Annotated in this window: 47 protein-coding genes and 2 pseudogenes (1 of these 49 cut by a window edge); 26 read left to right on the top strand and 23 right to left on the bottom strand. The window is 73.1% G+C overall.

The features are described from left to right. Positions 1 to 590: 590 nt before the first annotated feature. Positions 591 to 3407: an ATP-binding protein gene (locus tag ACWGIS_RS14960; protein WP_453362817.1), complete on the bottom strand. Its 2817-nt coding sequence runs from the start codon at positions 3405 to 3407 to the stop codon at positions 591 to 593. A gap of 959 nt (positions 3408 to 4366) precedes the next feature. Next, positions 4367 to 5215, bottom strand: a complete 849-nt coding sequence (locus ACWGIS_RS14955) for a response regulator transcription factor (RefSeq protein WP_453362816.1) — start codon at positions 5213 to 5215, stop codon at positions 4367 to 4369. 101 nt (positions 5216 to 5316) lie between these two features. Between ACWGIS_RS14955 and ACWGIS_RS14950 the strand changes: the two genes are divergently transcribed. Next, on the top strand, positions 5317 to 7020 hold the full coding sequence (locus ACWGIS_RS14950; RefSeq protein ID WP_453362815.1) for an AMP-binding protein: 1704 nt from the start codon (positions 5317 to 5319) through the stop codon (positions 7018 to 7020). Continuing rightward, a complete protein-coding gene (locus tag ACWGIS_RS14945; RefSeq protein WP_453362814.1) occupies positions 7017 to 8639 on the top strand; it encodes an AMP-binding protein in 1623 nt (540 codons plus the stop codon). Before ACWGIS_RS14950 ends, ACWGIS_RS14945 begins: the two co-directional genes overlap by 4 nt. A 57-nt stretch (positions 8640 to 8696) precedes the next feature. Here the strand turns inward: ACWGIS_RS14945 and ACWGIS_RS14940 are convergent. Both ACWGIS_RS14940 and ACWGIS_RS14935 read right to left on the bottom strand, forming a co-directional pair. Continuing rightward, a pseudogene (locus tag ACWGIS_RS14940) lies at positions 8697 to 9095 on the bottom strand (hypothetical protein); the annotation flags it as partial. 774 nt (positions 9096 to 9869) lie between these two features. Further along, positions 9870 to 10130 (bottom strand): annotated as a pseudogene (locus ACWGIS_RS14935) (hypothetical protein); the annotation flags it as partial. Between the two features lie 321 nt (positions 10131 to 10451). Here ACWGIS_RS14935 and gcl point away from each other — a divergent pair. Next, positions 10452 to 12236: a glyoxylate carboligase gene (gene gcl, locus ACWGIS_RS14930; protein ID WP_453362813.1), complete on the top strand. Its 1785-nt coding sequence runs from the start codon at positions 10452 to 10454 to the stop codon at positions 12234 to 12236. A gap of 436 nt (positions 12237 to 12672) precedes the next feature. Here the strand turns inward: gcl and ACWGIS_RS14925 are convergent, their stop codons facing one another. The 4 genes from ACWGIS_RS14925 to ACWGIS_RS14910 all read right to left on the bottom strand — a co-directional run bounded on the left by ACWGIS_RS14925 (position 12673) and on the right by ACWGIS_RS14910 (position 16913). Next, positions 12673 to 12897 (bottom strand): hypothetical protein, encoded by a 225-nt coding sequence (locus ACWGIS_RS14925; RefSeq protein ID WP_453362812.1) that lies wholly within the window; start codon positions 12895 to 12897, stop codon positions 12673 to 12675. A 403-nt stretch (positions 12898 to 13300) separates the two neighbouring features. After that, complete coding sequence (locus ACWGIS_RS14920; RefSeq protein ID WP_453362811.1) at positions 13301 to 14758, bottom strand: catalase; 1458 nt, start codon at positions 14756 to 14758, stop codon at positions 13301 to 13303. Between the two features lie 192 nt (positions 14759 to 14950). Then, positions 14951 to 15844, bottom strand: a complete 894-nt coding sequence (locus ACWGIS_RS14915; RefSeq protein WP_453362810.1) for a 2-hydroxy-3-oxopropionate reductase — start codon at positions 15842 to 15844, stop codon at positions 14951 to 14953. Positions 15845 to 16073: 229 nt separating this feature from the next. Then, on the bottom strand, positions 16074 to 16913 hold the full coding sequence (locus ACWGIS_RS14910) for a TIM barrel protein (RefSeq protein WP_453362809.1): 840 nt from the start codon (positions 16911 to 16913) through the stop codon (positions 16074 to 16076). Between the two features lie 137 nt (positions 16914 to 17050). Between ACWGIS_RS14910 and ACWGIS_RS14905 the strand changes: the two genes are divergently transcribed. The 7 genes from ACWGIS_RS14905 (at position 17051) to ACWGIS_RS14875 (ending at position 23001) form a co-directional block, all read left to right on the top strand. Further along, on the top strand, positions 17051 to 17311 hold the full coding sequence (locus ACWGIS_RS14905; protein WP_183117073.1) for a hypothetical protein: 261 nt from the start codon (positions 17051 to 17053) through the stop codon (positions 17309 to 17311). Beyond that, the gene (locus tag ACWGIS_RS14900; protein WP_453362808.1) at positions 17308 to 17676 is read left to right on the top strand and encodes a helix-turn-helix domain-containing protein; all 369 of its coding nucleotides are present in this window, start codon (positions 17308 to 17310) and stop codon (positions 17674 to 17676) included. Before ACWGIS_RS14905 ends, ACWGIS_RS14900 begins: the two co-directional genes overlap by 4 nt. 201 nt (positions 17677 to 17877) lie before the next feature. After that, positions 17878 to 18393, top strand: coding sequence for a 2-oxo-4-hydroxy-4-carboxy-5-ureidoimidazoline decarboxylase (gene uraD / locus ACWGIS_RS14895; protein WP_453362807.1), 516 nt, complete (start codon positions 17878 to 17880; stop codon positions 18391 to 18393). After that, positions 18390 to 18779: a hydroxyisourate hydrolase gene (uraH, locus tag ACWGIS_RS14890; RefSeq protein ID WP_453362806.1), complete on the top strand. Its 390-nt coding sequence runs from the start codon at positions 18390 to 18392 to the stop codon at positions 18777 to 18779. Before uraD ends, uraH begins: the two co-directional genes overlap by 4 nt. A gap of 5 nt (positions 18780 to 18784) precedes the next feature. Further along, a complete protein-coding gene (gene pucL, locus ACWGIS_RS14885) occupies positions 18785 to 19732 on the top strand; it encodes a factor-independent urate hydroxylase (protein WP_453362805.1) in 948 nt (315 codons plus the stop codon). A gap of 180 nt (positions 19733 to 19912) precedes the next feature. Then, on the top strand, positions 19913 to 21289 hold the full coding sequence (locus ACWGIS_RS14880) for an 8-oxoguanine deaminase (protein ID WP_453362804.1): 1377 nt from the start codon (positions 19913 to 19915) through the stop codon (positions 21287 to 21289). Between the two features lie 326 nt (positions 21290 to 21615). Beyond that, positions 21616 to 23001 carry a nucleobase:cation symporter-2 family protein gene (locus ACWGIS_RS14875; protein ID WP_453362803.1) on the top strand — a complete coding sequence of 462 codons (1386 nt, stop codon included), beginning with the start codon at positions 21616 to 21618 and terminating at the stop codon, positions 22999 to 23001. A 125-nt stretch (positions 23002 to 23126) separates the two neighbouring features. On the opposite strand, the gene ACWGIS_RS14870 is transcribed toward ACWGIS_RS14875, so the two are convergent. Next, positions 23127 to 23942, bottom strand: a complete 816-nt coding sequence (locus ACWGIS_RS14870; RefSeq protein WP_453362802.1) for a chitosanase — start codon at positions 23940 to 23942, stop codon at positions 23127 to 23129. Between the two features lie 122 nt (positions 23943 to 24064). Next, a complete protein-coding gene (locus ACWGIS_RS14865) occupies positions 24065 to 24919 on the bottom strand; it encodes a helix-turn-helix domain-containing protein (protein ID WP_453362801.1) in 855 nt (284 codons plus the stop codon). 95 nt (positions 24920 to 25014) lie between these two features. On the opposite strand from ACWGIS_RS14865, the gene ACWGIS_RS14860 reads away from it, so the two are divergent. Next, positions 25015 to 25869 carry an NAD(P)H-binding protein gene (locus tag ACWGIS_RS14860; RefSeq protein WP_453362800.1) on the top strand — a complete coding sequence of 285 codons (855 nt, stop codon included), beginning with the start codon at positions 25015 to 25017 and terminating at the stop codon, positions 25867 to 25869. A 383-nt stretch (positions 25870 to 26252) separates the two neighbouring features. Here the strand turns inward: ACWGIS_RS14860 and ACWGIS_RS14855 are convergent, their stop codons facing one another. From ACWGIS_RS14855 to ACWGIS_RS14840, 4 genes are all read right to left on the bottom strand, one after another. Then, positions 26253 to 26675: an acyl-CoA thioesterase gene (locus tag ACWGIS_RS14855; RefSeq protein WP_453362799.1), complete on the bottom strand. Its 423-nt coding sequence runs from the start codon at positions 26673 to 26675 to the stop codon at positions 26253 to 26255. A 150-nt stretch (positions 26676 to 26825) separates the two neighbouring features. Then, entirely contained in the window at positions 26826 to 27455 is a 630-nt protein-coding gene (locus ACWGIS_RS14850; protein WP_453362798.1) for a hypothetical protein, read from the bottom strand. A gap of 126 nt (positions 27456 to 27581) precedes the next feature. Further along, positions 27582 to 28181, bottom strand: coding sequence for a histidine phosphatase family protein (locus ACWGIS_RS14845; RefSeq protein ID WP_453362797.1), 600 nt, complete (start codon positions 28179 to 28181; stop codon positions 27582 to 27584). 129 nt (positions 28182 to 28310) lie between these two features. Beyond that, complete coding sequence (locus tag ACWGIS_RS14840) at positions 28311 to 29519, bottom strand: pyridoxal phosphate-dependent aminotransferase (protein WP_453362796.1); 1209 nt, start codon at positions 29517 to 29519, stop codon at positions 28311 to 28313. A gap of 86 nt (positions 29520 to 29605) precedes the next feature. Between ACWGIS_RS14840 and ACWGIS_RS14835 the strand changes: the two genes are divergently transcribed. Then, on the top strand, positions 29606 to 30238 hold the full coding sequence (locus tag ACWGIS_RS14835; protein ID WP_453362795.1) for a winged helix-turn-helix transcriptional regulator: 633 nt from the start codon (positions 29606 to 29608) through the stop codon (positions 30236 to 30238). A 106-nt stretch (positions 30239 to 30344) separates the two neighbouring features. Here the strand turns inward: ACWGIS_RS14835 and ACWGIS_RS14830 are convergent, their stop codons facing one another. Genes ACWGIS_RS14830 through ACWGIS_RS14820 form a run of 3 tightly spaced genes read right to left on the bottom strand, consistent with a single transcriptional unit; the run spans position 30345 to position 33984 of the window. After that, positions 30345 to 31166, bottom strand: a complete 822-nt coding sequence (locus tag ACWGIS_RS14830) for a hypothetical protein (RefSeq protein ID WP_453362794.1) — start codon at positions 31164 to 31166, stop codon at positions 30345 to 30347. Next, the gene (locus ACWGIS_RS14825; RefSeq protein ID WP_453362793.1) at positions 31166 to 32440 is read right to left on the bottom strand and encodes a VWA domain-containing protein; all 1275 of its coding nucleotides are present in this window, start codon (positions 32438 to 32440) and stop codon (positions 31166 to 31168) included. The genes ACWGIS_RS14830 and ACWGIS_RS14825 overlap by 1 nt, the downstream gene beginning before the upstream one ends. A gap of 32 nt (positions 32441 to 32472) precedes the next feature. Beyond that, positions 32473 to 33984 carry an IucA/IucC family protein gene (locus ACWGIS_RS14820; protein ID WP_453362792.1) on the bottom strand — a complete coding sequence of 504 codons (1512 nt, stop codon included), beginning with the start codon at positions 33982 to 33984 and terminating at the stop codon, positions 32473 to 32475. A gap of 184 nt (positions 33985 to 34168) precedes the next feature. On the opposite strand from ACWGIS_RS14820, the gene ACWGIS_RS14815 reads away from it, so the two are divergent. From ACWGIS_RS14815 to ACWGIS_RS14805, 3 genes are read left to right on the top strand one after another with little or no spacing between them, the layout of a single operon-like run. Beyond that, on the top strand, positions 34169 to 35746 hold the full coding sequence (locus ACWGIS_RS14815; protein ID WP_453362791.1) for an IucA/IucC family protein: 1578 nt from the start codon (positions 34169 to 34171) through the stop codon (positions 35744 to 35746). Between the two features lie 14 nt (positions 35747 to 35760). Next, the gene (locus ACWGIS_RS14810; protein ID WP_453362790.1) at positions 35761 to 36684 is read left to right on the top strand and encodes a HipA family kinase; all 924 of its coding nucleotides are present in this window, start codon (positions 35761 to 35763) and stop codon (positions 36682 to 36684) included. Positions 36685 to 36688: 4 nt separating this feature from the next. Continuing rightward, on the top strand, positions 36689 to 36964 hold the full coding sequence (locus ACWGIS_RS14805; protein WP_453362789.1) for a SelT/SelW/SelH family protein: 276 nt from the start codon (positions 36689 to 36691) through the stop codon (positions 36962 to 36964). Positions 36965 to 37027: 63 nt separating this feature from the next. On the opposite strand, the gene aceB is transcribed toward ACWGIS_RS14805, so the two are convergent. Together aceB and ACWGIS_RS14795 are read right to left on the bottom strand one after the other, a co-directional pair. Then, the gene (aceB, locus tag ACWGIS_RS14800; RefSeq protein WP_453362788.1) at positions 37028 to 38653 is read right to left on the bottom strand and encodes a malate synthase A; all 1626 of its coding nucleotides are present in this window, start codon (positions 38651 to 38653) and stop codon (positions 37028 to 37030) included. A 271-nt stretch (positions 38654 to 38924) separates the two neighbouring features. Continuing rightward, the gene (locus ACWGIS_RS14795) at positions 38925 to 39524 is read right to left on the bottom strand and encodes a nucleotidyltransferase family protein (protein WP_453362787.1); all 600 of its coding nucleotides are present in this window, start codon (positions 39522 to 39524) and stop codon (positions 38925 to 38927) included. Positions 39525 to 39735: 211 nt separating this feature from the next. Here ACWGIS_RS14795 and ACWGIS_RS14790 point away from each other — a divergent pair, with 211 nt between their 5' ends. Beyond that, a complete protein-coding gene (locus ACWGIS_RS14790) occupies positions 39736 to 40050 on the top strand; it encodes a DUF5955 family protein (RefSeq protein WP_453362786.1) in 315 nt (104 codons plus the stop codon). Positions 40051 to 40203: 153 nt separating this feature from the next. Here ACWGIS_RS14790 and ACWGIS_RS14785 read toward each other — a convergent pair whose 3' ends face one another. Continuing rightward, on the bottom strand, positions 40204 to 41016 hold the full coding sequence (locus ACWGIS_RS14785) for an IclR family transcriptional regulator (RefSeq protein ID WP_453362785.1): 813 nt from the start codon (positions 41014 to 41016) through the stop codon (positions 40204 to 40206). A gap of 252 nt (positions 41017 to 41268) precedes the next feature. Between ACWGIS_RS14785 and allB the strand changes: the two genes are divergently transcribed. Beyond that, positions 41269 to 42606, top strand: coding sequence for an allantoinase AllB (gene allB, locus ACWGIS_RS14780; RefSeq protein WP_453362784.1), 1338 nt, complete (start codon positions 41269 to 41271; stop codon positions 42604 to 42606). A gap of 66 nt (positions 42607 to 42672) precedes the next feature. After that, entirely contained in the window at positions 42673 to 43812 is a 1140-nt protein-coding gene (gene alc, locus ACWGIS_RS14775) for an allantoicase (RefSeq protein ID WP_453362783.1), read from the top strand. Between the two features lie 290 nt (positions 43813 to 44102). Here alc and ACWGIS_RS14770 read toward each other — a convergent pair whose 3' ends face one another. Continuing rightward, positions 44103 to 44882, bottom strand: a complete 780-nt coding sequence (locus ACWGIS_RS14770; RefSeq protein ID WP_453362782.1) for an SDR family NAD(P)-dependent oxidoreductase — start codon at positions 44880 to 44882, stop codon at positions 44103 to 44105. Between the two features lie 95 nt (positions 44883 to 44977). Between ACWGIS_RS14770 and ACWGIS_RS14765 the strand changes: the two genes are divergently transcribed. Continuing rightward, positions 44978 to 45787, top strand: coding sequence for an AIM24 family protein (locus tag ACWGIS_RS14765; protein ID WP_453362781.1), 810 nt, complete (start codon positions 44978 to 44980; stop codon positions 45785 to 45787). 174 nt (positions 45788 to 45961) lie between these two features. Here the strand turns inward: ACWGIS_RS14765 and ACWGIS_RS14760 are convergent, their stop codons facing one another. Continuing rightward, entirely contained in the window at positions 45962 to 46159 is a 198-nt protein-coding gene (locus tag ACWGIS_RS14760) for a hypothetical protein (RefSeq protein ID WP_453362780.1), read from the bottom strand. A 258-nt stretch (positions 46160 to 46417) separates the two neighbouring features. Here ACWGIS_RS14760 and ACWGIS_RS14755 point away from each other — a divergent pair, with 258 nt between their 5' ends. From ACWGIS_RS14755 to ACWGIS_RS14745, 3 genes are all read left to right on the top strand, one after another. After that, positions 46418 to 47656: a sensor histidine kinase gene (locus ACWGIS_RS14755; RefSeq protein WP_453362826.1), complete on the top strand. Its 1239-nt coding sequence runs from the start codon at positions 46418 to 46420 to the stop codon at positions 47654 to 47656. A gap of 389 nt (positions 47657 to 48045) precedes the next feature. Then, positions 48046 to 48894 carry a hypothetical protein gene (locus tag ACWGIS_RS14750; protein WP_453362779.1) on the top strand — a complete coding sequence of 283 codons (849 nt, stop codon included), beginning with the start codon at positions 48046 to 48048 and terminating at the stop codon, positions 48892 to 48894. A 43-nt stretch (positions 48895 to 48937) separates the two neighbouring features. Further along, complete coding sequence (locus tag ACWGIS_RS14745; RefSeq protein WP_453362778.1) at positions 48938 to 49609, top strand: response regulator; 672 nt, start codon at positions 48938 to 48940, stop codon at positions 49607 to 49609. A gap of 63 nt (positions 49610 to 49672) precedes the next feature. Here the strand turns inward: ACWGIS_RS14745 and ACWGIS_RS14740 are convergent, their stop codons facing one another. Continuing rightward, positions 49673 to 50683, bottom strand: a complete 1011-nt coding sequence (locus ACWGIS_RS14740) for a Gfo/Idh/MocA family protein (RefSeq protein WP_453362777.1) — start codon at positions 50681 to 50683, stop codon at positions 49673 to 49675. 128 nt (positions 50684 to 50811) lie between these two features. On the opposite strand from ACWGIS_RS14740, the gene ACWGIS_RS14735 reads away from it, so the two are divergent. From ACWGIS_RS14735 to ACWGIS_RS14720, 4 genes are all read left to right on the top strand, one after another. Further along, positions 50812 to 51549 carry a GntR family transcriptional regulator gene (locus ACWGIS_RS14735; RefSeq protein WP_453362825.1) on the top strand — a complete coding sequence of 246 codons (738 nt, stop codon included), beginning with the start codon at positions 50812 to 50814 and terminating at the stop codon, positions 51547 to 51549. A 148-nt stretch (positions 51550 to 51697) separates the two neighbouring features. After that, complete coding sequence (locus ACWGIS_RS14730; protein ID WP_453362776.1) at positions 51698 to 52690, top strand: sugar ABC transporter substrate-binding protein; 993 nt, start codon at positions 51698 to 51700, stop codon at positions 52688 to 52690. A gap of 68 nt (positions 52691 to 52758) precedes the next feature. Beyond that, positions 52759 to 53763 carry a sugar ABC transporter substrate-binding protein gene (locus ACWGIS_RS14725; RefSeq protein WP_453362775.1) on the top strand — a complete coding sequence of 335 codons (1005 nt, stop codon included), beginning with the start codon at positions 52759 to 52761 and terminating at the stop codon, positions 53761 to 53763. Further along, a protein-coding gene (locus ACWGIS_RS14720) for an ABC transporter permease (RefSeq protein ID WP_453362774.1) crosses the window boundary here: on the top strand, positions 53760 to 54411 show its 5' portion. It continues 404 nt past the right edge of the window; 652 of the gene's 1056 nt are visible here — the first part of the coding sequence; it begins with the start codon at positions 53760 to 53762; its stop codon lies off the right edge, out of view. The genes ACWGIS_RS14725 and ACWGIS_RS14720 overlap by 4 nt, the downstream gene beginning before the upstream one ends.

Raw genomic sequence — 54411 nt, 5'->3', positions numbered from 1 at the left:
GTCGCGGGCCGCTCGTGGAGGCCCGCGACGCCCCCCGGTTCATGCCTGAGGGGTACTCAGGAAATCTGTTCACGCAGCGAGTTGACCCGAATCCCGCGGTCAAACCTGGACACGGGTCTCCTCGTCGGCCGGTGGGGGGACGCCAGGGCGGGGCCCCGGCGGGCCGGTGCTCCGTGCCCCGGCGAGCGGCACGCCCTCACGCTAGGAGCAGCCACCCGGGCTCCCCAAGGGGGGAAGCCCCTAGGCGAGCCGGGGAAGGGAAAACCCTCGGTCGCGCCGCGCAAACCTCCACCGGCCGGGGGCCCGCCGGGACGCATCCCGCAGGCGGGCACGGAAGCGCCCGAACGGACGGTCCGGGGAAGTCCACGCAGCGGACGGACGGGGGCAAGTGCTAGTGGGAATGCCGGAGTTCACCTCGGGGGTGGCCGGAGCGCTGTACGGGAGTCGATACGGTGGGCGGCCCGGCGGCTGGCCCGCTGGGGCCTCTGGTCGCCGGGGGGACGATGTCCACGTGTGAGCGGCGGTTCATCCGCCGCGGCCTCCGGCTCCAGGTCGCCGGCCGGACGATGTCCATCCCCGCGAGCGGCGTTTCACCCGCTGCGGCCCCCGGCCGCCAGGCGCACGATGTCCACCCGCGACCGGATCCCCAGCTTCCGGTAGACCCGGGTGAGGGTCGCCTCGACCGTCTTGACGCTGATGAACAGGCGGCCCGCGATCTCGCGGTTGGTGGCGCCCTCCATCACGAGGGCGGCGACCTGGCGTTCCGTCGCGGCCAGCGCGTCGAGGGCCACGGAGGCGGTCGCCGGGGCGACCCGGGCCGGGTTCGCGGCGGCGGCCTTCTCCGCCCGGCGCAGCCACGGCAGCGCGCGGCACCGCCGGAACAGCCGTACCGCCTCGTCGTACGCGGCCGACCCGGGCCGGTGCGCGCGCAGTCCGGCGAGGGCGTACGCGGCCCGCGCCTCCTCCAGTCCGTGGCCGAGCCGGGCGAGCCGGTCCTGCGCCGACGTCAACTGCCGTACCGCGGCGGCCGTGTCGCCGCGTGCCGCACGCGCCAGGGCCTCGGCCCGGTCGAGCACCGCGAGCACGCTCTCCCGCCCGAGACGCAGCGCCCGGACGCGCGTCGTGTCGATGACGTCCTGGGCCTCCGCCGGCTCACCGATCCTGACCAGCGCCTCCGCGAGGTCCCCGTGCCAGCGGCCGCGCGCGGGATCGGTGACCCCGAGACTCTCCTCCAGCTCCCTGACCCGGCGCAGCGCGCGGACGCACTCCGGCGCGTCCCCCGCCACCAGGTGGGCGTGCCCGAGGGCGCCCAGCGCGCGCGAGAGGTAGATGAGGTCGCTGTCCTCCTCGGCGCGCTCCACCGCCTCCCGGGCCAGCGCGAGGGCCTGGTCCAGATCGCCACCCGCGGCTTCCGCGAGGGAGGCGACCATGGCGGTGGCGGCCTCCCCGATCCCGGTGTCGCGGGCCAGCCGCAGGCTCTCCCTGGCGAGGTCGAGGGCACGGCCGCAGTGCCCGGCCCGCAACTCCGTCTCGGCGAGCCCGCGCACGAAGTGCACCTCGCTCTCGACCATCCCGCGCCGCCGCACCTCGCGCAGCAGGGCGGTGATCGTCGTCCGTGCCTCCGCGAGCTGGTCGCCCATGACCAGCCAGCGGAAGCGGGCCGCGCCGGCCCCGTTGTGGTCGCACGCCACCCGGGGGTCCTGCGGCTCGCGCATGGCCCGCTTGATGGTCGCGGGCGCGTCGGAGTGCCCCATCAGGGTCTCCATCTGGGCCTGGAAGGCGAGCGCGAGCAGCTCGGTGCGCCGGTCCCCGGCACGTTCGGCCAGCTCGGCGGCGCGTGCCGCCTCCTCGCGGCCCTTCGCCATCTCGCCCTCCAACAGCAGCGCCCGCCAGGCCAGTTGGTAGCGCACAAGCGCGAGGAGCCCCGGATCGTCGCCCGCGTCGGCGAGGGCCTGAGGGAAGACCGCGTCGACCTCGGCCATGGCCTGCCCGGCCGCGTCGATGACCACCATCCAGGCCCGTACGCGATCGGCGGCCCCGGTGGCGCGGCCGAGGACCTCGCGGGCGATGTCCCGGGCGAGGTCGGTCTCGCCGGCGGTCAGCGCGTCCTCCGCCGCCTGCAACCGGCGCTCGTCCGGGCCGGGGGAGGTGTCCTGCGGCGTGTGCCGGGCGGCCAGCAGCCCCAGTCCCGCGGCGACCGAGGGGGCGCCGCGGTCCCGGGCCGCGGCCGCCGCCTCACCCAGCCGGGCCGCCACCCGCGCGTCGGTGCCGGTCGTGGCAAGGGCGAGGTGCCGGGCCCGTTCGATGGGGTCGGAGGCCGCCGTGGACAGGGCGGTGTGGGCGGCGCGCCGCTCCTGCGGGGTGGCCTCGGCGTACACGGCGGCCGAGATGAGGGGGTGCGCGAACCGGATGCCGGGGCCCTCCCGCTCCGGGGCCAGCAGGCCGAGCGCGGCGGCCGACGCGGTCTCCGTCTCGGCGTTCTCACGGCCCGCGGCGCGCAGCAGCGCCTGGGTCGGGCGGGCGCCCGCGCTGGCGACGAGCAGCGTGCGGCGGGCCTCGGCGGGCAGCATGCCGATGCGGTGGAGCACCAGCGCGCGCAGCGACGTCGGCACCGGGAGCGGCTCGCCCGGTTGCGGGGGCGTCGGGTTCTCGGCCAGGGCGCGGCCGAGCTCCAGCGCGAAGAGCGGGTTGCCGCCGCTGGTGCGGTGGATGTCCCGCACGGCCGAGCGGGGTAGCCCTGTGTAGCCGCGGCGGTCGAGCAGTTCCGCGACCTGCGTGCGGGAGAGCGCGCCGACGCGGACGGCCAGGGTGTCCGGGGGCAACGCGCGTAGATGGAGGTCGTGCCCTTGGGTCTCGACCTCCGTTTCCGTGCGCACCGCGCACAGCATGCGGACCGGCATCTCGCCCAGGCGGCGGGCGGCGAACCCGAGCAGTTCGATGCTGGCGGGATCCAGCCACTGGAGGTCGTCGGCGACGATGAGCAGGGGGCCCCGGGCGGCCAGGGCCCGGAACGCGGACAGCACCGCGAGGCGCAGGGCCAGGCCGTCGCGCTGCAGGGTGGACTCGCCGCGGCCGGTGAGCGCGGACTCCAGGGCGGTGCGCTGCGGGGCGGGCAGCGCGTCGGACACCTCGTCGACGACCAGTCCGAGGAGGTCGGCGAGGGCGAGGAAGGGGAGGTGGGATTCGGACTCGGTGGCCGAGCAGCGCAGGACGGTGCGGGCGGCACCGGCGTATTCCGCGGCCAGGGCCCGCAAGACGGTCGACTTGCCTATTCCGGCGGGCCCGTGGACCAGCACGCTGCCGCCCCGGGAGAGCTGGGTGCGGGCGTCGGCGAAGACGTCCTCCCGGCCGATGACCAGGTCGGAGCGGGGCCGCGCGGGCTCCTGGAAGTCCCCTGTCACGGTCACCGCTCCCTCCTGCGTCGCGTCCGGCCAATATTAGGCAAGGAACCCTCGAAAACCGGCCGGTCGACGAGGTGAGGGAAATTACAGGGCGCGGCATACGGCATTTCACCGCCGAGCGCCATGAATGAAGACATCCCGCAACGGACGCGGGCCCCGTCCGGCGGTGCCGGTTCTCGGCCTCGGACGCCGGCTTCTCGGCCGACGCTCGGGCCCTCGCGGGGCCCGGCCCTCGCGGGGCCTGTCTCCCCGCTCACGGACACCGGATACCTGGCCGACGCTCCCGGTCTCGCGTCCCGGGCTCCCGGCGTCCGGCGCTCCCCGCGTCCCGCAGCTCGCGGAGGCTGCTGCCCTGGCGGCCTCGGCTTCGGCCGACGCTGACGGCCGGGGCCTCCCCGGACGCCGACCGTGCGCCGCGGCCCACGCGTCCGACGGGGTCCACGGGCCTGTCCCGGCGTCCTTGCGGGCGCAGACTCCGCCGCAGAAGACGCCAGCGCATGCGTCCACGTGGCGAGGTGCGCCCGCCCAGGGTCATGTCACCTGGGCGGCCGACGCCCGCGCCTGGCGATGGATACGGCGCCTGCTCGGGCGTCGGTGCCGGGTTGCCGGGGGTGCCACCCCGGCCCGCTGCCGACGCCCGCGCCTGGGAAGGATGGCACCTCCTCCGTGTCCGATGGGCACCGGTCCGTCTGCCGCTGCCGACGCCCGCACCGGCCAAGTCAGCCAGGTGTGAATGAGATTGACGGCCTGACACCTCGTCCGCCGCTGACGCCCGCGCCTGGCGACTGATGCGGCGCCTGCTCCCACGTCCGAAGGGCGCCGACCCGCCTGCCGGACGCCGACGCGGCCGACGCCGCGCTCGGCGAGATCGGCGGCGTCTGCCCCGGGTCGCCGGGGTCGCCGAGGGCCCCATTCCGGCCGCCGCCGATGCGCGCACCGGCGCTCGGGGAGGTGTACGGCGACGACTACGGCAGCAGCCCCGCCCGTCGTGCCGCGACGACCGCCTCCGTGCGGGTGTGGGCGCCCAGCTTGCGCATGGCTGAGCGCAAGTAGCTTTTGACGGTCTCCGGGCGGAGTCCGAGCCGCTCGGCCGCCGCCGCGTTGGTCGCGCCCGCCGCCACGCAGGCCAGGACGTCGACCTCCCGGGCGGCCAGCCCAGGAGCGGAGGCTGCGGGAGCCCCGGCCGGTTCCGGCGACGCCGCCCGGGCCAGCCGCCCGCAGGCCCGCAGCAGCTCGGCCCGCAGCGCCGGGTCCTCCACCCGCGGCGCCAGGGCCCGCAGGGCGCCGTGCGCCTCCCGGACCTCCTCCCACGCCGCCCCGGACGCCGCGTCCGGCACCCGGACGGCGGCCAGCAGGCTCCGCGCCTCGTCCCGGACGACCAGTGCCTGCTCCAGGTCCCGCGCCGCCTCCACCGCCGCAGCCAGCGTCCGGTCGCCGAGCGGCCGGGCCGTCCGCAGGGCGCCGTACAGGACGCCGCGCACCCGGCGCCGTACCACCACGGGCACGGCCAGGACGGAGCGCAGCCCCTCCGTGGCGACCGCGACGTCGTACTCGTGGCTGATCTGCCGCGACGACGAGTAGTCCGTGACCGCGCACGGCCGGGCGAGGGCGACTGCCTTGCCGCCCAGGCCGTTGCCGGAGGACACCGCGAGAGCGCTGAGCGCCGGCGTCGCCGTGCCGCTGAGTACGCTGATGCGCACCTGCCGGCGTCCCGGCTCGAACAGGCCGCCGAAGGCGACCGGCAGCCCCGTCGTACGCCGCAGCCGCATCAGCGCACCACGCATCTCGACCGCCTCGGCTGCGTCAGCTGCCACGTCCTCGCCCCTTCATCGCGGCGCACCCCCGTTCGGGGGTGGTGAGACCTGCATCACGGATTACACGATGTTAGGTGGCTGTCCGGCAACGAGGAGGACACATGACGGCGAAGACGAGCGCGACGGACGGGTTCCGGACCGCACGGGACTTCCTGCTGGCGCACCGCGAGGACTACGCGGCCGCCTACGCGGGGTTCGAGTGGCCCCGCCCGGAGTACTTCAACTGGGCGCTCGACTGGTTCGACGTCATCGCGCGCGACAACGAGCGGACGGCCCTGCACCTCGTCGAGGAGGACGGCACCCGCGTCCAGGTGTCCTTCGCCGAGATGTCCGAGCGCTCCGACCGGGCCGCGAACTGGCTGCGCGCCCAGGGCGTCGGCGCGGAGGACCGCATCCTCGTGATGCTCGGCAACCAGGTCGAGCTGTGGGAGACCGCCCTGGCCGCGATGAAGCTGCGCGCGGTCGTCATCCCGGCGACCCCGCTGCTCGGCCCCGCCGATCTGCGCGACCGCGTCGAGCGCGGCCGGGTCCGGCAGGTACTCGTCCGGGCGGAGGACACCGGCAAGTTCGCCGACGTGCCCGGCGACTACACCCGGATCGCGGTCGGCGGCCCGCCCGGGCGGCCCGCGTCGTACGAGGAGGGCGGCTGGCTGCGCTACGAGGAGGCGTACGAGGCCCCCGCCGCGTTCGAGCCCGAGGGGCCGACCCGGTCGGACGACCCCCTGATGCTCTACTTCACCTCGGGCACCACCGCCCGGCCCAAGCTGGTCGAGCACACGCACACCTCGTACCCGATCGGCCACCTCGCCACCATGTACTGGATCGGGCTGCGCCCCGGTGACGTGCACCTGAACATCTCCTCGCCCGGCTGGGCCAAGCACGCCTGGTCGAACCTCTTCGCCCCGTGGAACGCGGAGGCGACCGTCTTCATCCACAACTACACCCGCTTCGACGCGGGCCGCCTGATGGCGGAGATGGACGCCGCCGGCGTCACGACCTTCTGCGCCCCGCCGACCGTGTGGCGCATGCTCATCCAGTCCGACCTGGGCCGGCTGCGCACCCCGCCGCGCGAGGCACTCGCCGCCGGGGAGCCCCTCAACCCCGAGGTCATCGAGCAGGTGCGGCGCGCCTGGGGCGTGACCGTCCGGGACGGTTTCGGGCAGACCGAGACGGCGGTCCAGGTCTCCAACAGCCCCGGTCAGCCGCTGAAATCCGGCTCGATGGGCCGGCCCAGCCCGGGCTTCCGAGTCGAGCTGCTCGACCCGGTGTCCGGTGCCCCCGGGGTGCCGGAGGGCGAGATCGCGCTGGACCTCTCCAACCGTCCGGTGGGCCTGATGACCGGCTACCACGGTGACGCCGACCGGACCGCCGAGGTCATGGCGGGCGGCTACTACCGCACCGGCGACATCGGCTCCCGCGACGACGACGGCTACATCACGTACGTGGGCCGGGCCGACGACGTGTTCAAGGCCAGCGACTACAAGATCTCCCCGTTCGAGCTGGAGAGCGCCCTGCTGGAGCACGAGGCGGTGGCGGAGGCGGCCGTCGTCCCCGCCCCCGACGAGCTGCGGCTCGCCGTCCCCAAGGCGTACATCGTGACGGCGGAGGGCTGGGAACCGGGCCCGGACACCGCGAAGGCGCTCTTCGAGCACTCGCGCACGGTCCTCGCTCCCTACAAGCGCATCCGCCGGCTGGAGTTCGGCGCGCTGCCCAAGACGGTGTCCGGCAAGATCCGCCGGATCGAACTGCGCGAGGCCACCGCCGCGGGTTCCGCCGCGGAGTACCGCGAGGAGGACTTCCGATGACGAACTCCGCACCGACTGAAGCGAGTTACGCGCACGGCACCAGTACGACACCGCTGCTCGGCGACACCATCGGCGCCAACCTGGACCGGGCGGTCGCCGCCCACCCCGGGCGGGACGCGCTCGTCGACGTGGAGTCCGGGCGCCGCTGGACGTACGCCGAGTTCGGCGCGGCCGTCGACGAGGTGGCGCGCGGGCTGCTCGGCAAGGGCGTGCTCAAGGGCGACCGGGTGGGCATCTGGGCGGTGAACTGCCCCGAGTGGGTCCTCGTCCAGTACGCCACCGCCCGCATCGGCGCGATCATGGTCAACATCAACCCGGCCTACCGCGCGCACGAGGTCGAGTACGTCCTGAAGCAGGCGGGGATCTCGGTCCTGATCGCCTCACTGGCGCACAAGGGCAGCGACTACCGCGCCCTGGTCCGGCAGGTCCGCGAGAAGTGCCCCGAACTGCGCGAGACCGTCTACATCGGCGACCCGTCCTGGGACGCGCTGACGGCGGCGGCGGCCTCGGTGCCGCAGGACCGACTGGCCTCCGTGGCAGCCGAGTTGAGCTGCGACGACCCGGTCAACATCCAATACACCTCGGGCACCACGGGCTTCCCCAAGGGTGCCACGCTCTCCCACCACAACATCCTCAACAACGGTTACTGGGTGGGCCGTACGGTCGGATACACCGAACAGGACCGGGTCTGCCTGCCCGTGCCCTTCTACCACTGCTTCGGCATGGTCATGGGAAACCTCGGTGCCACCTCGCACGGCGCCTGCATCGTCATCCCGGCGCCGTCCTTCGACCCGGCGGCGACGCTGCGGGCGGTGCAGCAGGAGCGCTGCACCTCGCTGTACGGCGTGCCGACCATGTTCATCGCGGAACTGAATCTCCCCGACTTCGCCGCGTACGACCTGTCGTCCCTGCGCACCGGGATCATGGCGGGCTCGCCCTGCCCGGTCGAGGTGATGAAGCGGGTGGTCGCCGAGATGCACATGGCGGAGGTGTCCATCTGCTACGGCATGACCGAGACCTCGCCGGTGTCGCTGCAGACCCGCCGGGACGACGACCTGGAGCACCGCACGGGCACGGTCGGCCGGGTCCTGCCGCACATCGAGGTGAAGATCGTGGACCCCGTCGACGGGGTGACGCTGCCGCGCGGCACGGCGGGCGAGCTGTGCACCCGCGGCTACAGCGTCATGCTCGGCTACTGGGACGAGCCCGAGAAGACCGCGGAGGCCGTCGACCCGGGCCGCTGGATGCACACCGGGGACCTGGCCGTGATGCGCGAGGACGGTTACGTCGAGATCGTCGGCCGCATCAAGGACATGATCATCCGGGGTGGCGAGAACATCTACCCGCGCGAGATCGAGGAGTTCCTCTACGCGCACCCGAAGATCGCCGACGTCCAGGTCGTCGGCGTGCCGCACGAACGTTACGGCGAGGAGGTGCTCGCCTGCGTCATCCCCCGCGACCCGGGCGACCCGCTCACGCTGGAGGAGCTGCGGGCCTTCTGCGAGGGGCAGTTGGCGCACTACAAGATCCCCAGCGCGCTGCGCGTCCTGGAGTCCTTCCCCATGACGGTGTCGGGGAAGGTCCGCAAGATCGAGCTGCGCCAGGGGTACGGGGCCTAGCGCCCCGCGTCCCGGGGCGGCCCGCGTTCGTGCGGGGGCCGGCCCGGGCCCCCGCCGTCAGGGCCGCGCCGCGACCAGCTCGTCGGCGCTGCCGTTGACCGGCTGCGGTGTGCCCGTCAGGTCGAGGACGAAGAGCGCGACGCGCAGGTCGTCGGCGCGGTCCCGGGCGTCGTCCGCGAAACCGGCGAGCGAGAAGTACACGCACTCCGCCGACTCCGTCATGGCCGTCAGCCACAGGCACTCCACGTCCCGCACGGACGCCGGGCGCACGGTCGGGTCGACCTGCGCCACGACGCCCCGGGCCGCGATGCCGATCCCCGACGGGGGCCGCTGGTCGGCCCGCCGGATGTCCTCGTACCCGAGCCACCTGAGATAGAGGGCGGCGGCGGTGACGGCGTCCCTGGCCGTCCGGATGGTGACGGGCTGGAACGCGGCACGCCGGGCGCGGGCGGCGACCCGGGGGAGCGGACCGCGCCGGGCCCGGCCAGAGGAGGGGGATGCGGCGGCCGACGGCACGGTCCTGGGGGTGCCGATACCGGTACCGGCGCCCACGCCCGTGATGCCGGTGCCGGTGCCGCTGGTGGTGCCGCCGCGCGGCTGGGCGTTCGCGCCGGTACCGGTATCGGTGCCGGTGCCGGTGCCGGTATCGGTATCGGTATCGGTACCTGAATCAGCACCGGTACCAGCATCGGTGCCGGGGCCTGTACGGGCGCTTGTGCTGGTACCCGCGGCGCTCGCAGCACCGGTACCAGTGTCGGTACCAGCACCGGCCCCAGTGTCGGTACCGGTGTCGACGCCAGCAGCGGCACCGGTACCAGTGTCGCTACCAGCACCAGCTCCAGTGCCAGTGCTGGTAGCACCAACACCAGCCCCAGTGTCGGTACCGGTGTCGACGCCAGCACCGGCATCGGTACCAGTGTCGCTACCAGCACCGGTATCAGGACCAGCTCCAGCGCCCGTGCCCGTGCTGGTAGCACCGGCACCAGTGTCGGTACCGGTGTCGACACCCGCACCCGCACCCGCACCAGCGCCAGTGCCCGTGCTCATCCCAGTACCGGCGCCGCTGTCAGCGCCCGTACCGCTCCCGGTACCCGTCTCACCGGGCGGCCCCACCCCAGGCCCGGTGCCCGTACCGCTCCCGGTGCCGGTACCCGTATCGGCACCCTCGCCCTCACCGCTCTCCGCGGACCTCCCCGCGGACTCCCCGGCGCCCTCCCGGCGTTCAACGGGAGTCACCGGGATCCGCAGGGCCGTGCCGCACGGGCAGGCCAGCTCCGGGTGGGGCCACTCGTGCACGCGGCCGCAGGCACCGCAGCGGACGGCGACCCAGTCCTCGTCCCAGGTGCGGTGGGTGACGGCGACCGGCCCGGCGCCGGGGCCGGGATCGAGCGAGGGCGTCACGGGCGCACCGCACACGCACGGGTAGGACGGCGCGGCGTAGAGGTGCTCGCGGCGGCAGGCCGGGCACCGCACCGGCACGCTCTCGGCCATGGCCCACTCCAGGACAGACGGGGCGTCGGACAGACGTGGCGTCGGGACAGCGTCCCCATCGTCCTCCAGCGGATGCCCTCCCGGCAGCGAAACAGCCAGACGGCGGGGGCCGGATCGCGCCACGGCGCACCGCACGGCCCGGCACCCGGACCACCCTTGACGGCCCGTCCGCACGCCACTTACATTGCTTCCAGATAGTAGAAGTTAGTTTCCGCAATACGGAATTCCTGTGAGTTCCTGATGCGGGGTCCACACGGATCACACGGCTCTCCGAGGGGCGCGACGGGAGCGCGAATCCGCCAGCCGAAGCAGGAGTACTCCATGGCTCGTATGACCGCTGCCCGCGCGGCAGTCGAGATCCTCAAGCGCGAGGGTGTCAGTGACGCGTTCGGTGTCCCCGGCGCGGCGATCAACCCCTTCTACGCGGCCCTCAAAGCCTCCGGCGGGATCGGTCACACCCTGGCCCGGCACGTCGAGGGCGCCTCGCACATGGCGGAGGGTTACACCCGGACCCACCCGGGCAACATCGGCGTCTGCATCGGGACGTCGGGACCGGCCGGCACCGACATGATCACCGGCCTCTACTCCGCCATCGGCGACTCCATCCCGATCCTGTGCATCACGGGCCAGGCCCCGACCGCCGTGATCCACAAAGAGGACTTCCAGGCCGTCGACATCGCCTCGATCGCCAAGCCGGTGACCAAGATGGCGGTCACGGTCCTGGAGGCCGCCCAGGTCCCCGGCGTCTTCCAGCAGGCGTTCCACGTGATGCGTTCCGGCCGTCCGGGCCCGGTCCTGATCGACCTGCCCATCGACGTCCAGCTCACCGAGATCGAGTTCGACCCGGAGACGTACGAGCCGCTGGGGGTCTACAAGCCGGCCGCGACCCGGGCCCAGATCGAGAAGGCGATCACCCTCCTCAACGAGTCCGAGCGCCCCCTGATCGTCGCGGGCGGCGGTGTGATCAACGCGGACGCCTCCGAACTGCTCGTCGAGTTCGCCGAGTTGACCGGTACGCCGGTCGTGCCGACGCTGATGGGCTGGGGCATCCTGGCCGACGACCACGAGCTGAACGCCGGCATGGTCGGACTCCAGACCTCGCACCGCTACGGCAACGCGACCTTCCTGGAGTCCGACTTCGTTCTCGGCATCGGCAACCGCTGGGCCAACCGCCACACCGGCCGGCTGGACGTCTACACGGCCGGCCGGAAGTTCGTGCACGTCGATGTCGAGCCCACCCAGATCGGCAGGATCTTCGCCCCGGACTACGGCATCGCCTCCGACGCGAAGGCCGCCCTGGAGCTCTTCGTGGAGGTGGCGCGGGAGTTGAAGGCGGCCGGCCGGCTGCCCGACCGTTCCGCGTGGGCCGCGTCCGCGCAGGAGCGCAAGGCGACGCTCCAGCGCCGCACGCACTTCGACGACGTCCCGATCAAGCCGCAGCGGGTCTACGAGGAGATGAACAAGGCCTTCGGCCCCGAGACCCGGTACGTCACCACCATCGGCCTGTCGCAGATCGCCGGCGCCCAGATGCTGCACGTCTACCGGCCGCGGCACTGGATCAACTGCGGCCAGGCGGGCCCGCTCGGCTGGACGGTCCCCGCCGCGCTCGGCGTCGCCAAGGCCGACCCCGAGGCGCAGGTCGTGGCGCTCTCCGGCGACTACGACTTCCAGTTCATGATCGAGGAGCTGGCCGTCGGCGCGCAGCACCGGATCCCGTACGTCCATGTCCTGGTGAACAACGCCTACCTGGGCCTGATCCGGCAGGCGCAGATCGGCCTGGACATCAACTTCCAGGTCAACCTGGAGTTCGAGAACATCAACTCCCCGGAGCTGGGCGTCTACGGCGTCGACCACGTCAAGGTCGTCGAGGGGCTCGGCTGCAAGGCGATCCGGGTCACCGACCCCGCCGAACTGGGCGCGGCCTTCGAGCAGGCCAAGAAGCTCGCCGCCGAGTACCGGGTGCCGGTGGTCGTCGAGGCCGTTCTGGAGCGCGTCACCAACATCGCGATGAGCAGGACGAACGACATCAGCGAGGTCGTCGAGTTCGAGGAGGTCGCGACCGAGCCGGGCCACGCGCCCACCGCGATCAGGACGCTGAAGGTCTGACGCGGGCGGTTCCCGCCGTACGACGGCCGAAGGGCGGCTCACCCACCGGTGAGCCGCCCTTCCGCCGTGCCCGGAATTCGCGAGGTCTCGCGGCTCCCGCCCCCGTGTGCTTCCCCGTGTGCTTCCCTCGTGGTGCTGTGGTGCGGTGGTGCTTCCCCCGTGGTGCGGTGGTGCTCCCCCGTGCGCTTCTCCCGTGGTGCTGTGGTGCGTCCCCCGTCGTGCGGTGGCGCTTTCCCTTGGTGCTTCCCCCGTCATGAGGCCCGCCGCCCCCGTGCCGGCGGGCCTCATAGGGCGAGGATGTGCCTCGGGCGGGGGGAGTTGAAGACCTCGCGCCGGTGTTCAGAGGTTGATTTGAGGGTTCCGTAGGCGAAGTACGCACGCTGGTGTACGCCAGGTCCCCGGTCCCGCGGACGCGGCCGGCGCCCCGCCGTGGGGTTCAGCGTGCCGGGTGCTCCGAGAGGCCGGGCCAGTCGTCCGGGCCGCCGCCCTGCCACTGGATGATGTCGCTCTCCTCGACCTCGGTCTCGTCCAGGCCCGCCTCGCGCAGGATCTCGACGACGTCGTCGAGGTGGGACGCGGCACCGAGTTCCTCGTCACCCGCGGTGACCCTGCGCGAGCCGTCCAGACCGGGGGCGTGCACGACGATGCTGGGATGGTCCATGCCCCCAGCGTGCTGCGCGCAGCCGCGATCCGCACCTCGGCGCGGCCGTCGCGCGCACGACGCGCAGCGCCGGGTACGGGACCGTCCGTACCCGGCGCTGCGAGCCGGTGAGCTGTGCTGTTGTTGCCGTCCGACGGCGCGAGGCTGGGCGCGACAGGACGTTCGCGCCGCCGGACGGAGTCTGTGGTGCCGGGGTCCGGGGTGTCCCCCCGACGGGGTGTGGCTGGGAGACCGCGGCGGATGCGATGGGACCGGGACTCTCCTTCCCTCATGTCGAGAAGGAGGCCCTGGGCCTTGACCACCGCACTGGCTCGCACACCGCCGCGGCCCCCGTCCTGCCCGGAGCAGCCGGTGGACCACCCCTCATCCGGGTCCTGGGCTGTCGGGCGTTCTGGGGGGAGGCTCAGTCCTCGCGCAGGGCGCGGACGGCCTCCTCCACGCGCTTGCCGTACTCGGGGTCGGCGGCGTGGAAGTGGGCGAGGTTCTTCTCGACGACGTCGTCGCGGGTGACCTGGGAGAGGCCGCCGGCGATGTTGGCGATCAGCCGGGACTTCTCGTCCGCCGACATCAGCCGGTACAGCTCGCCCGCCTGGAAGAAGTGGTCGTCCTTGGTGTGCAGCGGGGCCTCGTGCGTGCCGGTGTGGCCGGCGACGGGGAGCGGCGCCGACAGCGGGCGGCCGGTCTCGACGGGGCCGTCGTAGGAGTTCGGCTCGTAGTTCTTGGCGCCGCGGCCCTGCGGGTTGGCGGCCATCAGGCCGTCGCGGCCGTAGTTCTCCGCGACCGTCGCCCGCGGGGCGTTGACGGCCAGCTGGGTGTGGTTGACGCCCAGGCGGTAGCGGTGCGCGTCCGCGTAGGCGAACAGGCGGCCCTGGAGCATCTTGTCGGGGGAGGGGCCGATGCCCGGAACGAAGTTGTTCGGGGAGAAGGCGGCCTGCTCGACCTCGGCGAAGACGTTGTCGGGGTTGCGGTCCAGCACGAGCCGGCCCACGCGGCGCAGCGGGTGGTCCGCGTGCGGCCACACCTTGGTGAGGTCGAAGGGGTTGAAGCGGTAGTCGGCCGCCTCCGCCGCGGGCATGAGCTGCACGTACAGGGTCCAGGACGGGTTGACCCCGCGCTCGATGGCCTGGAGCAGGTCCGTCTGGTGGGAGTTGGCGTCCTTGCCCGCGATCTCCTGGGCCTGCTCGGTGGACAGGCAGCGGATGCCCTGGTTCGTCTTGAAGTGGTACTTGACGAAGAAGGCCTCGCCCTCGGCGTTCGTCCACTGGTAGGTGTGCGAGCCGTAGCCGTTCATGTGGCGGTAGGAGGCCGGGATGCCGCGGTCGCCCATCAGCCAGGTGATCTGGTGTGTGGCCTCGGGGGCGTGCGCCCAGAAGTCCCAGACGTTGTCCGGCTCCTGACGGCCCGTGAACGGGTCGCGCTTCTGGGAGTGGATGAAGTCGGGGAACTTGATGGGGTCCTTGATGAAGAAGACCGGGGTGTTGTTGCCGACGAGGTCGTAGTTGCCCTCCTCGGTGTAGAACTTCACCGCGAAACCGCGCGGGTCGCGCACCGCGTCCGCGCCGCCCAGGTTGTCGGCCACGGTCGAGAAGCGCAGGAAGAGCTCGGTGCGCTTGCCGACGGTGCTCAGGAAGTCGGCGTACGTGAAGTCCGTGACGTCGTCGGTCACTTCGAAGTAGCCGTACGCGCCGGAACCGCGGGCGTGCACCACGCGCTCCGGGATGCGCTCACGGTTGAACCGGGCGAGCTTCTCCAGAAGGTGCTGGTCCTGGAGGAGGAGCGGGCCGCCGACGCCGGCGGTGGCGGAGTTCTGGTTGTCGGCGACCGGAGCGCCGGACTCGGTCGTAAGCACGCGCTTCGACATCGTGGACCTTCCGTACGAGGGGCAGCGGAAAGCTGCTTCCGCTTCGTGGGAGCCTAGGTTCGGGGCGATCCGGGCGTCAACAGTTTGTTGAAGTCCGGCGATCGGTGAAGAGTTCCGGGCGGTGCCGCCGCCTGGGCGCGACAGGACAGGTGTCAGCGGCGGCACCGCCCGGAGATCGGGGGATGCTCTCGATCAGAGCTGGGCGCCGGAGAGACGCTCGACCGCGCGCAGCAGCGCGGAGTGGTCCAGGCCACCGTCGCCCTGGGCGCGCAGGGAGGCGACGAGCTGGGCGACCACGGCGCCCACCGGCAGCGCCGCGCCGACGTTGCGGGCGGCGTCCGTGACGATGCCCATGTCCTTGTGGTGCAGGTCGATGCGGAAGCCCGGCTTGAAGTCGCGGCTCAGGAAGTTGTCCTTCTTGCGCGTCAGCACGGTGGAGCCGGCGAGCCCGCCGTTCAGGACGTCGAGGGCGGCCTTCAGGTCGACGCCCGACTTCTCCAGGAAGACCACGGCCTCGGCGCACGCCTGGATGTTCACGGCGACGATCAGCTGGTTGGCGGCCTTCACGGTCTGGCCCGAACCGTGCGGGCCGCACAGCACGATGGTCTTGCCGAGCGCCTCCAGGACCGGCTTGGCCTCGTCGAAGTCGGCCTGCTCGCCGCCCACCATGATGGACAGGACGGCCTCGATCGCACCGGCCTCGCCGCCCGACACCGGCGCGTCCAGGACGCGGATGCCCTTGTCCTTCGCGGCCTTGGCCAGGTCCACCGAGGTCTGCGGGGTGATGGAGGACATGTCGACCAGGAGGGCGCCGGAGCGCGCGTTCTCCAGGATGCCGTCGGGGCCGTACGCGATCGCCTCGACCTGCGGTGAGGCCGGGACCATTGTGATCACCACGTCCGCGTCCCGCACGGCCTCGGCGATCGAGCCCGCCGCCGTGCCGCCGGCCGCGGCCAGCCGGTCCAGCTTGTCCCGCTCCAGCGTGAAGCCGGTGACGTCGTAGCCGGCCTTGATCAGGTTCTCCGACATGGGGGAGCCCATGATGCCGAGACCGATCCAGGCGATCTTGGGAAGGGTGCTGCTCATGAGGGTGCCTCTCTACTGCTGTGCTGCGTCTGGGGGTTGCCGCGATGTGTGCGCGGAGCGGGCGGTCCGGCCGGACACCCCGACCGGGCAGGTCGGAGCCGGGGGGCAGCCGGCCGGTCGCGAGGGACCGGAAAGCGGGCCGGGAGCCGCCGGTCGGCCGCAAGGGTCCTGCCGGAGCCGGAGCCGGAGCCGGAGCCGGAGCCGGAGCCGGAGCCGGGGCCCGGGGCCGTCAGCGGGCCGCGCGGGACTCGCGGGGCAGCCAGTCGAACGCCTCGGCGCTCGGGCGGTCGCCGGGCTTGTACTCCAGGCCGACCCAGCCGGCGTATCCGGCCTTCGCGAGCCGGTCGAGCAGGTCCTCCAGCGGGAGGGAGCCCGTGCCCGGCGCGCCGCGGCCCGGGTTGTCGGCGATCTGTACGTGCCCGGTCCGGTCGGCGTACCGCTCGATCACCGACGGCAGGTCCTCGCCGTTCATGGACAGGTGGTAGAGGTCCATGAGGAACTTGGCGTTGCCGAGGCCGGTCGCCTCGTTCACCCGGTCGGCCACCGCCACGCCCGCGGGTGCGGACACCAGGGGGTAGCGCGGCGACTCGGGTGCGTTCAGGGTCTCGATGAGCAGGACCGCGCCGATCCGGTCGGCGGCCCGCGCGGCCAGGGCCAGGTTCTCCAGGGCGAGCGCGTCCTGCTCGGCCGGGTCCACGCCGTCGACGCGGTTGCCGTACAGGGCGTTCAGCGCCTTGCAGCCGAGCGACTCGGCGAAGGAGGCGGCCACGTCGATGTTGGCGCGGAACCGCTCCGACTCCGTGCCGGGGAGCGACAGGGCGCCCCGGTCGGGGCCGGGCAGCTGCCCGGCGTAGAAGTTCAGCCCCGTCAGCTGGACGCCCGCGTCCTCGATCGCCTTCTTCAGCGCGTCGAGCTCGGACCGCTCGGGGGTGGGGGAGTCGACCCAGGGCCACCACAGCTCGACCGCGGTGAAGCCCGCCGCGGCGGCGGCCGCGGGGCGCTCCAGGAGCGGGAGTTCCGTGAAGAGGATCGACAGGTTGACGTTGAAGCGCTGCTCTGCGAATCCCATGGGGTCGGCGCTCCCTTCCGTATCGATGTTCCGTATTGCGGAAGTTCGTTTCTGCTTAATGGAAGATTGCCGTCGGGTGTCGGAGCTTGTCAAGAGGGGGCTGCCGGAAAATCGGCACCGCGCAGTAGGTTGAGCGCGTGCGATTGAGAGTGGAGTTCACGACCGAGCCCTTCGACCTCGACGAGGCCCCCCGGCACGCGCTGGTCGCCCGTGAGGTCATCGAGGCGGCAGAACTGGACGCCGTCGACGTCGGCCCGTTCGGCAACACCGCGGAGGGCGCCGCCGACGAGGTGCTCACCGCCGTCGACGCCCTGCTGCGCAGGTCCCTGGAGGCGGGCGCCACCCGCGTCTCGCTCCAGGTCAACGTGGTCGGCGCCGCCGGGGAGGGCGATAAGTGACCGGGGCCGGGGACGACCCCTTCGTCACGGCGGTCAAGCCGCTGGTCGACGCCATGGGGGGCGAGATGCTCGCGCCCGAGGAGGCCGGCGCCGACGACGTCGTGCTGTCCTGGGAGGGCGCGGACGTCGTCGCCGTGCGCCTGCCGCAGCTCGCCGACTCGCTCGACCACATCCTGGCCGCCCTGGAGCGCAAGCGGGGCAAGCCCCTGGCGGAGCTGGACCGCAAGGCCAAGCAGGAGGTCGTACGGATCCTGGAAGCGCGCGGCGCCTTCTCGGTGCGGCACGGCGTGGAGACCGTCGCGAGCGCGCTCGGCGTCAGCCGCTTCACCGTCTACAACTACCTGAACCGCGAGAAGGAGTCCTGAGCCCCGGCACCGGAACGAGGCCCTGACCTGGGCGGACACGCCGTGCGTGGCCGTGTCGGAGCAGCCCGCGGCGAGCCGCCGCCCGTATCGTCCGGGCGGCGGTTTTTTGTTACCCGGATTTTTCAACAAAGTGTTGACGTGGTGTTTCCGAGGGCGTTAGCTATCCGCAGCCCGTCCAGCACAAGGCCACGGAGGCTTCCCGTGACGTCGAGTACGACACCTGGCGGTCTCGCCCGGTTCAACGCCCTGGAGGAGCACGCGGCCCTGGCCGAACTCCACGAGGCGTGCGCCTCCACGGTCTGGGCGCGCCGCCTGCTCGCCCACCGCCCCTACGCCACCGCCGACGACCTGCTCGCCGCGAGCGACGCCGCCATGGCGGAGCTGACCCCCGCGGACCTGGCCGAGGCGATGGCCGGACACCCGCCGATCGGACGCCCCAAGCCGGGGGACCCGACCTCCTCCCGGGAGCAGCGCGGGATGGCCGGCGCCTCCGAGGAGCTCAAGGCGGAGATGCTCGGACTGAACCTGGAGTACCAGGAGAAGTTCGGCCACGTCTTCCTCATCTGCGCCACCGGCCGGACCGGCGAGCAGATGCGCGACGCGGTCAAGGAGCGCATCGGCAACGCGCCCGAGCAGGAGCGGGAGATCGTCCGCGCCGAGCTGGGCAAGATCAACCGCATCCGGCTGACCGCCCTCGTACAGGAAGAGCAGGCATGAGCACCGACAGCACGGCCTCCGTGTCCACCCACATCCTGGACACCAGCGTCGGCCGCCCCGCCGGGGGCGTCGCCGTCGGCCTCGCCGCCCGCGGCGGACGCGACGCGGACTGGCGCCCGCTCGGCGGCTCCGCGACGGACGCGGACGGACGGTGCAAGGACCTGCCGGCGCTGCCGGAGGGGACGACCCACGTACGGCTCGACTTCGCCGTCGAGCCGTACTTCGAGAAGAAGCAAGCCGATGCGCAGCAGGACGCCCCCGCGAACCGGGACAGCGGCGCGTTCTTCCCCGAGGTGGCGATCACGTTCGCCGTCGTACCGGGCGAGCACTACCACGTACCGCTGCTGCTCAACCCGTTCGGCTACTCCGTTTACCGAGGGAGCTAGCAGACATGACCGACCGATCCCGCCCTGCCCGCATGACCATGCTGGGTCAGAACCAGTACGGCAAGGCCGAGAACCGCGTCGTGAAGATCACGCGCGACGGCGACACGCACCACATCAAGGACCTGAACGTCTCGGTCGCGCTGAGCGGCGACATGGACGACGTGCACTACTCGGGCTCCAACGCGAACGTCCTGCCGACGGACACCACCAAGAACACGGTGTTCGCCTTCGCCAAGGAGCACGGCATCGAGTCCGCCGAGCAGTTCGGCATCCACCTCGCACGGCACTTCGTGACCTCGCAGGAGCCGATCCACCGGGCGCGCATCCGCATCGAGGAGTACGCCTGGGAGCGCATCGCCACCTCCGACGCGAACTCGCGGTTCATCGGCGCCGACGAGGTCAACCACTCCTTCGTGCGCAAGGGCCAGGAGACCCGGGTCACCCAGGTCACCTTCGACGGTGAGAAGTGGGAGGTCGTCTCCGGCCTCAAGGACCTGGTCGTGATGAACTCGACGAACTCCGAGTTCTGGGGCTACGTCAAGGACAGGTACACGACGCTCAAGGAGGCGTACGACCGCATCCTGGCGACGCAGGTGTCCGCGCGCTGGCGGTTCAACTGGACCGACGACGAGCAGCGGATGCCGCACTGGGAGAAGTCGTACGAGCAGGTCAGGAAGCACATGCTCCAGGCCTTCGCGGAGACCTACTCGCTGTCCCTCCAGCAGACCCTGTACCAGATGGGTTCGCGCATCATCAACCACCGCAGCGAGATCGACGAGGTCCGCTTCTCGCTGCCGAACAAGCACCACTTCCTCGTCGACCTGGAGCCCTTCGGCCTCAAGAACGACAACGAGGTCTACTACGCGGCCGACCGCCCGTACGGCCTCATCGAGGCCACCGTCCTGCGCGACGGCTGCGAGCCGCTCATCCCGGTGGACCTCACCAACCTGTAGTACTGCCCGAGCGGCCGAACGGGCCGCAGTGGTACTGCTGCCGTACCCCCGACGCGTGCGCCGGCGTCGACATCCCAGGGGGAGAGCGGGGGCATCTGCGCAACAACAGCACCACGGACCCGGTCGTCACCCCGCTCGGCCCCCGGGTCCGTCCGCCAATGGGAAGAACGAGGAACCGCCGTGGCAGTCGAGCGCATCGTCATCGAGAACTGCGCCATCGCGACCGTGGACGCCGGCGACACCGAGTACGCCTCGGGCCACATCGTCGTCGCCGGCAACCGGATCGAGTCGGTGGGAGCCGGAAAGGCCCCCGAGAACCTGGAGAACGTGGTCCGTCGCATCGACGCGACCGGACACCTGGCCACTCCCGGCCTGGTGAACACGCACCACCACTTCTACCAGTGGATCACCCGCGGCCTGGCCACGGACCACAACCTCTTCAACTGGCTCGTCGCGCTCTACCCGACCTGGGCGCGCATCGACGAGAAGATGGCGTACTCCGCCGCGCAGGGCTCCCTCGCCATGATGGCGCGCGGCGGTGTCACCACCGCCATGGACCACCACTACGTCTTCCCGAAGGGCTCCGGCGACCTGTCCGGCGCCATCATCCGGGCGGCGCGCGAGACGGGCGTCCGCTTCACCCTCGCCCGCGGCTCCATGGACCGCAGCGAGAAGGACGGCGGCCTGCCGCCCGACTTCGCCGTCGAGACCCTCGACGGGGCGCTGGCCGCCACGGAGGCGACCATCGACGCGCACCACGACGCGTCCTTCGACGCCATGACGCAGATCGCCGTCGCGCCCTGCTCGCCCTTCTCCGTCTCCACCGAACTCATGCGGCAGGGAGCCGAACTGGCCCGCCGCAAGGGCGTACGGCTGCACACGCACGGCTCGGAGACCGTGGAGGAGGAGCAGTTCTGCAAGGAACTGTTCGGCATGGGACCGACCGAGTACTTCGAGTCCACCGGCTGGCTCGGCGAGGACGTGTGGATGGCGCACTGCGTCCACATGAACGACTCCGACATCGCCGCCTTCGCCCGGACGAAGACCGGTGTGGCCCACTGCCCGTCCTCCAACGCCCGGCTCGCCGCCGGCATCGCACGCGTCCCCGACATGCTGGCGGCCGGCGTCCCGGTCGGTCTCGGCGTCGACGGCACGGCGTCCAACGAGTCGGGCGAGCTGCACACCGAACTGCGCAACGCCCTGCTGATCAACCGCCTCGGGGCTCACCGCGAGGCCGCCCTGAACGCCCGTCAGGCACTGCGCCTCGGCACGTACGGCGGCGCCCAGGTCCTCGGCCGGGCCGCGCAGATCGGCTCGCTGGAGGCCGGCAAGCTCGCCGACCTGGTGCTGTGGAAGCTCGACACCCTGGCCCACGCCTCGATCGCCGACCCGGTGACCGCGCTGGTCTTCGGCGCGGCGGCCCCGGTCACCCTCTCGCTCGTGGACGGCAGGCCGGTCGTCGAGGACAGCCGGCTCCTGAACGTCGACGAGGACGCCGTCGCCCGCTCCACGCGGGACGAGGCGCAGCGCCTGGCGCGGATCGCCGCGCAGGCCTGACCCACCGGAGATCTCCGGCCGAGGGGGACGGCCCTCGGCCGGTAGCCATGGACCCGAGCGGGGTCCGTGGTGGCCGTGTCCGGGGAACGCGCACGGAGGTGCGTGTTCCCCGGAACGGTCCCGTCGCGAGCACACCGGGCGACCGGTGCGCCCCGCGGCGGCCATCGCCCCGGAGACCCGGTCTCCGAGACGTATCGTCCCGGTCCCGCACGACCGCGCATCACCTCCCTGAAACCCGCGTCGCCGCCGTGGCGGACGCGTAACCGACCGGAGGAGCCGCCGTGGCCGCCCAGCCCGCGCCCCGCACCGATGCAGTCCCCACTGGCGTGCCCAAGCACCCCGTGGACGAGAAACTCCCGCCCCTGAAGATGGCGGCCAGCGGCCTCCAGCACGTCGCCGCCATGTACGCGGGAGTGGTCGCCCCACCGCTGATCGTCGGCGCCGCCGTCGGTCTGTCCGGAACCGAACTCACCTTCCTCACCGGCGCCTGCCTGTTCACCGCGGGCCTCGCCACCTTCCTCCAGACCCTCGGCTTCTGGAAGATCGGGGCCAGGCTGCCGTTCGTCAACGGCGTCACCTTCGCCGGCGTCGCGCCGATGACCGCCGTCGTCGCCTCCGCCGACGACAAGAGCGACGCGCTGCCGATCATCTTCGGCGCCGTCATCGTCGCCGGTGTCCTCGGCTTCATAGCCGCCCCCTTCTTCTGCAAGGCGGTCCGCTTCTTCCCGCCGGTCGTCACCGGCACCGTGATCACCCTGATCGGCATCTCGCTGCTGCCCGTCGCCTTCGGCTGGGCCCAGGGACCGGACCCCGCGGCGCACGACTACGGCTCCAAGACCTATCTGGGCCTCGCCGCCGTCACGCTCGTCATGGTGCTGCTGCTGCGCCGGTTCACCCGGGGTTTCGTCAAGCAGATCGCCGTCCTGCTCGGCCTGGTGCTCGGCACGCTCGTCGCCATCCCGTTCGGGGTCACGGACTTCGGGCCGGTCGCCGACGCGGACGTGGTCGGCTTCCCGACCCCCTTCCACTTCGGCGCCCCGCAGTTCCAGGTCGCCGCGATCCTCTCGCTGTGCGTGGTGATGGTGGTCTCGATGACCGAATCGACCGCGGACATGCTCGCGTTGGGCGAGATCGTGGAACGGCCCGCCGACGAGAAGACCATCGCGGCCGGTCTGCGCGCCGACACCCTCGGCTCGGCACTGAGCCCGCTGTTCAACGGCTTCATGTGTAGCGCCTTCGCGCAGAACATCGGGCTCGTGGCCATGACGAAGGTGCGCAGCCGGTACGTCGTCGCGACCGGCGGCGGGTTCCTGGTCCTGATGGGGCTGTGCCCGATGGCCGCCTCGCTCATCGCGGTCGTCCCCAGGCCGGTGCTCGGCGGCGCCGGTGTCGTCCTGTTCGGCTCGGTCGCCGCGAGCGGCATCCAGACCCTGGTGCGGGCGGGCCTGGAGAAGGACAACAACGTCCTGATCGTGGCCGTGTCGATCGCCGTCGGCATCATCCCGATCACCGCGCCGGAGTTCTACCACGCCTTCCCGGAGACCGCGAAGATCGTCCTGGACTCGGGGATCTCGACCGGCTGCGTGGCCGCCGTCCTCCTCAACGTCGTCTTCAACCACCTCGGCAGGAACCGGGACGCGGAGGACGTCACCCATCCCATGGAGGCGGGCGAGGAGCTCGGCCCGCGCGGCAAGGCGCTCCCGGCCCACTGACGGGCCCCCACGGCGGGCCGGCCCCTCGAAGAGGCCGCCGCCACCCGCGGCACACGGAGGGCGCGGCACCGAACGGGTGCCGCACCCCCCGCCGTCCGTCCCGGTCCGCTGCCCGGGGCGGCCGGTCAGCCGATGTGGAAGCTGTCCCCGTAGACCTTCCAGTCCAGCGGCGGATCGAGGTTCAGGTTCCGCTTCCGCAGGAAGACCCGCTGCGCCGTGTCGACGCGGCTGGTGTCCGAATGGGCCTCCTCCTGCTTCATCGCCCAGACGCGCGCGTCGAGGAACGCGTTCAGGTACGTCACCTCGTCGCCTCCCTGGGCCGGCGGTGCCGCCTTGGCCAGCGCCCGGCGGCGGATGCTGCCGAAGCTCGTGCTGTCGCCGCCGTCGCCGTGCATCACGATGGCGTCGTAGTACGCGAACTGGCCGAGGACGCCGATGCCGTCGGCCTTGCCCTGCCGGACGGCCGGGTTGAAGTACACCCGGTCGCGCTCGTCGTTCTGCGCCTTCTGGAACACCGCGTCCTGGGCGGCCCTGCGCCAGTCGGCCGGGAAGTCCGGGTCCAGTCCGTCGTGCGAGTCGGTGCCGTCCACCTCGCGCAGCGCCGGCAGGTACTTGGCGAGCACGTTGCCGGGCTTGCGCCGCGCGTACAGCTCGACCAGGTCCAGCATGTCGCCGGTGCCCGAGCAGAAGCCGATGATCCCGGCGGTGTAGCCGCGTCCGTCGCCGATGTCCTCGATGTACTTGTACTGCGCCTTCCAGTCCAGCGAGGAGTTCTCCGCGCTGGAGACCAGCTTCATGGCGATCTCCTTCTTCGCCGGGTCGTCGAGCCCGACCGGGGCGGCCGTCGCCGACTGGGTCGCGATGACGGGGGCCGCCACGAGGGACGCGCCGATCAGCGCGAGCAGTGTGCGGCGCGAAGTACGTATGTGGGGGGTGTGCACGGTACCTCCAGTGAGGGGAGTACGTCGTTCACGAACTGTTAGGAAGGTTTCCTACCAGACTTTGTGAGTGACGTATACCCGTCAAGGACGGCGAGTCGGGGGCGTGTCCCGGGGTGCTCGGGTCAGCCGCGGGGCGCCGGGCGGCCCGACCGCGAGGTCAGGGCCTGGCAGGGCTGGGCGGCGGGGAGGCGGCCGGTGAAGAACCACGTGGGCGGGACACCCATCAGGGTGCGGAAGTCGGCGGCGAGGTGCGACTGGTCGTAGTAGCCGGTGGCGGCGGCCAGTTGGGCCCAGGACGTGTCCGGCGTGCGGCGCGCCCGGGTGAGGACGTGGCGCACCCGGGCGATCCGGGAGTAGTGCTTGGGGGAGAGCCCGACTCCCTCCGCGAACAGGTTGCGGAGCTGGCGCTCGCTGACCGAGAGCCGGCCCGCCAGCTCACCGACGCCCGGCGGCACCCGGCCCGTCCCGGCCGACAGGGCCTCGACCGCCGCGCGCAGCAGCCGCACGCGGGCCGGATCGGCGGGGGCGAGCCGGCCCGGCAGCACCCCGGCCAGCCGCGGGACCACCTCTCCGGGCTCCGACGACAGCAGCTCCTCGGCCAGCCGGCGGGCCGTCTCGGCGGGGAAGTCGCCCAGGCGCCGGACCAGGCCCACCAGGTCGGCGGCCGGGACGCCCAGCAGCGGGCGGGCCGCCCCCGGCCCGAGACGCAACTGGACGCAGGAGGCCAGGCGTTTGCCCGCGTGGTACGAGGCGCGGGTGCGCGGTCCCACCACCAGGACGTCGCGGCGGCCGTCCTCCCCGGTCCGCACGACCACCTTCGCCGCCGTGTCCGGGACCTGGGCGAACGGCCCGCCCGGAACGCCGTCGACGGCGGTCAGACCGGCGCCGGCGAACCACGGGCTCAGGGCCGCGGGCAGTGCCAGCGGTTCCTCGCTGAGGGAGTCCGCGGCGGGCCGCGTCTCGTACGGGGTGCTCACGCCTTCACGGTAGACGCGGCGCGGCGTCCGCCGGGCCCGTGAACCGTGCCGGAATCTCCTAGCTCCGGACCACGCCCGCCCGGCACGGTGAGGCCATGATCCTCGTGACCGGTGCCACGGGCACCATCGGAAGCCATGTCGTACGACTGCTCGCGGAGCGCGGCGAGAAGGTCCGCGCCCTCACCCGGGACCCCTCCCGCGCCACGGCCCCGCCCGGGGTGGAGGTGGTGCGCGGGGACTATCGCGAGCCCGCCTCGGTGGCCGCCGCGCTGGCCGGCGCGACCGCCCTGTTCGCGGTGGGCGTGCTGGGTCCGGGGGACGCCGAGCAGGACGCGGCCCTCGTCGCCCTGGCGCGCACGGCGGGCGTGCGCAGAGTCGTCAAGCTCTCCGCCATCGGCACCGGCGACCCGGTCCTCGGCCCCGTCGGGACCTGGCATCTCGGCGGCGAACAGGCCGTCGAGAACAGCGGATTGGAGTGGGCGGTGCTGCGCCCCTCCGCCTTCGCCTCCAACACCCTGAGCTGGGCGGAGCCGATCCGCTCCGGCACTCCGGTGCCCGATCTGACCGGCCCCGGCACCCAGGGCGTCGTCGACCCGCGCGACGTCTCCGAGGTCGCGGTGGAGGCGCTCCTCGACCCCCGGCACACGGGCCGCGTCCACACCCTGACCGGGCCGGAACTCCTCACCACCGCCGCCCAGGCGGCGATCCTCGCCGGTGTCCTCGGCCGCCCGGTCGACACCGAGGACGTCCCCGCGAAGACGGCCCGGGAGCGGTTCCTCGCGTCGGGCATGCCGCGGACGTACGTGGAGGGCGTCCTGGCCGGCGCCGCGTACGTACGGCAGGGGCGCAACGCCGTGGTGACGGACGGCGTACGGCAGGTGCTGGGCCGGGAGCCCCGTACGTATGAGCGCTGGGCCCGCGATCACCTGGCGGCGTTCGCCGGCGACTGACCGCCGGTCGCGCCCGTTCCCTCCGGCACGGGGCGGAGGGAACGGCCGCACGGGCGGCAGGGCGCCGCGCCCGCGTCGGCGCGGCGACGGACCGGGCCGAGCGGCACCGGTTCACGACCGCCGGGTCCCGCGCGGCCCACGACGCGGTGCACCGGACCGAACTGCCGGGCGACCGGCCCGGATGCCGGGCGACCGGCACGCACTGTCGGACGGCCGACCGAACTGCCGGACAGCCGGCCCGAACTGCCGGGCGACCGGCCCGGACTGCCGGACAGCCGGCCCGGACTGCCGCGTCCGGCCCGAACTGCCGAAGGGCCGCACCGAGTTGACGTTCCCGGCCGGGCCCGGCGGTCCGGGGTGCGTGCGCGTCCGTCGTGCGGGCGTCAGAAGCCGAACGGGCCGGGGTCGTCGGCCAGCGTGCGGAAGTACGCGCGCGGGTCGGCGACCAGCTTGCGCTTCGTGAGGTCCATGAGCCCGCCGACACCGGTCAGCTCGGCGGCCACCGTGCCGTCCAGCTTGCGGATCGTCTGCTCGATCCGGAACGTCTTGCCCTCGCCCCAGACGAAGGCGCAGGTCACCTCGGTCTCGTCACCGGCGCGCAGCTCCCGCAGATAGCGGATGGTCGTCTCCAGGGCGACCGGGCCCACGCCCTCGGCCATCAGGTCGGCCTGCCGGATCCCGGCCGCCTGGAGCAGGCACCAGCGCGCGTGCTCGGCGTACTGCAGGTACACGCTCTGGTTCAGGTGCCCCTGCACGTCGGTCTCGTACCCGCGGACGGTCACACCCACGGAAAACGGCTCTGCCACGACTTCCCCTTCACGACGGTCGGACGCATCCGGGGCAGGCGGACGCCTGTTCCCGGGACCCACGATCTCAACTCCCGTGTCCCGCGCGCCGCCCGGGTCCCGCGCGCCGCATCCCGGCGCGGGCGCGACCCGGCGGACCCGGTGCGCGGTTCAGGCCCGCCGCGGCGAGGCCAGGACGTAGCGCGCCCCCGTGCGGGGCTCGGTGTGCGCGCTGACCTGCCAGCCCGCCTCCTCCAGTGTCGCCGCGCAGGCCCACAGCCGCCCGGGGTCGGGGTCGCGCACGGCGACGGCCTCCGGCTGCGGGGTCGCCCGCACCCGGTAGCCGGGCCCCGCCGGACCGTCCGGGGGGTGGCCCGCGGCCTCCAGGGCGAGCGCGGCGGCCTGCACCAGATGCGCGCGCTCCCAGCCGCAGGGGCGGTCCGTGGCGCCGTTGGTCCCGGTCATCCGCCGCAGCTCCAGGAGCCCCTGCCAGGCGCTGTGCACCTCCCGGGCGCGGGCGGGACCCGGCTCGGCGTCCTCCTCGCCCCCGATCCGGGCGGCGAAGACTCCGGAGGCGCGCGCGGCGGGTGCCGGAGCCGGCTCCTCGGCAGCGGTCGCCTCCTCGCGCAGCCGGTGGCCGGCGGGCGTCAGGAAGTGGTCGTGCGGCGGTCTGGGGTGGCGGAAGGCGAGCCCGCGCTTCACCAGGGCGGCGAGCTGGGCCTCCGTACCCCGCAGTCGGCCCGTCACGGGGTCGGCCGCGTCGACGACGCGCCGCTGGGCCGCGGTCGGTGGTCGGGTCACGGCACGTCTCCTCCCTACGGCGGGCGGGGCCCCGGAGCGGGGGACCGGCCCCGTGGAAGACGCCGGTGACCGCGGGCACCGCACCCTCGAAGACTACGAGGGGGGTCTGACATTCCGGCTCGCGGACTACGAGGGGGGTCTGAGATTCCAGCTCGCGACGACCGGACGCCCGTGTTCCGTGCTGAGCCTGCCGACGGTCCCGGTGCCCAGCAGGAACAGCGCGCCGCCTGACGGCGGCAGCCCGAGGCGCCGAGCGGTCAGCACCCGCAGGAAGTGCCCGTGGGCCACCAGCACCACGCTGCCCTCGGTGTTCGCCAGCGCCGCGTCCACCTTGGCGAGCATCCGGTCGGCACGCTCGCCGACCTGTTCGGGGCTCTCGCCGGGGTGCTCTGCGGGACCCTCCGCCACGCCGTCCCGGAACAGGAACCAGTCCGGCCGCGTCCGCTGGATCTCGACGGTCGTCAGGCCCTCGTAGCCGCCGTAGTCCCACTCGCACAGGTCGGCGTCGAGCCGTATGCCGTCGAGCCCCACGAGCTCCGCCGTCTCCCGGGCCCGCCGCATCGGGCTGACGAACGCGGCGGCGATGTGGTGCGAGCGCACGAGGGGCGCGACCGCGCGCGCCTGCTCGCGGCCCCGGCCCGTCAGCGTGACGTCCGTCCAGCTGGTGTGCCGGCCGGTGAGCGCCCACTCGGTCTCGCCGTGCCGCACCAGAAGCACATCACCCATCGCCGCGCCCTCCTGTCGCTCTCCCCGTACGGTGTCACCGGCCCCGGCGGCGCGCAGCACCGGATCGGCCAGACGGCGGCGTCCGGCGTCCGGAGGGGCCGTCGCGCCCGCCGGGCCGGGGGCGCCCGTCTACTGGCGGTAGCCGCTCAGGAAGCGCCCGATGCGGCTGATGGCCGCGTCCAGGTCGTCGGCGTACGGCAGGGTCAGGATGCGGAAGTGGTCCGGGCGGGGCCAGTTGAAGCCGGTGCCCTGGACGACCTGGATCTTCTCGCGCAGCAGCAGGTCGAGGACGAACTTCTCGTCGTCGTGGATCTTGTGCACCTCGGGGTCGATGCGCGGGAACGCGTACAGCGCGCCCTTCGGCTTGACGCACGAGACGCCAGGGATCTCGTTGAGCTTCTCCCAGGCGCGGTCGCGCTGTTCGCGCAGCCTGCCGCCGGGAGCCGTCAGCTCGTGGATGGACTGGCGGCCGCCGAGCGCGGCCTGGATGGCGTACTGGGCGGGCGCGTTGGCGCACAGCCGCATGGAGGCGAGCATCGTCAGGCCCTCCAGGTAGCTGCGCGCGTGCTGCTTGGGCCCGGTGACGACCAGCCAGCCGGAGCGGAACCCGGCGACGCGGTAGGTCTTCGACAGGCCGCAGAAGGTGAGGACGACCAGGTCCGGGGCGAGCGCCGCCGCGCTGTGGTGCACGGCGTCGTCGTAGAGGATCTGGTCGTAGATCTCGTCCGCGAACACCATCAGGCCGTTGCGGCGCGCCAGGTCGAGGATGCCCTCGACGATCTCCTTCGGATAGACGGCGCCGGTCGGGTTGTTGGGGTTGATGATCAGGACGGCCCGGGTCCGGTCGGTGATCTTCGACTCCATGTCGGCCAGGTCCGGGTACCACTCGGACTGCTCGTCGCAGAGGTAGTGCACCGCCTTGCCGCCCGCGAGGGTCGTCACGGCCGTCCAGAGCGGGAAGTCGGGGGCGGGGATGAGGACTTCGTCGCCGTCCTCGATCAGGGCCTGCACCGCCATCGAGACCAGTTCGGAGACGCCGTTGCCGAGGAAGACGTCGTCCACGCCGACCTCCAGACCGCGCTCCTGGTAGCGCTGGGCGACCGCGCGGCGGGCGGAGAGGACGCCCCGCGAGTCCGTGTAGCCGTGCGCCTGGGGGAGCATCCGGATCATGTCCTGGAGGATCTCCTCCGGCGCCTCGAAACCGAAGAGCGCCGGGTTGCCGGTGTTGAGGCGCAGGACACTGTGGCCCGCCGCCTCCAGCGCGTCGGCGTGCTCGATCACCGGGCCCCGGATCTCGTAACAGACCTCGCTGAGCTTGCTCGACTGCCGGAACTCCATGCGGTGCGCACCTCCGTGTTGTGGTGTTGCTTGGTTTTACCAAGTAGGTGCTTGGAAAGTCCAACAACATGTCTAGACTGCGTCGCATGTCACCACGCCGAAGCTACGACCAGTACTGTTCCGCTGCCCGGGCCCTCGACGCCGTCGGTGACCGCTGGACCCTGCTGGTCGTCCGCGAACTCCTCGCCGGCCCGCGCCGCTACACCGACCTGCACGCGGACCTGCCGGGCGTCAGCACGGACGTCCTGGCGTCGCGGCTCAAGGACATGGAGCGCGACGGGCTGACGACCCGCCGCCGGCTGCCGCCCCCCGGCGCCGCGTACGTGTACGAACTCACGCCGCGCGGACGGCAGTTGCTCCCGGTGCTGCAAGCGCTCGGCGAGTGGGGCGCGCCCGCCCTGGAGGAGCGCAGGCCCACGGACGCGGTCCGCGCCCACTGGTTCGCGCTGCCCCTGCTCCGCTGCCTGGAGGGCGAGGGGGACGGCCTCGTCCACGTCCGGCTGGAGGAGGGCGAGTTCTTCGTGCGGGTGGGCGCCGGGGACGGCCCGGTGTACGGGGAGGGTCCGGCGCCGACCGGGCCCGACACCGCGCTGACGCTGGACGCCGAGACCTGCACCGCCGTGGCCCAGGGCGTTTTGACGCTCCGTCAGGCCGTGGCCGAGCGGCGCGTGGGGGTCGCGGGCGAGGGCACCCTGGCCAAGGCGCTGCGCGGCGAGTGACGGCGGGCCAGGACGCCGTACGGGGCGCGCACCGGACGCCGTGGACGTGCGGAGGCCCGCCGTGCCCAGGGCACGGCGGGCCTCCTCCTGCCGGATGTCCCGCGGTTCAGGCGCCCGGCGGCACCCGGGACGGCCGCCCGGAGCCGCGCGTCAGCGTGTAGCCGCCGACCCCCGCGAGCGCCGCCAGCACCCCGCCCACCGCGGTCCACGCCCACCGGTCGGTCCACCAGCCGGAGGCCCACCCGTCGTCCGGCTCGATCGCGGACAGCACGGCCCCCGGCGACCCGGAGTCCTCGGACTCCTCGTCCCGCGCGGACGCCACGGCGACCCCCGGGACCAGCGGCCGGCCCAGCGACCCGTCCACCGCGGCGGAACCGCCGATGTCCTTGGAGTCGACCCGCACCTCGGCGTCGACCGGGAGCCCGAGGTCGGACACCTGGAGGTCGACGACCGTCAGCCGGACGTAGTACGTGCCCGGCAACGGGTCGTTGGCCCAGGTCTCGGACCACGCGCGGACGGTGCGCAGGGTGCAGGACAGCTCCACCGTCGCCGCGTCCCGGTCCGCCGTCCGCGTCTGCGCCCCGTACTGGCACGCCTGCCTGCGCCGCAGTCCGTCGTACACGTCGACCTGCCAGGTCTCCGCGGCGTTCCGGGTGGAGGCCTCGGGCAGTTTCACCGTCGCCTTCACGGTGGGCCGCTGCCCCGCGTCGGCCGGGAAGGACCAGTACAGGTAGTCACCGGTGGACCCGCCCGCGGTGGCCCGCTCCCCCTGGTCGATCTCGGTAGCCGTACGGAACGACGTGCCGGCCTCGGTGGGAGCGCCGCCGTCGTCCGAGGGGCTCGCCGAGGGCGAGGAGTCGGCGACCGCGGGGGACACCGCCGCGCCGAGCAGGAACAGTGCCGCGGTCAGCACACGTGCGATACGCATCAGTTGGTCCTCCAGACCGCGACCCGCCAGCGGGAGATCCAGCCCCACAGCACACCCGCGAGGAAGCCGGTGAGCACCAGGGCGCCGAGCAGCCACCAGCCGCGCCCGAGACCGAAGGCGGCGACGTCGGCCGCCTGGTCGGGCCCGTCGACGACGTCGACCGTCAGTTCCACCGGCAGGCCCGGCGTGGTCTTCACGCTGCCGGCCGCCGAGAAGGAGTGGGACACCTGGAGGCACACGGCCTCGGCGGGCGCGTTCTCGTCGTCATCGTCGTCGCTCTCCGCCTTCGGGTAGCGCAGACCGGTGGAGACGACGTCGGTGCGGCCGTTGCCCGCCGCCTCGCCGCGGACGATCTCCCGCCCGTGCACGGTGACCGCGCGCAGCAGCACCCCGTGGTCCGGGTTCACCGCGCGGTCGGCGGCCACGCTCACGGAGGCGCGCAGTTCCCGGCCCGGCTCCACGTCGACGCGGTACCAGCGGTGCTGTCCGAACTCCGCGCGGTCGGTGTAGAGGCCGGACTTCAGCGTCGGCGCCTTCGCGCAGGCGTCGGCTCCGTCCACGGCGACCGGCGTCACCACCGGATCGGCGGCCCGCTCCACCAACTGGCCCACCCGGTCGGAGAGTTCCTCCTTGTGGCGGACCGAGGTGTACGTGCCCCCGGTGGCGTCCGCGATGCAGCTGAGCTGGTCGCGGGTCTTGGCGTCGGGCACGAGCCCGAGCGTGTCGATGGTGAGACCGATGCCCTTGGCCGCTATCTCGCGCGCCACCTCGCACGGGTCCAGCGGCTGGCAGGTGTCCTCGCCGTCGCTGATGAGCACGATCCGCCGGGTGCCCTCACCGCCGTCCAGGTCGACGGCGGCCTTGCGCAGCGCCGGTCCGATCGGAGTCCAGCCCGTCGGGGTGAGCGTAGCGACCGCGGTCTTGGCCTCGGTCCGGTCCAACGGCCCGACCGGATAGAGCTGTTCGGTGTCCTTGCAGCCCGTCTTCCGGTCGTCGCCGCGGTAGTTGGCCCCGAGCGTGCGTATCCCGAGCTGGACCTCCTCGGGCGTCGCGTCGAGCACCTCGTTGAACGCCTGCTTGGCCGCGGCCATCCGCGACCCGCCGTCAATGTCCCGGGCGCGCATCGAACCGCTGACGTCCAGCACGAGTTCGACCTGGGGAGCGGCCTGCTCCGCCGGTTCGTCGGCGGCCGCTCCGGCCGGGAGCGCGGCCCCGGCCGTCAGAGCGGCGAGCAGGGCGCAGATTCCCGCCGCCAGCCGTTGTCTTGTGATCATCGGCGGATCCTATTGATCAAAGGTGCCGCGCTTCAAAACGAGCGGCCACCGGCGCCCTCCCCGGACACCGGGTTGGGCAGCCGCGCCCACAGGTCGCCGGGGGTCTGCGGGGACAGCCGCATCAGCGTCAACGCCTTGGTGGGCAGCGGTTCTTCGAGCAGTGCGACGAGATCCGGGGTGCGCGGCAGGTCGCGTACGGCCTCGGTCACGGCCTCGCGCAGCACGGCCGCCGAGCCCGCCGTCGCGCCCAGGGAGCCGCCGACCAGCGAGCCGAACAGCTTGCGGCGCAGGGCGGTCTCGTCGTCGGTCACGATCCGTCCGGAGAGCGGCGGCGCCGGGACGCCGTGCCGGGCGAGGCGGGCCGGGCTCACACGGATGTCGGCGAGGTCGCGGTAGACGAGCCGCACGGGGTCGCCCGAGGGGGAGAGGACGACGAGGAGGTTCTGCCCGTGCGCCTCCAGGGCCACCCCCAGGTCCAGCAGGCGCAGGCAGGCGGTCAGCGCCAGGCGGGTGAACGCGGCGAACCAGCGCGCCGACCGGGGCAGGTCCGTCGTCGCGAGGGCCGCCACCGGGACCACCCGCTCGCCGCCTCGCGCGTACGCCTCGGGGGCCTCGCGCACCACCGCCGCGAGGTCCGGGATGCCCGCGGTGGCCGCCCCGAGGGTGCGGGTGACGTCCAGCAGTCCGTCCGTGCGCGCCGCGACCGTCGCCATGAACGCCGAGACGGCCGCGGACGTCGTGATCGAGTAGACGGAGATGTCCCGCACCGAGGAGGTGAGCCGCGCGCTCAGGGCGGTCTTGACGTGGGGCCCGTCCGGCAGGGCGAGGGTGCGCAGCGACATCAGCGGATGGGCCGTGGGCCCCTTGTGGCTCGGCGTGTCCAGCACGTGGTCCGCCTGCCAGGGGTGGACCGGGATCAGCACGCGCCCGCCGTCGCGCAGGAACTCCGGCCACTCGCCGGTGACGAGGCAGTCGTCCACGGCGGCGGACCGCAGCTCCACCGGCTGCCCGTGCTCCGGACCGTAGGCGAGCTGCTCGCTCACCGAAAAGCCGGGCCGCGAACGGCAGTTGGGGTGGTACGGATGCCCGTCGACCACCCGCTGCTCCCACTCCCAGCCGGTCTCCGCGGGCCGCTCCGGGTTCCGCCGGCCGGCCCGCGACAGCGCCAACGAGGCGACGCTGTTGGCGAGTTCCGCCGCGAAAGCGGTGCCGTGGCCGACGCCCAGCTCCGTCATCAGCCGCTCCGGGCGGTCGTACGGCCGCCCGTCGAGGCGGAGTTCGGCCGCGTACGCGGTCGTCGCGTACGGGTCGGCGGGCGGTCCGTCCAGCCGCCGCCCGTCCGCCAGCCGCACACGGAGCCCGTCGCGCCCGAGATCGCGGCCCTCGACCCACGGCAGCGGCTCATGGGCCAGCGCACGCCACAGCCGGGACAGGACGGCCGCCCGCGCGCCGGGCAGCGCCGCCGCGAACGGCTCCGACAGGTCGGGTCGTACGGCGTCGAGTTCCGCGGCGAACTCGGCCTCGGGCCGGGAAGGACGGTGCACGGTCGGACTCCTTGGGTACGGGGACTGCGTCGCGGCCGGCGGCGACGACGGGGACCGAGCCGCCGCGACCGCCACCGGAACCGGCGACGGACGTCGGACCGGACGGCGGCGCGCCCGCGCACCGGTCACGCACGGTCATACTGATCACCAGAGAACAGTGCACCGTATGGAACGTGGGGAACGAATGGATCGCGTGGACTCCCTGCACATCGGGCCCTCCCTGGACGACGTGGCGGAGGCGGCCGACGCCTACGCCGCCGCACCGCTGCTCAATTGTCTGCTGCGGGAGGCCGCGGAGCCCGCGGGCGGTCCCGGCGTGTACCGGCTCCGGGCCGGCGGCCGCCTCCTGCGGGTCACCGGCACCCGGCGGCCCGCCCGCCCCGAGGTCCACGCCGCCGGTGCCTGGCACCGCCTCACCCACGCCGAGCTGGTCAAACTCACCGCCGACGAGCTGCGCCGCCTCACCGGTCTGTCCAACTCCGAGCTGCCCGCCGAGATGATCGACAGCCGGGACGCGGTGGCCGCCCTGCTCGCCGCCCGCGCGGACGTCACCCCGCCGCACGACCTGTACCGGCGCTCCGAGCAGTCCCTGATCACGGGCCATCCGTACCACCCCGCCCCCAAGGCGCGCGGCGGCGGACCCGTCGCCGGCTGGCTCCCCTACGCGCCCGAGGCGTACGCCGAGTTCCCGCTCGAACTGCTCGCCGTGCGTGAGGACGCGGTGGTCGAGGAGGGCGACCCGGGAGCCCTGGACGCCCTCGGCACGGCCCCGGCCGGCTACCGGCTGCTGCCCGCCCACCCCTGGCAGCTCGACCTGGTCGCCGCCCGCCCGGAGATCCGGGACGCCCTCGCGGACGGCAGGCTCCTGCGGCTCGGCCGCAGCGCGCGCCAGCTGTGGCCGACGGCCGCCGTGCGCACGCTCCGCGCCCCCGAGGACGATCTCTTCCTCAAGTTCAGCCTCGACGTGCGCATCACCAACGACGTCCGCCGCCTGTGGCGCCACGACCTGCTGAAACTGCGCCGCACGGACGCGGCGGTCACGTCGGCGTTCGCCGCCGGGCGCGGCGGCGCCGCCTGGCTGAGCGACCGCGGCTACCGCACGGCCTCCTTCGCCTTCGAGGAACTCGCCGTGCTGGTCCGCGACGGACTGCGCGGCCACGTCCCGCCCGGCGCGACCCCGCTGCTCGCGGCGGCCCTCGTCGAGGGCTTCGACGGCAGCCCCCTCGACGCGGCCACCGACCCCGCGGCCTGGTGGGCGGCGTATCTGCGGCAGGTCGTGCCCCCGGTCCTCGACGCCTTCGCGCGCCACGGCGTCGTCCTGGAGGCGCATCTGCAGAACACGCTCGTCGCCGTGGACGGCGGGGGGATGCCCGTCCAGGCGCTGTTCCGGGACGCGGAGGGCGTCAAGCTCCTCGGCGAGGTGACCCGCGCCGCCGGCTGGGAGCGGCTGGTCTACTGCCTGCTGGTCAACCACCTCGCCGAACTCGCGGCCCTGCTCGCGGAACGCCACCCCGGCAGCGACCCGTGGCCCGCCGTGCGCCGGGAGCTGCTCCGCTACGACGCCGAGCACGGCCTGCCGGAGATCCGGCAGCTCCTCGCCGCGCCCGCCCTGCCCGGCAAGACCAACCTGCTGCTGCGCTGGACGGGCGCCGACGGAGCCGACGCCCGTTATCTCCCGCTGCCGAACCCGCTGGCCCACGACCCCCCGGGCGGTCCCGCGCCGGGCGGCCCGCCCGACCCCGGGGGCCGTGTGAGCGCCTGATCTACAGTGGGCGTGTGCTGCGCGAAGTGACCGCCGTCCGATACGTGACCCCCCTGCGGGCGGGCGGCTCCGTGCCCGGAGTCGTCGAGGCCGACGACCTCGGCACGTACGTCGTGAAGTTCACCGGCTCCGCGCAGGGCCGCAAGGCGCTGGTCGCCGAGGTGATCGTCGGGGAGCTGGGGCGCGCTCTCGGCCTGCGGATCCCGGAGCTGGTCCTCGCGCACTTCGACCCCGCCGTCGCCGCCCACGAGCCGCACCAGGAGGTCCAGGACCTGCTGCGCGCGAGCGCCGGCCTCAACCTCGGCATGGACTACCTCTCGGGTGCGCGGGACTTCACCCCGGAGATCGCGGAGCACGCCACCGTCCACCCGCTGGAGGCGGGCCGGGTGATCTGGCTGGACGCCCTCACGGTCAACGTCGACCGGACCGTGCACAGCTCGAACCTGATGCTCTGGCCCACCCTCGGCGTCGCCCCGCCCCGCCTGTGGCTGATCGACCACGGCGCGGCCCTCGTCTTCCACCACCGCTGGGACGCCTCGGCGCCGGAGAAGGCGTACGACTTCCGCCACCACGCGCTGGGCGCCTTCGCACCCGACGTGCGGGGCGCCGACGCCGAACTGGCTCCCCGGGTGACCGCGGAGCTGCTGCGCGAGATCACCGCGCGGGTGCCGGACGCCTGGCTCGCGGACGAGCCCGGCTTCGCGGGCCCGGACGAGGTGCGCGAGGCGTACGTCCGCTACCTCCACGCGCGCGTGCGGGCCTCCGCCGCCTGGCTCCCCACCGGGTTCCCGACCCGGGCGCAGCTCGCCGCCGAGGACGCCCGCCGCGCGGCCAGGACCCGGCGGGGCCGGCCCGACTGGCTCAAGCGGGTCCCCGACCTGCACGGCAAACCGGCCGCCGAGCAGGACTGGTCCGTGCACCTGGAAAGGAAGCCCTGAACCCGTGACCTCCGCGCACCGCGTCCAGATCGAGTACTGCACCCAGTGCCGCTGGCTCCCCCGCGCCGCATGGCTCGCCCAGGAGCTCCTGACCACCTTCGAGACCGAGCTGGCCGAGCTGTCGCTGAAGCCCGGCACGGGTGGCGTCTTCGTCGTCCGGGTCGACGGCGAGGTCGTCTGGGACCGCCGCGAGCAGGGCTTCCCGGAGCCGACAGCCGTGAAGCGCCTGGTCAGGGACCGGGTGGCACCGGAGAGAAGCCTCGGCCACTCCGAGAAGTGACCCGCGGGCACGAGCGCGCCCCCGGTGCCGTGCGGTACCGGGGGCGCGTTGCCGCTCGGGAGGTCAGCCCCTGAGCCGCTCGTACGCCGGCAGGGTCAGGAAGTCGGCGTAGTCCTCGTCCAGGGACACCTGGAGGAGCAGGTCGTGGGCCTGCTGCCAGTTGCCGGCGGCGAAGACCTCGTCACCGATCTCCGCCCTGACGGCGGCCAGTTCCTCGGCGGCGATCCTGCGGGCCAGCTCGGGCGTCGCCTTCTCGCCGTTCTCGAACACGACGCCCGCGTTGATCCACTGCCAGATCTGCGAACGGGAGATCTCGGCGGTGGCCGCGTCCTCCATCAGGTTGAAGATGGCGACCGCGCCGAGGCCGCGCAGCCACGCCTCGATGTAGCGGATGCCGACCTGGACGGCGTTGACCAGTCCGTCGTAGGTGGGCCTGGCGTCCAGCGAGTCGATCGCGATCAGGTCACCCGCGGCGACGGACACGTCCTCGCGCAGCCGGTCCTTCTGGTTCGGCCGGTCGCCGAGCACCTTGTCGAAGGATGCCATGGCGATCGGGACGAGGTCGGGGTGGGCGACCCAGGAGCCGTCGAAACCGTCGCCGGCCTCGCGGTCCTTGTCGGCCTTGACCTTCTCGAAGGCGATTTTGTTGACCTCCTCGTTGCGGCGCGAGGGGATGAACGCCGCCATGCCGCCGATCGCGTGGGCGCCGCGCTTGTGGCAGGTGCGCACGAGGAGTTCGGTGTACGCCCGCATGAACGGGGCCGTCATCGTGACCGCGTTGCGGTCCGGCAGGACGAACTTGGCGCCGCCGTCACGGAAGTTCTTGACGATCGAGAAGAGGTAGTCCCAGCGGCCCGCGTTCAGCCCGGAGGCGTGGTCGCGGAGCTCGTAGAGGATCTCCTCCATCTCGTACGCCGCCGTGATCGTCTCGATCAGGACGGTCGCGCGGACGGTGCCCCGCGGGATGCCGACGTAGTCCTGCGCGAAGACGAAGACCTCGTTCCAGAGGCGGGCCTCCAGGTGCGACTCGGTCTTGGGGAGGTAGAAGTACGGGCCCTTGCCGAGGTCCAGGAGACGCTGGGCGTTGTGGAAGAAGTACAGGCCGAAGTCGACGAGCGCGCCGGGCACGGGAGTTCCGTCGCCGTCGACGAGGTGACGCTCGTTCAGGTGCCAGCCGCGCGGGCGCATGACGACGGTGGCCAGCTCGGCGTTGTCCTTCAGGGCGTACGACTTGCCGGTGCGCTCGTCGGTGAAGTCGATCCGGCGCTCGTAGGCGTCGGTCAGGTTGAGCTGACCGAGGATCACGTTCTCCCAGGTCGGCGCCGAGGCGTCCTCGAAGTCCGCCAGCCAGATCCGGGCGCCCGAGTTCAGGGCGTTGATGGTCATCTTGCGGTCCGTGGGGCCGGTGATCTCGACCCGGCGGTCGTCGAGCGCGGCCGGAGCGGGGGCCACCTTCCAGGAGTCGTCAGCGCGGACGGCCGCGGTCTCCGGGAGGAAGTCGAGCGTGGAGGTGCGGGCGATCTCGGCGCGGCGCTCCGCACGGCGGGCGAGGAGCTCGTCACGCCGGGGCGTGAACAGCCGGTGCAGCTCGGCCACGAAGGCGAGGGCCGCGTCGGTGAGGACCTCCTCCTGCCGGGGCAGGGGCTCGGCGTCGACGATGGCCAGCGGGGACGGCGCTGGTGCGGACATGAGCTGTCACTTCCTTCAGCGAGCTGCGTACGAGGGGGCTTGCGGGCTTCTCACGGGTACGGCTTCTCACGAACCTCTCGAGCGAACCACGTGAGGAGCGCATGCGCCGCGGCACTGGGTGCCAGGGGCCCCGGGTGCGACGGACGGCGCCCTCGGAACGGTCGGGCGCTTCTGAGCAGTGGATACTAGTTTCCTCATGGTGGAAGTTCAATGGTTTGTTGATGTCGAGATTCTCCGGGTCGACAGAAGGTGGCGCTCGGTGCCACCCCGTTCACTCCAGGTGGACGAGGTCCGCCTCGGTGTCGATGTCGAAGGGCCGCGCCACGTCACCGCACTCCACGAGAGTGACCGCGTCCTCGCGCGTCTTGAGGTAGGCGCGCGCCCCGCGGTCCCCGGTCGCGGTCGCGGCGACCCCCGCCCAGTGCTCCGAGCCGAACAGGACGGGATGGCCGCGCTCACCGCCGTACGAGGCCGCGGCGAGCGTCCGCGGCGAGTCGTGGGCCGCGAGCACCCGGGCCACCGCCTCCGCGCCGATGCCCGGCTGGTCGACCAGCGAGACCAGCGCCGCTCCCGCCCCGGTGCCCTCCAGCGAGTCGAGGCCGGCCCGCAGCGACGTCCCCATGCCCGCCTCCCAGTCGGGGTTGTCCACCAGGACGCATCCCTCCAGTACCGCCCTCTCGCGGACCTCGGCGGCCCGGGCGCCCAGCACCACGTGCACACGGGCGCAGCCCCCCGCCCGCAGGACGTCGACCGCCTGTTCGACAAGGAGGCGTCCGCGGTACGGCAGCAGCGCCTTGGGCCGTCCGCCGAGCCGCCGGCCGCCCCCGGCCGCCAGCAGCAGGCCCGTGACCTGTTCGTTCTTCTCCGTCATGACCCCTGCATACCCGACCCCGCCCGGGTGTGCTCCCGAGGCGTGCGGGACACCCGGCACCGGTGGGCTGAATTTCGGTCCGCGGAGTGGCGCGGAGCGCGCCGGGTGGCGTTTACTGGCCCGCGTCCCCCCGGCGTCCGACCAACGCCCCAGGGGGAGTTGGGCCGAAAGACGTAGGGCTTCGCACAACGGCGTGCGAGGGGGGAGAGCTGTGTTGCGGAGCTTGGGGCAGAGGCCGGTGACCGGCAGCGGCGAGGATCCGAGGGTGGCGGAACTGCGGTCCGCCGTGTCCCGGCTGCGCCGTGAACTCGCCGCGGTCCCCGCGGACTTCCCCGACCGGGGCATCGCCGAGGACGAACTCGCCGCGCTGGCCGCGATGGCCGTCGGCGGCGCCCCCGAGATCCCGCGGCTGCGCCGCTCCCTGCTGCTGATCGCGGGTGCCATCGGCTCGGTCAGCGCCCTCGCGTCCGGCCTCGCCGACGTGCGCGGCGCGGTCGAACTCTTCGGGACGCCCCCGCGCCGCTGAGCCGCGCCGCCGCATCTCGGTGCCGAGCCGTGGTGCGTGCGGAAGGCGCTGAGCCGCTGGGCGTGGCGCAAGCCGCCCGTCCCCGCCAAGGGGCCCCGGACATGCGTCGGCGCCCGCCTCCGGGGAGGCGGACGCCGAGGGTGCCGGGTTCCGTCAGGTCTGCGGGCCCGAGCTGGCCAGGGCCTCGGACAGCTCCCGCGCCACCTGCTGGAGCACGGGGACGATCTTGTCCGTGGCCGCCTCGGTGACGCGGCCGGCCGGGCCCGAGATCGAGACCGCGGCGGCGGTGGGGGAGTTCGGCACGGAGACCGCGAGGCAGCGGACTCCTATCTCCTGCTCGTTGTCGTCGACCGCGTAGCCGATGTGGCGGACCTCCTCCAGCGCGGCGAGGAAGCCGTCCGGCGTGGTGATCGTCTTCTCGGTGGCGGCGGGCATGCCGGTCCGCGCGAGGAGCGCGCGCACCTCGTCGTCGGGCGTGTGCGCCAGCAGGGCCTTGCCCACTCCGGTGGAGTGCGGCAGCACCCGGCGGCCCACCTCGGTGAACATCCGCATCGAGTGCTTCGACGGCACCTGGGCGACGTAGACGATCTCGTCCCCGTCGAGCAGCGCCATGTTCGCGGTCTCGCCGGTCTCCTCGACCAGGCGGGCGAGGTAGGGGCGGGCCCAGGTGCCCAGCAGCCGGGCCGAGGACTCGCCGAGGCGGATGAGCCGGGGGCCGAGCGCGTAACGGCGGTTGGACTGCTGGCGTACGTAGCCGCAGGCCACCAGGGTGCGCATGAGACGGTGGATGGTGGGGAGCGGCAGTCCGCTGCTGGCGGAGAGCTCGCTCAGGCCCACCTCGCCTCCCGCGTCGGCCATCCGCTCGAGCAGATCGAAGGCGCGCTCCAGGGACTGGACGCCACCGCTGGCGGCGGAAGACTTGGCGGCGGCTTGTGCGGGGGCGTCGCTGGCGCTGGACGTCGGCACGGCGCGGTCCTTTCGAGGGCAGGCGGGCAGGGAGGCAGCCTACCCGGCGGCCGGTCGGCTCTCCGGTTGTGCGTAGCTACGTTCTGCCTGTCGAAATTCTAATTCCGCTGTGTGGAAACGTCCAGAGTCCCCCCGCCGGGCGCACAGTGGAGGCGTGGGCTCTTGACGGCGCGGGGGCGGGAGTGAAGACTCCTTCAACAGAACGTTGAATTTTGTTCCGGGAAGTGAACAGCGGCAGGAAGAGGGGTCCGGGTGTCCGAGGTCGAACTGGTGCTGCGCTCGACACGCGTCATCACCCCGGAAGGGACGCGTGCCGCCTCGGTCGCCGTCGCCGCCGGGAAGATCACCGCCGTACGCGCGCACGACGCCGAGGTGCCCGCCGGAGCCCGCCTGGAGGACTTCGGCGACGACGTCCTGCTCCCCGGGCTCGTCGACACCCACGTGCACGTCAACGACCCCGGCCGCACCGAGTGGGAGGGCTTCTGGACCGCGACGCGCGCCGCGGCGGCCGGCGGCATCACCACCCTCGTCGACATGCCGCTCAACTCCCTCCCGCCCACCACCACGGTCGGCCACCTGCGGACCAAGCAGGACGTCGCCCGCCCCAAGGCGCACATCGACGTCGGTTTCTGGGGCGGCGCCCTGCCCGACAATGTCAAGGACCTGCGGCCGCTGCACGACGCGGGCGTCTTCGGCTTCAAGGCGTTCCTGTCGCCCTCGGGCGTGGACGAATTCCCGGAGCTGGACCAGGAGCAGCTCGCCCAGTCCCTCGCGGAGATCGCCGGCTTCGGCGGCCTCCTCATCGTGCACGCCGAGGACCCGCACCACCTGGCCGTCGCCCCGCAGAAGGGCGGCCGGAAGTACGCCGACTTCCTCGCCTCGCGGCCCCGTGACGCCGAGGACACCGCCATCGGCAACCTCATCGCACAGGCCAGGCGCCTCGACGCGCGCGTGCACGTGCTGCACCTGTCCTCCAGCGACGCGCTGCCGATGATCGCCGCCGCGAAGGCCGAGGGCGTGCGGATCACCGTGGAGACCTGCCCGCACTACCTCACCCTCACGGCCGAGGAAGTGCCGGACGGTGCCAGCGAGTTCAAGTGCTGCCCGCCGATCCGCGAGTCCGGCAACCAGGACCTGCTGTGGCGGGCGCTCGCCGACGGCACCGTGGACTGCGTCGTCACCGACCACTCGCCCTCCACGGCCGACCTCAAGACCGACGACTTCGCCACCGCCTGGGGCGGCATCTCCGGCCTCCAGCTCAGCCTGTCCGCGGTGTGGACCGAGGCCCGCAGGCGCGGGCACGGACTGGAGGACGTGGTCCGCTGGATGTCGACGCGCACCGCGGAACTCGTCGGCCTCGACAGTAAGGGCGCCATCGAGGCGGGCCGCGACGCCGACTTCGCCGTCCTCGACCCCGACGCGACCTTCACCGTCGACCCCGCCGAGCTCCAGCACCGCAACCGCGTCACCGCCTACGCGGGCCGCACCCTCAGCGGCGTCGTCAGGTCCACCTGGCTGCGCGGCGAGCGGATCGTGGCCGGCGGCCGCTTCTCCGAGCCCGCCGGGCGGCTCCTCACCCGGCACCCCTGACGACTCCGCGCGCCCGCACCCGCGGCAGCCGACTCCCGACAGTCCCGAAAGGCAGATCTGATCATCGTGACGGCGATTACCGGCTTCACCGGCGACGCGAACCCCTATAGCGGCGGCGACCCGTACGCGGACTACCGCACGGCCGACCTCCCCTTCACCCAGTACGCCAACCTCGCCGACCGGCAGCTCGGCGCCGGTGTCATCGCCGCCAACGACGAGTTCTTCGCCCAGCGCGAGAACCTCCTGGTGCCGGAGCGCGCCGAGTTCGACCCGGAGCACTTCGGCCACAAGGGCAAGATCATGGACGGCTGGGAGACCCGCCGCCGGCGCGGCGCCTCGGCCCTTCACCCGTGGCCGACCGCGGAGGACCACGACTGGGCACTCGTACGCCTCGGTGCCCCCGGTGTCGTCCGCGGCATCGTCGTCGACACCGCCCACTTCCGCGGCAACTACCCCCAGGCCGTGTCCGTCGAGGGCACCTCGGTCGCCGGGTCCCCGTCGCCGCAGGAGCTGCTCGGGGACGACGTGAAGTGGACGACGCTGGTCCCGCGCACGCCGGTCGGCGGCCACGCGGCGAACGGCTTCGTGGTCTCCGTCGAGCAGCGCTTCACGCACCTGCGGGTCAACCAGCACCCGGACGGCGGCATCGCCCGCCTGCGGGTGTACGGCGAGGTCGTCCCGGATCCGAAGTGGCTCTCCGTGCTCGGCGCCTTCGACGTGGTGGCCCTGGAGAACGGCGGCCTGGTCGAGGACGCGTCCGACCGCTTCTACTCGCCAGCCACCAACACCATCCAGCCGGGCCGCTCCCGCAAGATGGACGACGGCTGGGAGACCCGCCGCCGCCGCGACACGGGCAACGACTGGATCCGCTACCAGCTGGCCGCCCAGTCCGAGATCCGCGCCGTCGAGATCGACACGGCCTACCTGAAGGGCAACTCCGCGGGCTGGGCCTCGGTCTCGGTCAGGAACGCCCCCGACGGCGAGAGCGGGGCGGACGGCGCCGGGGAGTGGACCGAGATCCTTCCGCGCACCCACCTCCAGCCCGACACCAACCACCGGTTCGTCCTGGACGCCCCCGTCGTCGCCACCCACGCGCGCGTGGACATCTTCCCCGACGGCGGCATCTCCCGGCTGCGGCTCTTCGGCTCGCTCACCGAGGAGGGCGCCACCCGCCTCGGCGCCCGCCACCGGGAACTCGGCGGCTGACCGCACGCCGGTGGGACCGCACGGAAGTCCGGCCCCACCGGCGTGGAGATCCGGCCCCTCCGGCTGGGAAGTCCAGCCCTCCGGCCTGGAGATCCGGCTCCCTCGGGCGTGGCGATTCAGCCCCTCCGGCGTTTGAGGAGCGGGGTCCGGGGCGGGGCCCCGAGACGGGAAGGGAAAGGGCGGAGGGGGCGACGAAACCCCGCCCCGAGCCCGGGAGTGCACGTCCGCTCGAAGCGAGGCCGAGCGGCACACCCCCCCGCCCCGGATGGAGAGGCCCCCCGGGGTCGGACCTACGCGGCGTGCCCTCCGTCCACGGCGAACTCGGCCCCCGTGACGAACGAGGCCCCGCCCCCGGCGAGGAACGCCACCACGGACGCCACCTCGTCGGCGGACCCGAACCGGCCGAGCGCGGTCAGCGCCACCTGCCCGGCAGCGAACGGCCCGTCCGCCGGGTTCATCGCGGTGTCGACCGGCCCCGGATGGACGATGTTCGCGGTGACGCCCCGCTCGCCCAGCTCCCGTGCGAGCGCCTTCGTCAGTCCCACCAGCGCCGACTTGCTCATCGTGTAGAGGGTGCCGCCGGGCCCGGGCACGCGCTGCGTCATGCACGTGCCGACGGTGACGATCCGTCCGCCCCGCTCCATGCGCGCGGCGGCGGCCTGGGACGCCAGGAAGACCCCGCGCACGTTCACGGCGAGCACCCGGTCGACGTCGGCGAGGGACAGCGAGCCGAGCGGGCCGATCAGTCCCACGCCCGCGTTGTTGACCAGCACGTCGAGCCGCCCGAGCGCATCGGCCGCGCGGTCCACCGCCCCGGCGGCCTCGGCCGGGTCCGCGGAGTCCGCCCGCAGGGCGAGCGCCCGCCGCCCGAGCGCGGAGACCTCCCGTGCGACGGTCTCGGCCGCCTCCTTGTCCTGGACGTAGGTGAGGGCCACGTCGGCGCCGTCCCGGGCGAGCCGCAGTGCCGTCGCCGCCCCGATCCCGCGCCCCCCGCCGGTCACCAGTGCCACCTTGCCGCGCAGCGGTCCGCCCGCGGTTGCCCACGTCTGTTCAGTCGTCGAAGAAGTCATGGCTCCATCCCAGCGGCCGGCCGGCCGGGGTGCTGGCGGCGAACGGACACCGAACTGACCGGAACTCTCACCTCCGTTTCGCGCGTTCTCCTCCCGTGACCCTTCAGCGAGAGATCGTCGGCAACGCCATGCAGATGGCGGTCGTGAACCTGACCCCCGGCCAGACCGTGTACTGCGAGGCCGGGAAGTTCCTCTTCAAGACCACGAACGTGACCATGGAGACCCGCCTCTCCGGCCCCTCGGGCGGCGGCGGGCAGCCCGGCGGGGGCGGCGGCATGGGCGGGATGCTGCGCCAGGCCGTGGGCACCGCCATGCAGGCCGGCCAGCGCGCGCTCGCCGGTGAGTCGCTCGCCTTCCAGTACTTCACCTCGGCGGGCGGCGAGGGCACCGTCGGCTTCGCGGGAGTCCTGCCGGGCGAGATGCGCGCCCTGGAGCTGGACGGCACGCGCGCGTGGTTCGCCGAGAAGGACGCCTTCGTGGCCGCCGAGTCGACCGTGGACTTCGGCATCGCCTTCCAGGGCGGACGCACCGGGCGCAGCGGCGGCGAGGGCTTCGTCCTGGAGAAGTTCACCGGCCGGGGCACGGTGATCATCGCGGGCGCGGGCAACTTCATCGATCTGAACCCGGCCGACTTCGGGGGCCGGATCGAAGTCGACACCGGGTGCGTCGTCGCCTTCGAGGAGGGCATCGGGTACGGCGTCCAGCGCATCGGCGGCCTCAACCGCCAGGGGCTGATGAACGCCGTCTTCGGCGGCGAGGGTCTCTCGCTGGCGACCCTGGAGGGCGACGGCGCCGTCATCCTCCAGTCGCTCACGATCGAGAGCCTCGCCAACGCCCTGCGCAAGGCACAGGGCGGCGACAAGCAGGGCCCGACGGGCGGCCTGTTCTCGACGAACGCGGGCTGAGGCGCCCCGCCGGTGCGGCGGCCGGCGCCGGCCCCACGTACGAGCGGGACGGACGCCCCCTGAGGCCGCTGCCGGGGGGCGTCCGGTTCGCCCCGGGACCGTGGTGTCCGGCACGGCGCGGCCGGCGGGACCTGACCCCCTCCGCCGCCTGAGGCCCGGCGCGGCCGGCCGGGCCTACCCGCCCTCCGCCGCCGCGAACAGGGCGAACGAGAGCACGAGCAGCGCGACGCTCGCGTAGACCTCGTAGCCGTCGAGGAGACCGAACCGCTGCACGAGACCCCAGCCGCGCAGCAGGCCCGTGACCTCCTGCACCAGACCGACGGTGCCCTGCACCAGGGCGACGAAGCCGAGAACCTCCAGAAGTCTTTTCACCCGGCGATCCTCGCCCCGCGGGGCCCCGCTCCTCATCGGCCGCGGGGCGGGACGTGCGGGCCGAAAGGCGCGATCCGCGCCGCCCGGTGTGCGACCGAAGTCGCGCCGGTGGGCGGCTGGTTCGCCGAAAGTCGCGGCCCCCGCGACTTAGGAAGGCGATCGGTCCCGGGGGAGGGTGCTCGCGGCCGCGCCTGCGTAGATTTGCCGACCGTGAAGAAGAGACATCCGGCGCCCGGGCCGCAGGGGACGTCGGAGCGGATGGTGCCGGAGCCGCGCCCCCTGCCGGGGCCCCGCTGGCTGCTGCCGTCCGCCCTGACCGCCGAGGCCGGCCCCGACCGCACCGGGCGTACGGGCCGTCCGCGCCGCACCGCGCGCGACTGGGTCGTCGACTTCGGCTGCTTCCTGCTGGCCGTCCTGATCGGACTGCTCACCGCGGACACCGTGTCCGGGGACCCGAACATCCCGCCGGGACTCGCCGTCGCCGACCAGTGGCTGGGCGCGCTCGCCTGCGCGGCGGTGTGGCTGCGCCGCCGGTGGCCCCTCGCACTCGCCGTGGCGATGGTCCCCGTCGGCCTGCTCTCCAACACGGCGAGCGGCGCCGGCATGGTCGTCCTCTTCACCCTGGCCGTGCACCGCCCGTTCCCGTACGTGGGCTGGGTCGGCGGGGTGATGCTGTCGCTCGTCCCGTTCTTCTTCTGGCTGCGCCCCGACCCGGACCTGCCCTACGCCGCCGCCGTCGCCCTCACCGTGCTGGTGACCGTCTCCGTGGTCGGCTGGGGCATGTTCGTCCGCTCCAAGCGGCAGCTGCTGCTGAGCCTGCGGGACCGGGCGCGGCGGGCGGAGACGGAGGCGGAGCTGCGGGCCGAGCAGGCGCAGCGGCTCGCCCGGGAGTCCATCGCGCGCGAGATGCACGACGTGCTCGCGCACCGGCTCACGCTGCTCAGCGTGCACGCGGGCGCCCTGGAGTTCCGGCCGGACGCTCCCCGGGAGGAGGTCGCGCGGGCCGCCGGGGTGATCCGGGAGAGCGCGCACGAGGCGCTCCAGGACCTGCGGGAGATCATCGGCGTGCTGCGGGCGAACGAGGGCGGCGACGCGTCGGGGCGCCCGCAGCCGACGCTGTCCGCCCTCGACGCCCTCGTCCGCGAGTCGCGCGACGCCGGTATGAAGGTCCACCTGGACCACCGCGTCGGCGACCCGGCCTGCGTCCCCGCCTCCGTCGGCCGCACCGCGTACCGCATCGCCCAGGAGGGCCTGACGAACGCCCGCAAGCACGCCCCCGGGGCCGAGGTCACCGTGTCCGTCGCGGGTGCCCCGGGCGACGGGCTCACCGTCGCCGTGAGCAACCCGGCGCCCGTGGGCCCGGTCCCGGCCGTGCCCGGCTCCGGCCAGGGGCTGATCGGCCTGACCGAGCGGGCGACGCTGGCGGGCGGCCGGCTCGACCACGGCGGCCGGCCCGACGGCGGTTTCGAGGTACGGGCCTGGCTGCCCTGGAGCTGAGCCGGCTCCGGTACGGGCGCGGCCCTCTCCGGACGTCCGCGAGCCGGGCGTGCGGGCCCCGGGCGCGCCGACCCTCCGGGGGCGCGCGAAGCGTAACCACGGGCGTGCGCCGGGCAATGGCGCGCAACCTCATGTCCCGGCGCGGGTGAGGCAGTTGACTGGCCGCGGAACAGCCGGCACTCGCGCATCAGGAGGACCGCAGCGTGACTTTCGGGGGACACGATCCGTACCGGCCGCCGCCACCGGGGCCGTATCCGCAGGGGCCCGGCCCGTACCAGCCGCAGGGAGGCGGGCCGCCGCATCCGGGACCGTACGTCCCCCGGCAGGCCGGCCGGCCGCCGCGGCCCGGACCGTACCCGCCGTACCGTCCGCCGGGCCCGCCGCAGTCCGTGTGGCAGCGGCTGCGCGAGGACGAGTGGCCCCCGCTGCGCGAACTGCTCGGCGGCGGGACCCGCGGCTGCGCGTGGCCGCTGCTGCTGATCCCGTGCACCTGGGCCGTGTTCCTGCCCGTGGTGCTGGGCTACCCGGTGGCCCGCTCGGCCCGCCGCAGCGCCCGGCGGATCTTCCCCTCCCGGGGCCACCGCCGCATCGAGGACCCCGAGGTGACGCGGGTGCAGAAGACGCGCGCCTGGCTCGCCACCCTCATGTCCGTGGTCATCCTCCTCGCGTACGGCAAGCCGGAGGACATGGCGCAGGCGGAGGAGCAGTTCATGTTCCGGCTGATCGTCACCCCCTGGCTCCTGCTGCTGAGCACGCCCGTCGTCGTCGCGCTGCTGTTCCGCTGGGCGTCACCGGCCGCCAAGCACGGCATGCGGGTGCGGCTGCGGGCCGCGGGCAGGTCGGCGGTCCGGTACATCGGCGCCTTCACCGCGGTGCCGCTGCTCGGTCTCGTCGCCTACGGCGTCCAGCAGGCCGCGGGACGCGACGCGGCCGGCTGGACCGCCGTCGCGCTGATGGTGCCGATGCTGTGGGCGGCGCTGTTCGTCGTCTTCGCCACCGGCCCCGCCGTCCGCAGCGCCTTCAACACGGCCGCGGTGCACGCGGCGCTGCCCGCCCTGCTCACCGGGGTCCTGGTCTGGGAGTTCGCGGTCATCGGCCTGGTGACGGGCGGACCCCCGCCCGGCCCGCCCCTGGTGCAGACCTGCGCCCTCCTCGGCGGACCGGCCTCGGTGACGGCGGTGGTCTGGTGGGAGGTCCAGCGGCTGCGCACCCGCTACGGCGTCGCCCTGCGCGGCTGACGGGCGGGGCCGCACGGCCCGGTGGCCTCACTACGGTAGGGCCATGACTGCGATCCGACTGCTCCTCGTCGACGACGACCCCCTGGTACGGGCCGGCCTGTCCTTCATGATGGGCGGCGCCGACGACATCGAGATCGTGGGCGAGGCCGCCGACGGCGCCGAGGTCGGCGCGCTCGTCGACCGCACCCGGCCCGACGTCGTCCTCATGGACATCCGGATGCCCACGGTGGACGGACTCGCCGCCACCGAGCAGCTCCGCGCCCGCCCGGACGCGCCCCAGGTCATCGTCCTGACGACCTTCCACGCCGACGACCAGGTGCTGCGGGCGCTGCGCGCGGGCGCCGCCGGGTTCGTCCTGAAGGACACCCCGCCCGCCGAGATCCTCCAGGCGGTGCGCCGCGTCGCGGCCGGCGACCCGGTGCTCTCGCCCGCCGTCACCCGGCAGCTGATGGAGCACGCCGCCGGAGCGCAGGCCGACACCCGCCGCTCGGCCGCCCGCCGGCGGATCGACACCCTCAACGACCGTGAGCGGGAGGTCGCGGTCGCCGTCGGCAGGGGCGGCTCCAACGCGGCCGTGGCCGCCGAGCTGTTCATGAGCGTCGCCACGGTCAAGACCCACGTCTCCCGCGTCCTCGCCAAGCTCGGCCTCAACAACCGGGTGCAGATAGCCCTCTTGACGTACGACGCCGGCCTCTTGGAGGAGGACACCCCCTGAGGCCCGGCGCCGTTGCGGCCGTCTCCCTCCGCGCGCGGGCGGCGGGTACGGCCGCGGCGGGCCTCAGTTCCTGCCGCCCGGGATCTCCCCGAGGCGTACCGGGCGGTGTTCGAGGCGGGACAGCTCGCAGGCCTCCGCGATGCGCAGCGCGTGCAGGGCCTCCCGGCCGTCGCACGGGTTGGTGCGCTCACCGCGCACCAGCTCGACGAAGGCGGTGAGTTCGGCCTCGTACGCGGGTCCGAAGCGCTCCAGGAAGCCGGGCCACGGCTTGTCCGCGGCCGGCGGCCCGGCCGGTTCGGTGGAGGCGATCGGCGTGCGGTCGTCGAGTCCGACGCCGATCTGGTCCAGTTCGCCGGCCAGTTCCATGCGGACGTCGTAGCCGGCGCCGTTCATCCGGGTCGCCGTCGCGGTGGCGAGCGTGCCGTCGTCCAGGGTGAGGACGGCCGCGGCCGTGTCGATGTCGTGCGCCTCGCGGAACATCGCCGGCCCCGCGTCGGACCCGGTCGCGTACACCTCGGTCACCTCGCGGCCGGTCACCCACCGCACCATGTCGAAGTCGTGCACCAGGCAGTCGCGGTACAGCCCGCCGGAGAGCGGGAGGTACGCGGCCGGGGGCGGCGACTGGTCCGAGGTCATCGCCCGGACCGTGTGCAGCCGCCCGAGCCGTCCGTCGCGCACCGCCTCGCGCGCCGCCGTGTAGCCCGCGTCGAAGCGGCGCTGGAAGCCGAGCTGGAGCACCGTCCCGGCCGCTTCGACCTCGGCGAGCGCGGCCAGCGTGCCCGGCAGGTCGAGGGCGATGGGCTTCTCGCAGAACACCGGGAGCCCGGAGCGTGCCGCCCGGCCGATCAGCTCGGCGTGGGCCGCGGTCGCCGCCGTGATCACCACGGCGTCCACACCCCAGGTGAAGATCTCGTCCGTGCCGGGGGCCACCGTGGCGCCGATCCGGTCGGCGAGTGCGTGCGCCCGCGCGCTGTCCGCGTCCGTCACGATGAGGGAGCCGACCTCGCGATGGCGGGTGAGAGCGGTCGCGTGAAAAGTCCCGATACGACCCGTTCCGATCAGTCCGATGCGCATGGGAACAAACTGAGGGCCCACCCCGCACCCTGTCAATGGTTTGTCCTGACAATCGAACTTCAGAACTTCCCGTCATCATTTCCCGCGGCTACGCTCGGGCCGTGCCGAAACCAGATGTGGACCCGACCGTGTCGCTCCAGCTCAGCGTCGACCGCAGCAGTCCGGTCCCGCTGTACTTCCAGCTGTCGCAGCAGCTGGAGGCCGCGATCGAGCACGGAACCCTGACCCCGGGCAGCCTGCTCGGCAACGAGATCGAGCTCGCCGGACGGCTCGGCCTGTCCCGGCCCACCGTCCGGCAGGCCATCCAGTCCCTCGTCGACAAGGGCCTGCTCGTGCGGCGCCGCGGCGTCGGCACCCAGGTCGTGCACAGCCAGGTCAAGCGCCCGCTGGAACTCAGCAGCCTGTTCGACGACCTGGAGGCGGCGGGGCAGCGCCCGGCGACCCGGGTCGTGCACAACGTCCTGGAACCCGCGTCCGCCGAGGTCGCCGCCGCGCTCGGAGTCGCCGAGGACAGCGAGGTGCACCGCGTCGAACGGCTGCGCCTCGCGCACGGCGAGCCGATGGCGTACCTCTGCAACCACCTGCCCCCCGGCCTGCTCCAGCTCGACAGCGACCGTCTGGAGGCCACCGGCCTGTACCGGCTGATGCGCGCCGCCGGCATCACCCTGCACAGCGCCCGGCAGTCCGTCGGCGCCCGCGCCGCCACCGCCGAGGAGGGCGAGCGGCTCGGCGAGCCCGCCGGCGCGCCGCTGCTCACCATGCAGCGCACCACGTTCGACGACACCGGCCGCGCCGTCGAGTTCGGCTCGCACACCTACCGCGCCTCGCGGTACTCCTTCGAGTTCCAGCTCCTGGTACGGCCCTGAGCGCCTTCACGGGCGTCGCGGCGGGACCTGGGGGCCCGTCAATCTCAATCGTAAGAATGTTCTGACAAACCCATTGACGGGTGCGCGGGGCCGAGGCTAGAACTCCCCTCAGCCGCAACGGGGCGGCGCGAGAGAGGGTGGTCCCAGGATGCGTACAGCCCGAACAGCAGCAGCCGTGCTGGCCGTGATCGCGCTCGCCGCCGGGTGCAGCGGCTCCGGCGGCAAGGACTCCGAGGACGACTCGGGCGGCGGCGCGGGCGGCGGCAAGTCCGTCGGCACCCCCCGGCTGAAGATCGCCATGGTGACCCACGCGGGCGCGGGCGACACCTTCTGGGACATCGTGCAGAGCGGCGCCAAGCAGGCGGCGGCCAAGGACAACGTGCAGTTCCTGTACTCCAACGACAAGGAGGCCAAGGGGCAGGCCGAGCTGGTCCAGTCCGCCATCGACAAGAAGGTCGACGGCATCGTCGTCTCCCTCGCCAAGCCCGAGGCCATGAAGGACGTCCTCGCCAGGGCGCGCAGCGCCGGCATCCCGGTCGTCACCATCAACTCCGGATCGGAGTTCTCCAAGGACTTCGGCGCCCTCTCGCACATCGGCCAGGACGAGTCCGTGGCCGGCGAGGCGGTGGGCGAGGAGCTGAGCACCCGCAAGCTGAAGAAGGCGCTCTGCGTCATCCACGAGCAGGGCAACGTCTCCCTGGAGCAGCGCTGCGCGGGCGTCAAGAAGACCTTCGGCGGCTCGGTGGAGAACATCAACGTCGAGGGCACCGACGCGCCCTCCGCCCAGTCCGCGATCGAGGCGAAGCTCCAGGCGTCCAAGGACATCGACGCCGTCGTCACGCTCGGCGCGCCCATCGCGGCCCTCGCCGTCAAGGCCAAGGAGGGCGCGGGCAGCAAGGCGGAGATCGACACCTTCGACCTGAACGCCGAGGTCGTCAAGCGGCTCAAGGCCAAGGAGGTCGGCTTCGCCGTCGACCAGCAGCCCTACCTCCAGGGCTACCTCGCCGTCGACGAGCTGTGGCTCAACGCCTACAACGCCAACACCCTCGGCGGCGGCAAGCCCGTCCTCACCGGCCCGCAGATCATCACCGAGAAGGACGTGCCCGCACTCGAGAAGTACACCGCGCGCGGTACCCGATGAACACGTGCACGCTCCCTGTGTTCGATACTTGGGCGGACCAAGTAGCAGAGCAAGAAGGGCACGGCCTCGTGGCACGGACTCGGACATGGGTATCCATCGCGCTGGCAGGGGCGCTCGGCGTGTCCCTCGCGGGCTGCAGCAGCACCGGCGGCAAGCGCGCCGAGGACGCCCGCAAGGCCGCGTCCGCCCAGGGCAAGGCGGCGGTGAACACCCCCCGCTGGACCTTCGCCATGATCACCCACTCGGGTGACGGCGACACCTTCTGGGACATCGTCCAGAGCGGCGCCGAGCAGGCCGCCGTCAAGGACAACATCAAGTTCCTGTACTCGCACAACGCCGAGGCCCAGCAGCAGGCGCAGCTCGTGGACGCCGCGGTCGACAAGAAGGTCGACGGCATCATCGTCTCGCTCGCCAAGCCGGACGCCATGAAGGCGGCCGTCGCCCGCGCCGAGAAGGCCGGCATCCCGGTGATCACCGTGAACTCCGGCTCCGAGCAGTCCAAGGCCTTCGGCGCGCTCACCCACGTCGGACAGGACGAGACCATCGCCGGCGAGGCCGTCGGCGACGAGCTCGACAAGCGCCACCGCAAGAAGGCCCTGTGCATCCTGCACGAGCAGGGCAACGTGGGCCACGAGCAGCGCTGCGACGGCGTCAAGAAGACCTTCGGCGGCGACGTGCAGAACCTGTACGTCCAGGGCACCGACATGTCCGCCGTGCAGTCCTCCATCGGGGCCAAGCTCCAGGCCGACAAGTCCATCGACACGATCGTCACCCTCGGCGCGCCCTACGCGGACACCGCGGTCAAGGCCAAGAAGGACGCGGGCAGCGAGGCCGAGGTCGACACCTTCGACCTGAACGCCAAGGTGGCGGCGGAGCTCAAGGACGGCACGCTCGGCTTCGCCGTCGACCAGCAGCCCTGGCTCCAGGGCTACCAGGCCGTGGACCTGCTGTGGCTGTACAAGTACAACGCCGACGTCCTCGGCGGCGGCAAGCCGGTCCTCACCGGCCCGCAGATCATCACCAAGGACCAGGCCGGCGCGCTCGAGGAGTTCACGAAGCGGGGGACGCGATGACCGCGACAGCACCGGCACCGGCGCCGGAGACCCAGGCCGACGAACGGCTGATGAAGACCTCGCCGCTGCGCAGGCTCCTCGGCCGTCCCGAGCTCGGCTCGGTGGTCGGCGCGATCGCCGTCTTCCTGTTCTTCTCCGTCGTCGCGGACAGCTTCCTCCAGGCCTCCAGCCTCAGCACGGTCCTCTACGCGGCCTCGACCATCGGGATCATGGCGGTGCCCGTCGCGCTGCTGATGATCGGCGGCGAGTTCGACCTGTCGGCGGGCGTCATGGTGACGTCGTCCGCGCTGATCTCGTCGATGTTCAGCTACCAGATGACCGCCAACGTGTGGGTCGGCGTCCTCGTCTCGCTCGTCGTGACGCTGGCCATCGGCGCCTTCAACGGCTTCATGCTGACCCGCACCAAGCTCCCGAGCTTCATCATCACGCTCGGCACCTTCCTGATGCTGACCGGCATGAATCTCGGGTTCACCAAGTTCATCAGCGGCACCGTCTCCACCAAGTCGATCTCCGACATGGAGGGCTTCGCGTCCGCCAAGGACGTCTTCGCCTCCGTGCTCACCGTCGGCGGCGTCGACTTCAAGATCACCATCCTGTGGTGGATCGCCCTCGTCGCCATCGCGTCCTGGATCCTGCTGCGGACCCGCG

It is taken from the genome of Streptomyces sp. NPDC054842, from assembly GCF_053611025.1.
Note: the sequence above shows the minus strand (reverse complement) of the source record. Positions and strands in the feature narration are given on the sequence as shown.

What these genes read in the sequence shown, in the direction of transcription:
- ACWGIS_RS14860 (WP_453362800.1), top strand. Translation starts at nt 25,015, where the DNA reads ATGATCCTCGTGACCGGTGCCACGGGCACCATCGGAAGCCATGTCGTA.
- ACWGIS_RS14770 (WP_453362782.1), bottom strand. Translation starts at nt 44,882, where the DNA reads ATGACTTCTTCGACGACTGAACAGACGTGGGCAACCGCGGGCGGACCG.
- pucL (WP_453362805.1), top strand. Translation starts at nt 18,785, where the DNA reads ATGACCGACCGATCCCGCCCTGCCCGCATGACCATGCTGGGTCAGAAC.
- ACWGIS_RS14795 (WP_453362787.1), bottom strand. Translation starts at nt 39,524, where the DNA reads ATGACGGAGAAGAACGAACAGGTCACGGGCCTGCTGCTGGCGGCCGGG.
- ACWGIS_RS14815 (WP_453362791.1), top strand. Translation starts at nt 34,169, where the DNA reads ATGGATCGCGTGGACTCCCTGCACATCGGGCCCTCCCTGGACGACGTG.
- uraH (WP_453362806.1), top strand. Translation starts at nt 18,390, where the DNA reads ATGAGCACCGACAGCACGGCCTCCGTGTCCACCCACATCCTGGACACC.
- ACWGIS_RS14910 (WP_453362809.1), bottom strand. Translation starts at nt 16,913, where the DNA reads ATGGGATTCGCAGAGCAGCGCTTCAACGTCAACCTGTCGATCCTCTTC.
- ACWGIS_RS14840 (WP_453362796.1), bottom strand. Translation starts at nt 29,519, where the DNA reads ATGGAGTTCCGGCAGTCGAGCAAGCTCAGCGAGGTCTGTTACGAGATC.
- aceB (WP_453362788.1), bottom strand. Translation starts at nt 38,653, where the DNA reads ATGTCCGCACCAGCGCCGTCCCCGCTGGCCATCGTCGACGCCGAGCCC.
- ACWGIS_RS14945 (WP_453362814.1), top strand. Translation starts at nt 7,017, where the DNA reads ATGACGAACTCCGCACCGACTGAAGCGAGTTACGCGCACGGCACCAGT.
- gcl (WP_453362813.1), top strand. Translation starts at nt 10,452, where the DNA reads ATGGCTCGTATGACCGCTGCCCGCGCGGCAGTCGAGATCCTCAAGCGC.
- ACWGIS_RS14915 (WP_453362810.1), bottom strand. Translation starts at nt 15,844, where the DNA reads ATGAGCAGCACCCTTCCCAAGATCGCCTGGATCGGTCTCGGCATCATG.
- ACWGIS_RS14950 (WP_453362815.1), top strand. Translation starts at nt 5,317, where the DNA reads ATGACGGCGAAGACGAGCGCGACGGACGGGTTCCGGACCGCACGGGAC.
- ACWGIS_RS14845 (WP_453362797.1), bottom strand. Translation starts at nt 28,181, where the DNA reads ATGGGTGATGTGCTTCTGGTGCGGCACGGCGAGACCGAGTGGGCGCTC.
- ACWGIS_RS14920 (WP_453362811.1), bottom strand. Translation starts at nt 14,758, where the DNA reads ATGTCGAAGCGCGTGCTTACGACCGAGTCCGGCGCTCCGGTCGCCGAC.
- ACWGIS_RS14745 (WP_453362778.1), top strand. Translation starts at nt 48,938, where the DNA reads ATGACTGCGATCCGACTGCTCCTCGTCGACGACGACCCCCTGGTACGG.
- ACWGIS_RS14835 (WP_453362795.1), top strand. Translation starts at nt 29,606, where the DNA reads ATGTCACCACGCCGAAGCTACGACCAGTACTGTTCCGCTGCCCGGGCC.
- ACWGIS_RS14730 (WP_453362776.1), top strand. Translation starts at nt 51,698, where the DNA reads ATGCGTACAGCCCGAACAGCAGCAGCCGTGCTGGCCGTGATCGCGCTC.
- ACWGIS_RS14925 (WP_453362812.1), bottom strand. Translation starts at nt 12,897, where the DNA reads ATGGACCATCCCAGCATCGTCGTGCACGCCCCCGGTCTGGACGGCTCG.
- ACWGIS_RS14830 (WP_453362794.1), bottom strand. Translation starts at nt 31,166, where the DNA reads ATGCGTATCGCACGTGTGCTGACCGCGGCACTGTTCCTGCTCGGCGCG.
- ACWGIS_RS14755 (WP_453362826.1), top strand. Translation starts at nt 46,418, where the DNA reads ATGGTGCCGGAGCCGCGCCCCCTGCCGGGGCCCCGCTGGCTGCTGCCG.
- ACWGIS_RS14740 (WP_453362777.1), bottom strand. Translation starts at nt 50,683, where the DNA reads ATGCGCATCGGACTGATCGGAACGGGTCGTATCGGGACTTTTCACGCG.
- ACWGIS_RS14825 (WP_453362793.1), bottom strand. Translation starts at nt 32,440, where the DNA reads ATGATCACAAGACAACGGCTGGCGGCGGGAATCTGCGCCCTGCTCGCC.